Annotated in this window: 47 protein-coding genes, 6 tRNA genes and 1 riboswitch; of the genes, 37 read left to right on the top strand and 16 right to left on the bottom strand. The window is 60.1% G+C overall.

All coding sequences use genetic code 11. The features are described from left to right. The first annotated feature begins 1 nt into the window (after window position 1). The 5 genes from ACFP6B_RS02300 (at window position 2) to ACFP6B_RS02280 (ending at window position 8519) form a co-directional block, all read left to right on the top strand. Entirely contained in the window at window positions 2–1018 is a 1017-nt protein-coding gene (locus ACFP6B_RS02300) for a malate dehydrogenase (protein ID WP_377126281.1), read from the top strand. Between the two features lie 284 nt (window positions 1019–1302). Next, window positions 1303–2874 carry a cytochrome ubiquinol oxidase subunit I gene (locus ACFP6B_RS02295; protein ID WP_377126278.1) on the top strand — a complete coding sequence of 524 codons (1572 nt, stop codon included), beginning with the start codon at window positions 1303–1305 and terminating at the stop codon, window positions 2872–2874. Between the two features lie 17 nt (window positions 2875–2891). Continuing rightward, window positions 2892–3971, top strand: coding sequence for a cytochrome d ubiquinol oxidase subunit II (gene cydB, locus ACFP6B_RS02290; protein ID WP_377126275.1), 1080 nt, complete (start codon window positions 2892–2894; stop codon window positions 3969–3971). Window positions 3972–4155: 184 nt separating this feature from the next. After that, window positions 4156–7857, top strand: a complete 3702-nt coding sequence (gene cydC / locus ACFP6B_RS02285; protein ID WP_377126272.1) for a thiol reductant ABC exporter subunit CydC — start codon at window positions 4156–4158, stop codon at window positions 7855–7857. A 173-nt stretch (window positions 7858–8030) separates the two neighbouring features. After that, entirely contained in the window at window positions 8031–8519 is a 489-nt protein-coding gene (locus ACFP6B_RS02280; protein WP_377126269.1) for a hypothetical protein, read from the top strand. A 177-nt stretch (window positions 8520–8696) separates the two neighbouring features. On the opposite strand, the gene ACFP6B_RS02275 is transcribed toward ACFP6B_RS02280, so the two are convergent. Beyond that, a complete protein-coding gene (locus tag ACFP6B_RS02275) occupies window positions 8697–11288 on the bottom strand; it encodes a DNA gyrase/topoisomerase IV subunit A (RefSeq protein WP_377126266.1) in 2592 nt (863 codons plus the stop codon). Window positions 11289–11369: 81 nt separating this feature from the next. Continuing rightward, complete coding sequence (locus ACFP6B_RS02270; RefSeq protein WP_377126263.1) at window positions 11370–12134, bottom strand: hypothetical protein; 765 nt, start codon at window positions 12132–12134, stop codon at window positions 11370–11372. Window positions 12135–12425: 291 nt separating this feature from the next. On the opposite strand from ACFP6B_RS02270, the gene acnA reads away from it, so the two are divergent. Beyond that, window positions 12426–15110 carry an aconitate hydratase AcnA gene (acnA, locus tag ACFP6B_RS02265; RefSeq protein ID WP_377126261.1) on the top strand — a complete coding sequence of 895 codons (2685 nt, stop codon included), beginning with the start codon at window positions 12426–12428 and terminating at the stop codon, window positions 15108–15110. A gap of 200 nt (window positions 15111–15310) precedes the next feature. Here the strand turns inward: acnA and ACFP6B_RS02260 are convergent, their stop codons facing one another. Both ACFP6B_RS02260 and ACFP6B_RS02255 read right to left on the bottom strand, forming a co-directional pair. Then, window positions 15311–15808, bottom strand: coding sequence for a mismatch-specific DNA-glycosylase (locus ACFP6B_RS02260; RefSeq protein ID WP_377126293.1), 498 nt, complete (start codon window positions 15806–15808; stop codon window positions 15311–15313). A 203-nt stretch (window positions 15809–16011) separates the two neighbouring features. Continuing rightward, window positions 16012–17544 carry an alanine/glycine:cation symporter family protein gene (locus ACFP6B_RS02255; protein WP_377126258.1) on the bottom strand — a complete coding sequence of 511 codons (1533 nt, stop codon included), beginning with the start codon at window positions 17542–17544 and terminating at the stop codon, window positions 16012–16014. A 326-nt stretch (window positions 17545–17870) separates the two neighbouring features. Between ACFP6B_RS02255 and dxs the strand changes: the two genes are divergently transcribed. Then, window positions 17871–19847, top strand: coding sequence for a 1-deoxy-D-xylulose-5-phosphate synthase (gene dxs / locus ACFP6B_RS02250; protein WP_377126255.1), 1977 nt, complete (start codon window positions 17871–17873; stop codon window positions 19845–19847). Window positions 19848–20003: 156 nt separating this feature from the next. On the opposite strand, the gene ACFP6B_RS02245 is transcribed toward dxs, so the two are convergent. From ACFP6B_RS02245 to msrB, 3 genes are all read right to left on the bottom strand, one after another. Then, window positions 20004–20501 carry a Rieske (2Fe-2S) protein gene (locus ACFP6B_RS02245; protein WP_237236605.1) on the bottom strand — a complete coding sequence of 166 codons (498 nt, stop codon included), beginning with the start codon at window positions 20499–20501 and terminating at the stop codon, window positions 20004–20006. A 9-nt stretch (window positions 20502–20510) separates the two neighbouring features. Further along, complete coding sequence (locus ACFP6B_RS02240) at window positions 20511–21782, bottom strand: HRDC domain-containing protein (RefSeq protein ID WP_377126250.1); 1272 nt, start codon at window positions 21780–21782, stop codon at window positions 20511–20513. Between the two features lie 104 nt (window positions 21783–21886). Then, window positions 21887–22309, bottom strand: coding sequence for a peptide-methionine (R)-S-oxide reductase MsrB (msrB, locus tag ACFP6B_RS02235; RefSeq protein ID WP_237209276.1), 423 nt, complete (start codon window positions 22307–22309; stop codon window positions 21887–21889). An 83-nt stretch (window positions 22310–22392) separates the two neighbouring features. Between msrB and ACFP6B_RS02230 the strand changes: the two genes are divergently transcribed. Continuing rightward, the gene (locus tag ACFP6B_RS02230) at window positions 22393–23682 is read left to right on the top strand and encodes an alpha/beta hydrolase family protein (RefSeq protein ID WP_377126246.1); all 1290 of its coding nucleotides are present in this window, start codon (window positions 22393–22395) and stop codon (window positions 23680–23682) included. Here ACFP6B_RS02230 and ybaK read toward each other — a convergent pair. Next, window positions 23644–24138 carry a Cys-tRNA(Pro) deacylase gene (gene ybaK / locus ACFP6B_RS02225; protein ID WP_377126243.1) on the bottom strand — a complete coding sequence of 165 codons (495 nt, stop codon included), beginning with the start codon at window positions 24136–24138 and terminating at the stop codon, window positions 23644–23646. The genes ACFP6B_RS02230 and ybaK overlap by 39 nt on opposite strands. A gap of 233 nt (window positions 24139–24371) precedes the next feature. On the opposite strand from ybaK, the gene zapE reads away from it, so the two are divergent. Next, window positions 24372–25433 (top strand): cell division protein ZapE, encoded by a 1062-nt coding sequence (zapE, locus tag ACFP6B_RS02220; RefSeq protein WP_377126240.1) that lies wholly within the window; start codon window positions 24372–24374, stop codon window positions 25431–25433. 271 nt (window positions 25434–25704) lie between these two features. Here zapE and ACFP6B_RS02215 read toward each other — a convergent pair whose 3' ends face one another. Beyond that, window positions 25705–26274 carry a GNAT family N-acetyltransferase gene (locus tag ACFP6B_RS02215; protein WP_377126237.1) on the bottom strand — a complete coding sequence of 190 codons (570 nt, stop codon included), beginning with the start codon at window positions 26272–26274 and terminating at the stop codon, window positions 25705–25707. A 229-nt stretch (window positions 26275–26503) separates the two neighbouring features. Here ACFP6B_RS02215 and ACFP6B_RS02210 point away from each other — a divergent pair. From ACFP6B_RS02210 to ACFP6B_RS02145, 14 genes are all read left to right on the top strand, one after another. Continuing rightward, window positions 26504–26576: transfer RNA gene (locus ACFP6B_RS02210), tRNA-Gly, on the top strand. 24 nt (window positions 26577–26600) lie between these two features. Beyond that, window positions 26601–26672: transfer RNA gene (locus tag ACFP6B_RS02205), tRNA-Val, on the top strand. Window positions 26673–26705: 33 nt separating this feature from the next. Further along, window positions 26706–26781: transfer RNA gene (locus tag ACFP6B_RS02200), tRNA-Gly, on the top strand. A 90-nt stretch (window positions 26782–26871) separates the two neighbouring features. Continuing rightward, window positions 26872–27966, top strand: coding sequence for a DUF559 domain-containing protein (locus tag ACFP6B_RS02195; RefSeq protein WP_377126234.1), 1095 nt, complete (start codon window positions 26872–26874; stop codon window positions 27964–27966). A gap of 205 nt (window positions 27967–28171) precedes the next feature. Continuing rightward, window positions 28172–28244: transfer RNA gene (locus tag ACFP6B_RS02190), tRNA-Gly, on the top strand. Between the two features lie 49 nt (window positions 28245–28293). Then, window positions 28294–28367, top strand: a tRNA-Cys gene (locus ACFP6B_RS02185). A gap of 1 nt (window position 28368) precedes the next feature. Continuing rightward, window positions 28369–28440, top strand: a tRNA-Val gene (locus ACFP6B_RS02180). A gap of 82 nt (window positions 28441–28522) precedes the next feature. Beyond that, window positions 28523–29350 carry an MOSC N-terminal beta barrel domain-containing protein gene (locus ACFP6B_RS02175; RefSeq protein WP_377126231.1) on the top strand — a complete coding sequence of 276 codons (828 nt, stop codon included), beginning with the start codon at window positions 28523–28525 and terminating at the stop codon, window positions 29348–29350. 26 nt (window positions 29351–29376) lie between these two features. Beyond that, complete coding sequence (locus ACFP6B_RS02170) at window positions 29377–31056, top strand: hypothetical protein (RefSeq protein ID WP_377126228.1); 1680 nt, start codon at window positions 29377–29379, stop codon at window positions 31054–31056. 67 nt (window positions 31057–31123) lie between these two features. Next, window positions 31124–32344 carry a CapA family protein gene (locus tag ACFP6B_RS02165; protein ID WP_377126225.1) on the top strand — a complete coding sequence of 407 codons (1221 nt, stop codon included), beginning with the start codon at window positions 31124–31126 and terminating at the stop codon, window positions 32342–32344. Between the two features lie 127 nt (window positions 32345–32471). Then, the gene (locus ACFP6B_RS02160) at window positions 32472–33353 is read left to right on the top strand and encodes a cytochrome (protein WP_377126222.1); all 882 of its coding nucleotides are present in this window, start codon (window positions 32472–32474) and stop codon (window positions 33351–33353) included. A 23-nt stretch (window positions 33354–33376) separates the two neighbouring features. Further along, window positions 33377–34009, top strand: coding sequence for a peptide deformylase (gene def, locus ACFP6B_RS02155; RefSeq protein ID WP_283489287.1), 633 nt, complete (start codon window positions 33377–33379; stop codon window positions 34007–34009). A gap of 36 nt (window positions 34010–34045) precedes the next feature. Beyond that, the gene (fmt, locus tag ACFP6B_RS02150; RefSeq protein ID WP_377126219.1) at window positions 34046–34972 is read left to right on the top strand and encodes a methionyl-tRNA formyltransferase; all 927 of its coding nucleotides are present in this window, start codon (window positions 34046–34048) and stop codon (window positions 34970–34972) included. Continuing rightward, window positions 34969–36762 carry an RsmB/NOP family class I SAM-dependent RNA methyltransferase gene (locus ACFP6B_RS02145; protein ID WP_377126216.1) on the top strand — a complete coding sequence of 598 codons (1794 nt, stop codon included), beginning with the start codon at window positions 34969–34971 and terminating at the stop codon, window positions 36760–36762. Before fmt ends, ACFP6B_RS02145 begins: the two co-directional genes overlap by 4 nt. Window positions 36763–36848: 86 nt before the next feature. Here ACFP6B_RS02145 and ACFP6B_RS02140 read toward each other — a convergent pair whose 3' ends face one another. Next, complete coding sequence (locus ACFP6B_RS02140; RefSeq protein WP_377126213.1) at window positions 36849–38201, bottom strand: Na+/H+ antiporter family protein; 1353 nt, start codon at window positions 38199–38201, stop codon at window positions 36849–36851. A gap of 169 nt (window positions 38202–38370) precedes the next feature. Here ACFP6B_RS02140 and rpe point away from each other — a divergent pair, with 169 nt between their 5' ends. Together rpe and ACFP6B_RS02130 are read left to right on the top strand one after the other, a co-directional pair. Then, window positions 38371–39036, top strand: a complete 666-nt coding sequence (gene rpe / locus ACFP6B_RS02135; protein WP_377126210.1) for a ribulose-phosphate 3-epimerase — start codon at window positions 38371–38373, stop codon at window positions 39034–39036. Window positions 39037–39042: 6 nt separating this feature from the next. Beyond that, entirely contained in the window at window positions 39043–39837 is a 795-nt protein-coding gene (locus ACFP6B_RS02130; RefSeq protein WP_377126207.1) for a tetratricopeptide repeat protein, read from the top strand. Window positions 39838–39843: 6 nt separating this feature from the next. On the opposite strand, the gene ACFP6B_RS02125 is transcribed toward ACFP6B_RS02130, so the two are convergent. Both ACFP6B_RS02125 and ACFP6B_RS02120 read right to left on the bottom strand, forming a co-directional pair. Next, window positions 39844–40146: a hypothetical protein gene (locus ACFP6B_RS02125; RefSeq protein ID WP_377126204.1), complete on the bottom strand. Its 303-nt coding sequence runs from the start codon at window positions 40144–40146 to the stop codon at window positions 39844–39846. Between the two features lie 69 nt (window positions 40147–40215). After that, complete coding sequence (locus tag ACFP6B_RS02120) at window positions 40216–41637, bottom strand: MFS transporter (protein ID WP_377126201.1); 1422 nt, start codon at window positions 41635–41637, stop codon at window positions 40216–40218. Window positions 41638–41786: 149 nt separating this feature from the next. Beyond that, window positions 41787–41920: riboswitch (FMN riboswitch) on the top strand. A 140-nt stretch (window positions 41921–42060) separates the two neighbouring features. Here ACFP6B_RS02120 and pnuC point away from each other — a divergent pair. The 12 genes from pnuC to ACFP6B_RS02060 all read left to right on the top strand — a co-directional run bounded on the left by pnuC (window position 42061) and on the right by ACFP6B_RS02060 (window position 51383). Beyond that, window positions 42061–42771, top strand: coding sequence for a nicotinamide riboside transporter PnuC (gene pnuC / locus ACFP6B_RS02115; RefSeq protein ID WP_237204839.1), 711 nt, complete (start codon window positions 42061–42063; stop codon window positions 42769–42771). A gap of 2 nt (window positions 42772–42773) precedes the next feature. Continuing rightward, window positions 42774–43793 carry a bifunctional diaminohydroxyphosphoribosylaminopyrimidine deaminase/5-amino-6-(5-phosphoribosylamino)uracil reductase RibD gene (ribD, locus tag ACFP6B_RS02110; RefSeq protein ID WP_377126197.1) on the top strand — a complete coding sequence of 340 codons (1020 nt, stop codon included), beginning with the start codon at window positions 42774–42776 and terminating at the stop codon, window positions 43791–43793. 178 nt (window positions 43794–43971) lie between these two features. Further along, window positions 43972–45288, top strand: coding sequence for a 3,4-dihydroxy-2-butanone-4-phosphate synthase (gene ribB, locus ACFP6B_RS02105; protein WP_377126194.1), 1317 nt, complete (start codon window positions 43972–43974; stop codon window positions 45286–45288). 63 nt (window positions 45289–45351) lie between these two features. Beyond that, complete coding sequence (locus ACFP6B_RS02100) at window positions 45352–45900, top strand: GTP cyclohydrolase II (RefSeq protein ID WP_377126290.1); 549 nt, start codon at window positions 45352–45354, stop codon at window positions 45898–45900. Between the two features lie 90 nt (window positions 45901–45990). Beyond that, window positions 45991–46461 (top strand): 6,7-dimethyl-8-ribityllumazine synthase, encoded by a 471-nt coding sequence (gene ribH / locus ACFP6B_RS02095; RefSeq protein ID WP_377126191.1) that lies wholly within the window; start codon window positions 45991–45993, stop codon window positions 46459–46461. 123 nt (window positions 46462–46584) lie between these two features. After that, window positions 46585–46941, top strand: a complete 357-nt coding sequence (locus ACFP6B_RS02090; RefSeq protein WP_377126188.1) for a type II toxin-antitoxin system RelE/ParE family toxin — start codon at window positions 46585–46587, stop codon at window positions 46939–46941. Beyond that, on the top strand, window positions 46928–47242 hold the full coding sequence (locus ACFP6B_RS02085) for a helix-turn-helix domain-containing protein (protein ID WP_377126185.1): 315 nt from the start codon (window positions 46928–46930) through the stop codon (window positions 47240–47242). Before ACFP6B_RS02090 ends, ACFP6B_RS02085 begins: the two co-directional genes overlap by 14 nt. A gap of 148 nt (window positions 47243–47390) precedes the next feature. Then, a complete protein-coding gene (locus tag ACFP6B_RS02080) occupies window positions 47391–47654 on the top strand; it encodes a phosphoribosyl-ATP diphosphatase (RefSeq protein ID WP_135012131.1) in 264 nt (87 codons plus the stop codon). A gap of 24 nt (window positions 47655–47678) precedes the next feature. Beyond that, the gene (gene hisG / locus ACFP6B_RS02075) at window positions 47679–48524 is read left to right on the top strand and encodes an ATP phosphoribosyltransferase (protein WP_185173039.1); all 846 of its coding nucleotides are present in this window, start codon (window positions 47679–47681) and stop codon (window positions 48522–48524) included. An 81-nt stretch (window positions 48525–48605) separates the two neighbouring features. Beyond that, complete coding sequence (gene hisF, locus ACFP6B_RS02070) at window positions 48606–49367, top strand: imidazole glycerol phosphate synthase subunit HisF (protein ID WP_185173038.1); 762 nt, start codon at window positions 48606–48608, stop codon at window positions 49365–49367. 12 nt (window positions 49368–49379) lie between these two features. Next, window positions 49380–49514, top strand: coding sequence for a hypothetical protein (locus tag ACFP6B_RS02065; RefSeq protein ID WP_377126179.1), 135 nt, complete (start codon window positions 49380–49382; stop codon window positions 49512–49514). A gap of 81 nt (window positions 49515–49595) precedes the next feature. Beyond that, a complete protein-coding gene (locus ACFP6B_RS02060; protein WP_377126176.1) occupies window positions 49596–51383 on the top strand; it encodes an ATP-binding protein in 1788 nt (595 codons plus the stop codon). Here the strand turns inward: ACFP6B_RS02060 and ACFP6B_RS02055 are convergent. The 4 genes from ACFP6B_RS02055 to ACFP6B_RS02040 form a co-directional block, all read right to left on the bottom strand. Further along, complete coding sequence (locus tag ACFP6B_RS02055; RefSeq protein WP_377126173.1) at window positions 51380–54526, bottom strand: type I restriction endonuclease subunit R; 3147 nt, start codon at window positions 54524–54526, stop codon at window positions 51380–51382. The genes ACFP6B_RS02060 and ACFP6B_RS02055 overlap by 4 nt on opposite strands. 127 nt (window positions 54527–54653) lie before the next feature. After that, window positions 54654–56312: a hypothetical protein gene (locus ACFP6B_RS02050; RefSeq protein WP_377126170.1), complete on the bottom strand. Its 1659-nt coding sequence runs from the start codon at window positions 56310–56312 to the stop codon at window positions 54654–54656. Between the two features lie 442 nt (window positions 56313–56754). Then, window positions 56755–56985, bottom strand: a complete 231-nt coding sequence (locus ACFP6B_RS02045; RefSeq protein WP_377126167.1) for a hypothetical protein — start codon at window positions 56983–56985, stop codon at window positions 56755–56757. 88 nt (window positions 56986–57073) lie between these two features. Beyond that, entirely contained in the window at window positions 57074–57568 is a 495-nt protein-coding gene (locus tag ACFP6B_RS02040; protein WP_377126164.1) for a hypothetical protein, read from the bottom strand. Between the last annotated feature and the right edge of the window lie 103 nt (window positions 57569–57671).

Below are 57671 nucleotides of genomic sequence, written 5' to 3'. Positions count from 1 at the left end.
CATGACACATGCAATGAAGCACCCTGTTACTGTCACCGTTACCGGCGCCGCTGGCCAGATTGGGTACGCCAGCCTCTTCCGCATCGCGGCAGGTGAAATGCTGGGCCCAGATACTCCCGTGCGCCTGCGCCTGCTCGAAATCCCGGCCGGACTCAAAGCCGCTGAAGGCACCGCCATGGAACTAGCAGACTGCGCCTTCCCCCTGCTGGAATCGGTTGACATTACCGATGACCCCACCGTCGGTTTTGAAGGCAGCAACATTGCCCTGCTCATCGGCTCTCGCCCCCGCACTAAGGGTATGGAACGAGCCGACCTGCTCGAAGCTAACGGCGGTATTTTCTCGGTTCAGGGGAAAGCCATCAATGACCATGCCGCTGATGACGTCAAAGTGGCTGTTGTGGGCAACCCGGCTAACACCAACGCCCTGATTGCGGCCTCTCACGCTCCGGACGTCCCCTTGGAGCGCTTCACCGCTCTGACCCGCCTTGACCACCACCGCGCGGTTGCTCAGCTGGCTGCCGCAACCGGTGCGTCCGTACCCGAGATTGACGGCATTACTATCTGGGGCAATCACTCAGCCAGCCAGTACCCCGACCTCTTCCACGCCACCGTCGGCGGCCGCCCGGCCCTAGATGCTCTTGCAGAAAAGAATCTGGGTCAGGCCTGGATTGAAGAAACCTTCATCCCCACCGTCGCCCAGCGCGGGGCTGAAATTATCGCGGTGCGCGGTGGGTCCTCCGTCGCCTCCGCTGCCCACGCCGCCCTGGCCCACGTACGCGACTGGGTCCTGGGTACAGGGGAGCGGACCACCTCAATGGCAGTGCCATCCGATGGGTCCTACGGTGTGCCCGAGGGGATTATCAGCTCCTTCCCCGTCAGGTGTTCAGCAGGTGGATATGAGATTGTTCACGGTTTAGAGCACTCGGATTTTGCCCGCCAGCGCATTGCTGCCTCTGTGGCAGAGCTGGTTGAAGAGAAGGACGCCGTCGCCCAGCTTGGTCTGCTCGGCCCCCGATAAACTCGCCGCCCCGGTGTGACTAGACAAAGTGTCACTAACTGGGCGCTCGGTGTAAAAACCGGCAGAGACTCCCGCACAACCCCAATAGGGTAGCGGGAGTCTTAGCGTTTAAGTGACCTTTAGTGAACCGTCAAATCACCTGGTGAAGGGGTCAAAACCACCCTAAGGGCACGCTCATACAAGCCCGCTATCCTAGAGCACAACACACCCGCACCGTTGCGCCGGGCAGTCGGCAGAGATGCCAGCCCGCAGACGGTGCTTCACTTTAACTCTCAAGGATGTCAATGGATCCCCTCGAACTAGCGCGGTGGCAATTCGGTATCACCACCGTCTACCACTTCATGATGGTTCCGCTGACCCTGGGCCTGGGCGCCGTCGTATCTGGCTTCTACATCGCCTACGTGCGAACCAAGAAGCACGAATACAAGCGCATGACCAAGTTCTGGGGCAAGCTCTACCTCATCAACTTCATCATGGGCGTTGCAACCGGCCTCGTCCAAGAATTCCAGTTCGGCATGGCCTGGAGCGAATACTCCCGCTTCGTCGGCGACGTCTTCGGTGCACCTCTGGCCATGGAGGGTCTGCTGGCCTTCTTCGTCGAGTCCACCTTCCTCGGCCTCTTCATCTTCGGCTGGGACAAGCTGGCCCCCAAGGTACACGCAGCCTGCCTGGTCATTGCCGTTGCGGCCTCCTGGCTCTCGGCCTACTTCATCATCGTGGCTAACTCCTGGATGCAGCACCCCGTAGGTGTTGAAATGATCGACGGCCGCCCCGTCATGACCGACGTCTGGGCTGTGCTCACCAATAATACCGCCCTGGTGGCCTACCCTCACGCTATCTTTGGTGCCCTCCAAGTTGCCGGTGGTTTCCTGGTCGGTATCGCCTGGTACAAGCTCTGGAAGCGCCGCCGTGACGGTATCGACACCATCGGTGAGGACGGCAAGGTTATCGTCGGTGAAACCACCGAAGGTGCCCGCGACAAGACCGACTTCAAGGTCTGGTTTAAGTCCCTTCGCATTGGCGCTATCGTCGGTCTGCTGGCTTTTGTTGGCACCGCCTTTACTGGCCACCACCAGGCCCAGCTCATGATTGAGCAGCAGCCCATGAAGATGGCAGCAGCAGAAGCAGCCTGCCACGACGGTACCGGCTTCTCCGTTCTCTCCCTGTCCTCGCCGGGCGCCCAGAACTGTGACGAGGTTCAGGCCGTTATTGAAATCCCCGGTCTGCTCTCCTTCCTGGCCTACAACAACTTCACCACCGACGTCCCCGGCATCACCACCCTGTTGCCCCAGTACGAGGAAACCTACGGCACCACCATCCCCGATAACCCCGAACTCTACGGGGAACGGGCCGGAACCGAGGTTGAATACCTGCCCCTCATGGAAGTGACCTACTACGGCTTCCGCGGCATGATCACCTTCGGCGGTATCAGCGCCCTCTCCTTCCTCTACGTTTTGTGGGTGACCCGCAAGAAGGGTGAAGGCACAGTCCCCGAGGCCAAGTGGATTTCAAACCTGGCAATCGCGGGTATCCTAGCCCCCTTTGGCGCTAACGCCACCGGCTGGATCTTTACCGAAATGGGCCGCCAGCCCTTCGTTGTTGCGCCTAACCCCGACGGCAACCCCGCCATCATGATGTTCACCGCCGCCGCTGTCTCGCCCGGTGTCTCCGGCTACGAGATTCTCTTCTCACTGATTTCACTGGGCCTGGTCTACGGTGTGCTCATGATTGTTGAGGTCTACCTGCTGGCCAAGTACGTCAAGGCCGGTGTGGCAGCGGCCATGCCCGAGCTAGTTGAAGACCCGCACGATAACGACGAGAAGAACGACCGCGACGTGCTCGCGTTCGCCTACTAAGAAAGGGGCTTACACATATGTTTGAGCTTTTTGCTGATCAGCCTCTTCTGCCGACTCTCTGGTTCGCCGTCATTGGCTTCTTCTGGGTGGGCTATATCATCCTCGACGGCTTCGACCTGGGCGTAGGCATGCTCATGAGCCGAATCTTTGCCAAGAATGAGAAAGAACGCCGCCTGCTGCTGAACACCATCGGCCCGGTCTGGGACGGCAACGAGGTATGGGTTGTGACCGGTGGCGCTGCCACCTTTGCCGCCTTCCCCCTCTGGTACGCTTCCCTCTTCTCGGCCCTCTACATTCCGCTGACCCTAGCCCTACTGGCCCTGATTTTCCGTGCGGTCGCTATCGAGTACCGCGGTAAGAAGGACTCTGAGCGCTGGGTCGCCGGCTGGACGCTTGCCATCTCGCTGGGCTCTTTCTTCATCGCCTTCCTGGTCGGTGCCCTGCTGGCGCTGACCTCCACAGGCCTACCCATCAACGCTAACGGTGACCGCGTGGGCGGTGCCTTCGCCTGGCTCACCCCCGCGGTCTTCCTGGGCGGCCTTTCCATGGTGGGTGTTTCCCTGGTCATGGGCCTGGCCTTCATCGCGTTGAAGACCGACGGCGAGGTACGCCACCGTGCTGGGGCCGCCCTGGTCAAGTTCTCACCGCTGCTGGTTCTGCCTGTTGTAGCTTGGGTCGTCTACATGCAGGTCACCACCGGCAACGGCATCTCCTATGCTTTGACCGTCCTAGCTGTGCTGGCTCTGGCTGCTGCCTGGTTCTTCGCCAGCCGCAAGAGCGAAGGCAAGGCATTCTCGGGATTTGCGGTCTTCGTTGCCTTCGGCGTGCTGGCTATCTTCCTAGCTCTGTACCCCAACGTCCTGCCCTCAACCCTCGATGAGGCCTACAACCTCACCATCGCTAACGCCTCAAGCTCCGAATACACCCTGAGTGTGATGAGCTGGGTAGGCCTCTTCGGTATCCCGATCCTGCTGGTCTACCAGAGCTGGACCTACTGGGTCTTCCGTAAACGCCTGCGCGTAGAGAGCATCCCCGATGCCCACGACGCCACCGAGTTAGCCGCCCGCGCCACCCGCGCAAGCGTCCCCAAGGCCTAGGAGCTAGCTCAAGGCTGAAGCTGACAAGGACGCCGGGAGCAGCTCCCGGCGTCCTTTCGCCTACCCGGGGTGGGCAGGTGTGCTCATACCCACGGCCCACCTACTGACCCCAAATAAACCCGGCTGGAAAGTTCCCACTAGAATAGTGAACAAACTGTTCGCGGCACCAAGGACACAATCGAGAATGACCGCTCCTACACCGAGCAAGCGGCCCCCGCTGGGGCCCCACGCCAAGAGAAACCTCACCGTTTTTGCTGTGCTCACCGCGCTCAAAACGCTGGCGCTCATTGTCTTTGCCGCGGTGCTGGGCACCGCCATCACCCTGCTGGCCCGCATGACCTACGCGGTGCTGTACGAGGGTAAAACCTATGAGTCAGCCCATGCGGAGCAGCTGGCTGTCTTTGCCGGCAACGGCCAGGCCCAGCTGACCGGTATCTTCTTTGCTACCCCCTTCATGCAGCCGGGCCTGCTCTCACTGGCCGTCACCGGAGTCATTGCGCTTCTGGTACGCGCCGCCGCCGACTGGTCTCTGGGCTTCTACGCCCAGCAGGCAGCAACAGGCGCCAAAACCACCATCCGCCGCAAGCTCATTCGCCGCGTCCTTGCAACGGGCGGCATCGATACCCCGGACGGCACCGGTGCCACCGCCGTCCTGCTGTCCCGCGGTCTAAACGCTCTCGATGACTACTACACCAAGACCCTCACCGCCTTTGTGTCTACGGCTGTCGTTCCTACGTTGCTACTGGTCTTTATCGCCTTCTACGACTGGGTCTCAGCCCTGGTCATTCTCTGCACCCTGCCCCTGATTCCCCTCTTCATGGTGCTTATCGGTAGAACCACAGCGGAAGACACCGCCCGTGCCCAGCGCGACCTGCTCCGCCTGTCAGACCACATTGTTGAACTGGTCAAAGGTCTGCCCGTGCTGGTGGGCCTGGGCCGTTCGCGTGCCCAGTCGAAGGCACTGGGGGACTTGGGGGAGCGCTACCGCAAGGCCACCATGTACACCCTGCGGTCGGCCTTCCTTTCCTCCCTGGCCCTGGAGCTGATTACCACTATCTCCGTTGCCCTGGTCGCTGTACTGATCGGCCTGCGTCTGGTCGAAGGTAACCTGGGCCTTGATGTTGCCCTCTTCGCCCTGCTACTAGCACCAGAGTGCTACCAGCCCCTGCGCGATGTGGGAACTGCCTATCACCAGTCCGAGGACGGGGTTGCGGCTCTACGCCGTGCTGAGGACATCATCAACCAGCCTATTCCCCACGCCACAGTCGCTCCTGGCGGTGACCGAATCTCGGTTCGCCAGCTCTCCGTTGCCTACCCGAACCGCGACCGCACCCTCACCGGTGTGAGCTTCACCCTGCGCCACGGAACCACCACAGCCATTACGGGCCCTTCCGGGTGTGGCAAAACCACCCTGCTGTCGGTCCTGGGTGGTGCCCTGCGCAATGATTTGGTACCCACCGGAACCACCGAACCGGTACACGTCTCTGGTCTGGTGTCCGGTACCGGATCCACCGTCTGGATCAGTCAGTCGCCCACCTTCATTGCCCCCACCGCCCTGGCTGAGGTTGCCCTTTACGCCACCGTTACCCGCGGCGAAGGTGCTCTAGAGGGTATCAACTACGCCTCCACCCTGCTCGATGACTCCGTTGCTTTCACCGACGAAGATCGCGACTACTTCACCTCCTTCCTGCACTCCGTAGGGCTGGCTGACCTCGCCGACCTGCCGCCGGAAGCCCTTTCAGCCGGCCAGATGCGCCGTCTTGCTATTGCCCGCGCCCTGGCCCGCGTTGCCACCCTGCAAGCCCAGGAAGAACGCGTCACTGTACTGATTGACGAACCCACCGCCCACCTTGACCCGGTTTCAGCGGCCAAGGTGAACGTCGCCCTAGCTGCCCTGCAGGAAACCGGCGCAACCCTGATTATCGTCACCCACGACACCGCCCTGGCTGCCGCCACCAACAACCTGCTCCAGGCGACCTCAAAGCCCCACGGCGTTACCTGGGAGCTCACTGCTCAGAACACCGATGGGCTGGGCGGCTACGCTCTTGTGACCCTGGCGGACGCCGTCGCCACCGGCGAGCTCGAAGACTCTGCCCCCGTGCAGGCTGCTGCAAGCTCAACCGAGCAGGCAGCAGAGCCAGCCGCGGCGGGCGTCCTAAAAACCCTGCGCCACCTGGGGGAGCTCACCGGCATCCGCAAGCGCGATATGGCCCTGCCTATCCTGCTATCGGTACTCACCGTGGTCTTTGCCGTCAGCCTCACCGCGCTTTCTGGCTGGCTCATCGTGCGCGCCGCCGAGCAGCCCGCCATGATGTACCTGCTGGTAGCTGTTACCGGCGTCCGCTTCTTTGGCCTGGGCCGGGCGACCTCCCGCTACGCCGAGCGCCTGCGCACCCACAATCTGGTGCTGGGGGCGGCTAACACCCTGCGAGTGCGCGCCTGGGATGCTGCCGGACGTACCGTCCTGTCGGTGCGTTCCCTGCTGCGAGGGGATAAGATCCTTGACCGACTGGTCGGCGACATTGACGAGCTGCGCGACGCTATCCCGCGCGTCATCCTGCCGGTTGCTGCCCACCTGATCGTGATGCTGCTGGTGCTGGGCGTGACCGCCTGGGCTACCCCGCAGGCCCTGCTACCGGTCGTCATCGCTATTCTTATCTCTACCTTCGTGATTCCGGCAGTGGTGCTGCGTGCGGACGAGCGCGCGGACGCCGTGGCCCGCCGGGAAACCTCGGCCATGCTCCGCCTGGGCGTCTCGGCCCTGGATGCTGCCACCGACCTGCACAATAACGGCCTTGACCAGACTGTTGCCCTGGCTGTCTCCCGCCAGGATGGCTATGCCCAGGCCTCCCGCCTCAAGAGCTCCCGCGCTATCGGCGTGGGCCAGGGCCTGATGGTCGTTACCTGGTGGGGCGCGGCTCTGGCTGTGATTGCCAGCGTCTGGCCTGCCGTTGAAGCTGGTGAGGTTACCGCGCCGACCGCAGCTATCGTCATTTTGATGATGACCGGACTGTTCGAGACCACCGCAGCCCACCTGGACGCCGTTCGCGGCTGGCCCGCCTTCGCAGCCCTGGTTGCTCGCACCCGCGCTAATTTTGAGACTGTGGACGTCGCCACTGCGGCTGAGGGGGAGGACGCCGGTAAGGGCGAGATCCGAGATATCCTGGGGGACCCCGGTATTGGGGCTAAGAACCGTGCCGCCCATAAGTCCATTACCCTGGAGCTGGATTCGCTGGCTACCCGCTGGCCCGATATGGAGCAGCCTATCTTTACCGGCCTGTCAGCGTCTGTATCGTCGGGGCAGTGGTTGGGTATCACCGGCCCCTCCGGATCTGGCAAGACAACTGCTCTGGCTACCCTGCTGGGCTTCTTGCCTGTTGAGCAGGGGCAGATTCGGGTGAACGGTCGTGCCTTTGATGCCCAGTCTTTGCGCGGGTACGCGGCCTGGTGCCCCCAGTCTGCCTATATCTTTGAGTCCACTATCGCTAATAACCTGGCGATTGCCCGTTCGGCGGACGAGCGCCCCACCGATGAAGAGATGTATGAGGTGCTTGACCGGGTAGGTCTGGGCGATTTTGTGCGGTCCCTGCCTGCTGGCCTGCAGACCCTGGTGGGGGCCGGTGGTTCTTATGTTTCGGGTGGTCAGCGTCAGCGTATTGCGATTGCTCGCACCCTGCTGGTGGATTCGCCCCTGCTGCTGATGGATGAGCCGACCGCCCACCTTGATGCCCCCGCTGCGGTAGCTCTGATTAATGAGGTTGCCCGCGGTACTAAGCGCGCCCCCGGCCAGAAGCTCAAGGGCAAGACCAAGCTGCCTGCGGTCGTCCTGGTCTCCCATCGTGCCGAGGACATCGCCGCCTGCGATACCGTGGTGAAGCTTCGGTAGCTGGCAGAAAACCCCTCCTAAGGTTCCTATCAAAGGACGCCACGGGAGGGGTTTTCTGTATCTAGAGTGGCAGTGGAAATGTATCTGCTGTCTGGAAATTTACCACGGGGGGGTAAGGTGTGTTCTAGATAATAAATTTCTAGAGCTCGAGCTACAGATAGTGAGTGACCCCCATGCCTACTCTTCAAGAGCACAGCTATGTTGCGCCCCTGACTAAGAAGTTCAAACTATTCCTCTGCGGAGCAGTAGCTTTTGTACTGGTGAGTGTCACCCTGCCGATTCTGATTTTTGGCCCCGTCGACAAGGACGGCACCAACCAGGGGCTCCTCATTTCAGCGCTTGTAGGAGCTGCCGTAGCGCTGATCCTTATTCCGATGATTTTTAGCAGTACCCGCATTGACCTGCTCGATACTTCCGTCAAGATCACCACCATGAAGTTCTTCTCGAAAGAGCTACCCTACAGCGAGATTGAGAAAGCGGAGGTAGGCCCAGTAACCGGTCTGGTGCAGGGGGCCGGTCTCAGAATCATGGGTGGAGGTAACACCGGCTACCTGACCGGCGGCCCTTCCGTCACCTTTACCCTGACGAACGGTAGCCGGGTGACGGCATCCGCTAGCAACCCCGAGCAGGTTGTTGCTGAGGCGAACTCCCGGCTGAACTAGACGCTGAGCTAAGAGGTTTAATGTGAAAAAAGGAGCGGGCGCGCCCGTAACCGATTGCAGGGGGAGGGAGTGCTGGTGTGCCTGCTGGCTCGGGGCTGGCGTGAATTGGGCGAGCGCCCCAGCGCGAGCCCAAGAGGGTCGGCAGGTACACCAGCACTCCCTTTCCCCTGGTGCTATTTAGAAGAGAGCATCCTCTTCGGCCTCTACCGGCCCGTCGACCGCTACCTGAGCTTCAGGCTGACCGGCGGGTTCTTCTGACACCGCTGATACAGGTGCGGGGGAGGTTAGGGCCTGGTAGTTGGGGCCGATAGCGTCGATGCTCTGGGCAAGCAGGACGCCGGAGCCGTCGCGGGGGCCGAATTCGGTGGGCAGGGTGCGGGCAACACCGGCTGCTGAGACTGCCTTAGCCGGGCCGACACCCACCCAGGCTAGAGCAAGAGCGGTTTCGCCCTTGAGGAAGCGGTGGGCTCGCATGCCGCCGGTTGCTCGGCCCTTTTGGGGGAACTCGGTGAGTTCGGTGACTTTGGCTGTGGCCCCTTCCTCGCCGCCGTCGGTGATGGTGACGACCTGGGCGTCCGCGCCGGGGGCGGTGACGCCAAAGGCAAGAAGCTTGTCGTCGTCGGCTACCTTCATGCCGGCCATGCCGCCGCCGGTGCGGCCCTGGGGGCGGACCTTGGCGGCATCAAAGGTGAGGAGTTTGGCTTGTTCGGTGATGAAGGTCAGCACATCGTCGTTGGAGTCGCAGACGGCTACGCCTACTACCGAATCCCTGGGCTTGAGCTTCATGATCTCAAATTCGGTGGCATTGAGCGGGTAGTCGGGGTTGACTCGTTTGACGACGCCGCGTTCGGTGGCCAGGGCCAGGATGGCGTTGAGCGGTGCTAGGCCGATGAGTTTTTCGCCGCGGGCTAGGGTGATGGCGTCCGCGGCCTTGACGCCGCTGGTGGGCTGGGGGGTGCCGCCGGCTTCTTCGAGGACGGGTAGGTCAATGACGGGCACACGAATCAGGCGGCCGCTTGAAGTTACCGCACCGATTTCGCCGCGGGCGCTGGTGGGTACGATGGAGAGGTAGGCGTCGTGTTTGATGCGTTTGCCCGGGTCGAGCAGGGTGGGGCGTTGGCCCTTGACGCCGCTGGTGCGCCCCAGCTGGCCCGAGGTGGAGAGCAGGACCCAGCAGGGGTCGTCCGCGATTTCCAGGGAGAGGCCGGCTTCTTTTTTGGCCTTGGAGGCGGACGCCGACAGGGCGGCAACTGCGTCGGCCAGCTCGTCCTTGGTGACGATTTTGGTGCGGCGGTCGGTGCCGTATTCGTCGGCGACCTGCTGTAGTTCTTCGGAGACCAGGGCGCGGAGTTTTACGTCGGAGCCGAGGATTTCTTCGAGGGAGGCGATTTCTGCCAAGAGTTCGTCGCGTTCGGCTTCAAGCTCGATGCGGGAGTACTTGGTGAGCTGGCGCAGGCGCAGTTCGAGAATGTGGTTGGCCTGTACCTCGCTCAGGTCGTAAATCTGCATGAGGCGCTCACGGGCCTGGGCGGTTTCGTCGGAGGAGCGGATAATCTGGATCACCTCGTCGATATCGACGATGGCTACCAGCAGGCCCTCGACCAGGTGTAGGCGGTCGCGGCGCTTGCCTAGGCGGTGGTTGGTGCGGCGGCGCACGACGTCCAGGCGGTGGTTGACGTAGACGTGCAGCAAATCGAGCAGGCCCAGGGTCTGGGGCTGGCCGTCCACCAGGGCTACGTTGTTGATGCCGAAGGAGTCTTCCAGCGGGGTGTGCTTGTAGAGGGCGGCGAGCACGGCCTTGGGGTTGAAGCCGTTCTTGATTTCAAGGACCATGCGCAGACCGTTTTTGCGGTCGGTCAGGTCAACGACGTCTGAGATGCCCTGCAGCTTCTTGGAGTTGACGCCGTCCTTGATTTTTTCGATGACCTTTTCGGGGCCAACCAGGTAGGGCAGTTCGGTGACCACAATGCCCTGTTTGCGGGCGGTGACCTGTTCGATGGAGACCTTGGCGCGGGTCTTGAAGATGCCGCGCCCCTTTTCGTAGGCGTCCTTAATGCCGGTGGTGCCCACGATGGTGCCGCCGGAGGGCAGGTCAGGGCCGGGCACGAACTTCATGATGTCTTTGAGGGTGGCCTCGGGGTTATCGAGCAGGTGGCGGGCAGCGGCTATGACCTCGCGCAGGTTGTGGGGGGCCATGTTGGTGGCCATGCCGACGGCGATGCCGGCTGAGCCGTTGACCAGTAGGTTGGGGTAGGCGGCGGGTAGGACGGCCGGCTGCATGAACTGGTTGTCGTAGTTGGGTACGAAGTCCACGACGTCTTCGTCGAGGTTGGCGGTCATGGCGAGGGCCGCCGGGGCCATGCGGACCTCGGTGTAGCGGGAGGCCGCCGGGCCGTCGTCCAGGGAGCCGAAGTTGCCGTGGCCGTCGACCACGGGCAGGCGCATAGAGAAGGGCTGGGCTAGGCGCACCATGGCGTCGTAGATGGCGCCGTCGCCGTGGGGGTGCAGCTTACCCATGACTTCACCGATCACGCGGGCGCTCTTGACGTGGCCCTTCTCGGGGCGTAGCCCCATCTGCTGCATCATGTAGAGGATGCGGCGCTGCACGGGCTTGAGGCCGTCGCGGGCGTCGGGTAGGGCGCGGGAGTAGATGACCGAGTAGGAGTATTCCAGGAAGCTGGTTTCCATCTCGCTGGTCACGTCTATATCGACGATATTTTCGACGACGTCGGTGGGGTAGTCATCGTGCGCGGTGGTGCGGCGAGCCATCGAGACCTCTTCCTGGGAATTCGAACATAGGTTCGTTTATTCTACCGCGAAAGGGGGCCGCTAGCAGGTTGGATGCTGGTGCTAGCGGGTACGGGCAGGTACAAAGAGCCCGTAGATGCCCAGCGCTCCGAGTACGAGGGTAGCTACCCCAAAAGGAATAGCTGTGGGGGAGTGCTCACCGCCGGTCGTTATGAATGTATCTGCCAGCCCCACGCCCATGTGCCAGCCCCACCCCAGAAAGAGAAGGAAGCAAGCGATAGCTACAGAAAGAGAACAGAAACCGATAGCGCGCTTGGTGCTGTAGGATGCCATGCCCCGCAACCACTCGTGCACGTTCGGCAGAGCAGCTAAAAGAAGCGCGACGAAAAAGCCCCACACAACCACGACAAGGAGGCTAAACTGGTTGGTCTCCTTCAGCAGGCTGTAAATCTCGCTGAGAGTGTAACCCGGGGCTGCAGCCAGCGGGTTCCACCAAAAGGCATGCAAACCGTAGTAGATAGCTAGCAACAACCCGAGCACACAAAAGGTAAGGGGCAGGCGGACGTCCGGGGTCGGCTTTCCCTGTAACGTGCTGGTTTTTGCTTCGGTGGCGGGCGAAGCGCGAAAAATCTCACTGATGCCTACGCCCAGCAAGGCGGCGGCGCCTGCAAGGAAGGAAAGCCCCGCCGCCCAGTTGATGAGGGAAGCGAACTGAATTGAGACTGGGTGGGGGAGAGCTATCGCTCCTGAGATAGCCAGCGCAAACACCGCAGCACTACCGATAAGGAGCCAGCGAAAGACTGCATTGAGTGTGTTTGCTACGGGCCTAGGCTGTGCCCGATGCAAGTGCTCAGGAGAAACCGTCATGCCCCTATTCTGGCACGAGAACGCAATATATTAACGGCACATTTTCCTTGCCAAAGCCGGAAAGTCGCGCCCGAGGTGGGGCGGGCGTCCGCTCCCTGAAACATGCAGACGAAACATTTGCTTACGAACCGTCTTCAAAATATGTGAACAACGTGATACGCGGTACACTAAAAGGCAGTGGCCTCGTGCCCACAGGCTCAAGAGCGAGCATCACACACCCGTCGCGCAGACGCGACGGTGCCCACCGGCGCACGAGCCAATCGCAAGACAGTGTCGAGAGGAGTCCCACATATGAGCACTGTGGATAGCTTCGGTTCAAAGGGCGTACTTTCCGTCAACGGAACCGACTATGAAATTTTCCGTCTAAAGGCAGTAGAAGGCTCACAGAAGCTGCCTTACTCCCTGAAGGTTCTACTCGAAAACCTTCTGCGCACCGAAGACGGTGCCAACATCACCGAAGGCCACATCAAGGCACTCGCCAACTGGGATCCCTCCGCGGAACCCGATACCGAAATCCAGTTCACCCCCGCCCGCGTCATCATGCAGGACTTCACCGGCGTTCCCTGCGTGGTTGACCTTGCCACCATGCGCGAGGCCGTGAAGGAACTGGGCGGCGACCCCTCAAAGATCAACCCCCTGGCACCTGCCGAACTGGTCATCGACCACTCCGTGCAGATTGATACCTTCGGCACCGCCGACGCTATCACCCGCAACATGGACATCGAATACCAGCGCAACGGTGAACGCTACAAGTTCCTGCGCTGGGGCCAGACCGCCTTCGACGACTTCAAGGTCGTTCCCCCGGGCATGGGCATCGTGCACCAGGTCAACATCGAATACCTGGCCCGTACCATCATGGCCCGCGAAGTTGGCGGCGTACTGCGCGCCTACCCCGATACCGTCGTAGGTACCGACTCCCACACCACCATGGTCAACGGCCTGGGCGTACTCGGCTGGGGCGTTGGCGGTATCGAAGCTGAGGCAGCAATGCTCGGTCAGCCCGTCTCCATGCTGATTCCCCGCGTCGTCGGCTTCAAGCTCACCGGCTCCATCCCCTCCGGCGCCACCGCAACCGACGTCGTCCTTACCATCACCGAAATGCTGCGCGAACACGGCGTCGTCGGCAAATTCGTTGAATTCTACGGTGAAGGCGTAGGCCAGGTGCCCCTGGCAAACCGTGCAACTATCGGTAACATGAGCCCCGAATTCGGCTCCACCGCCGCCATGTTCCCCATCGACGAAAAGACCCTCGAGTACCTGCGCCTGACCGGCCGCAGCGAAGAGCAGGTCGCCCTGGTCGAGGCCTACACCAAGGAACAGGGCCTCTGGCACGACCCCTCCGTCGACGTCGAATACTCCGAGTACCTGGAACTGGACCTCTCCACTGTGGTCCCCTCCATCGCAGGCCCCAAGCGTCCCCAGGACCGCATCCTGCTCTCAGAGTCCAAGAGCCAGTTCGAATCAGACATCAAGAACTACGCCAAGGACGGCGAAACCGACAAGTCAGCCCAGGTCTCCATGGCAGACGGTCGCGAGTTCGAGCTCAAGAACGGTGCAGTGTCCATCGCTTCGATTACCTCCTGCACCAACACCTCAAACCCCTCGGTCATGATGGCAGCAGGCGTGCTTGCCCGCAACGCCGCCGCCAAGGGTCTGACCGCCAAGCCCTGGGTCAAGACCTCCATTGCCCCCGGCTCAAAGGTCGTCACCGACTACTACGAGAAGGCAGGTCTGCTGCCTGACCTCGAGAAGCTCGGCTTCTACGTCGTCGGCTATGGTTGCGCCACCTGTATCGGTAACTCCGGCCCCCTGGAGCCCGAAATCTCAGAGGCAATCCAGAGCGAAGACCTCTCCGTCACCGCGGTTCTCTCGGGTAACCGTAACTTCGAGGGTCGTATTTCACCGGACGTCAAGATGAACTACCTGGCCTCCCCGCCGCTGGTCATCGCCTACGCCCTGGCCGGTACCATGGACTTCGACTTCGAGAAGGACTCCCTGGGCACCGACGCCGACGGCAACGAGGTCTACCTCAAGGACATCTGGCCCGACCCCGAAGAAGTCCAGAAGATCATCGACGAGTCCCTCGACACCGAGATGTACACCAAGGAATACGGCACCATCTTCGACGGCGACGAGCGCTGGCAGGCCCTGGAGACCCCCACCGGCTCCACCTTCGAGTGGGACGAAAAGTCCACCTACGTGCGTAAGCCCCCGTACTTCGAGGGCATGACCATGGAAACCAGCCCCGTTGAGGACATCAAGGGCGCCCGCGTGCTGCTCAAGCTGGGCGACTCTGTCACCACCGACCACATTTCACCGGCAGGTTCCTTCAAGTCAGACACCCCCGCAGGTAAGTACCTGATCGAAAACGGTGTAGAACGCAAGGACTTCAACTCCTACGGCTCCCGCCGCGGTAACCACGAGGTCATGATTCGCGGTACCTTCGCCAACATCCGTATCAAGAACCAGCTTCTGGACGGCGTTGAAGGCGGCTTCACCCGCGACTTCACCCAGGGCGGCGAGCAGTCCACCGTCTACGATGCCTCCATGAACTACCAGGCCGCTGGCATTCCGCTGGTTGTTCTGGGCGGTAAGGAATACGGCACCGGTTCATCCCGTGACTGGGCTGCTAAGGGCACCACCCTGCTGGGCGTCAAGGCAGTTATCGCTGAATCCTTCGAGCGTATCCACCGTTCAAACCTGATCGGTATGGGCGTTGTGCCCCTGCAGTTCCCCGCCGGTGAGTCCCACGAATCACTCGGCCTGACCGGTACCGAAACCTTCGATATCACCGGCCTGACCGAACTGAACGAGGGCACCACCCCCAAGACCCTCAAGGTCACCGCCACCGCTGAAGACGGCAAGGTCACCGAGTTCGACGCTGTAGTTCGCATCGACACCCCCGGTGAAGCCGACTACTACCGCAACGGCGGCATCCTGCAGTACGTTCTGCGTAACCTGGTCCGCGGCTCCTAAGCTTTAGACCTAAGCCCCAGACCGCCTGCCGGTTCAAGACCTGTGGCCCCCACTGATCAGTGGGGGCCACAGGCCTTTTGTCTGTTTTCTATAGAGTTGGGACCAGTTAACTGTTCGAAGTATCGGTAGGCATTGAGGGCCTCGGGAGGAATCTGGTCCCTTGTGTGTGGCGGCGGGGACGGCGGCAGCGGCGGGAGTGGCTAGGTGAGCGGCTGCGTGGAGTTCCAGACCTGCCGCCACTTATCCGCTAGAGAATCAATATTTTCGTGGGCGTTCAAACCGCTAGGCTGAGGCACGACCCAGAGCTGGCTCGCCGGGTTCCACCCTTCAATCTGGGAGGTTTCCTGCTGCCCCAACCGAGCCTTCCTGTCACCAAAGGTCGTGCGGAAGGCTGTTATGCCAGCAATGGCTACAGCCTGGGGGCTGTAGATGTGGGTGAGTTCAATCAGCCGGGGGAGGGCGTCCTGCAGTTCCTGGGAGGTGAGCTCGTCGGCTCGTGCTGTTGCCCGGTTAACCAGATTGGTGATACCAATTCCCAGGTGGGCTAGCTGTTCCTCTACTTCGTCGCTCAGGCCGCGTGAGGCGTCCACCCTAGGAGTGACGATTCCGGCGCGATCCAGCGAAGGCCAGAAACGGTTGCCAGGAAAGGCAAAGGGGGCATTGACGGCGGACGTCCACAGCCCGGGGTTGATACCCACAATCAGCAGGCGGAGGGGAGTGCCAGCCGCAGGCAATCGGTCATCAAGGGTGCCGTTGACGAAGTCTTGAAGCTGCTCCCGAGTGGGGCGCTGATCGCCCAGCGGGGAGGGATGAAGAGTGCTCATGACCCTACCCTACACGCAGAAGTGCCCCGCACAGCCTTAGGCGGTGCGGGGCACTTGATGCGAAAGTGTAGAGACGGTTACTTGGCGTCCTGAACCGGGATAGCGCCGGTCTTCACGTCGTAGTAGGTCTCCCAGAAATCAGCGTTCTTAATGCCGAGGGGGCGGGGGTCGAACATGGGGTCAAGACCCTGCTTCTTCTGCTGCTCGTAGTCCTTGAGTACCTGCAGGGCGGGCTTCTGGATCACCAGAATACCGACGATGTTCAGCCAGGCCATCAGACCGACGCCGATATCGCCCAGAGCCCAGGCGGCACCTGCGGTGCTGACGCAGCCAATAACGGTTGCGGTCAGAATCAGCAGCTGCAGCAGACGCAACAGGGCGTTGCCCAGGGTCTTGTTCTGCAGGTTGCGGGTCAGGTAGCGCAGGTTGGTTTCTGCCATGTAGTAGTAGGCCACGATGGTGGTGAAGGCGAAGAAACCGAGTGAAACCGCAATAAAGATGGGGCCAGCACCGGGGATCAGCGTATCGAAGGCGGACTGTGCAAATGCCGGGCCAACGGTAACGCCCTCGGCCAGGTTGCCCGAGCCCTCTGCCAGCACGGGGGTGTCGGCTGAGCCGCCCTCGTAGACACGGTACATGCCGGTTGAAAGAATCAGGAAGGCAGTAGCGGAGCAGACGAAGAGGGTATCAATGTAAACGGCCATCGCCTGCACGAAGCCCTGGGCAGCGGGGTGCTTGACCTCAGCAGCTGCAGCGGCGTGGGGACCGGTGCCCTGGCCAGCTTCGTTGGAGTAGATGCCGCGCTTGACGCCCCACTCAACGGCGGTGCCGATGATGGCACCGAAGGTTGCGTGCAGACCAAATGCTGATGAGAAGATCAGGTTGATAACGTCACCCAGCATGTTGATGTTGATGAAGGCTACGATCATGGCCAGCACGATGTAGATGATAGCCATGAAGGGAACCACAACAGAGGCGAAGGTTGCAATACGCTTGACGCCACCAACGACGATGAAGGCCAGCAGGATGGTGATACCGGTGGCAGTCATCCAGGGGTGAACCTCGGGGAAGGCTCCCTGCATGGAGGTCGCAATACCGTTAGCCTGAACGCCCGGCAGGAAGAAGCCGCAGGCAAGGACGGTGGCAAAAGCAAAGATGGAGGCGTAGACCTTGAAGAGCCCGGAGTACTTGGTATGGCGGTAGGCCTTTTCAAAGTAGTAGGCAGGGCCGCCGCGGTACTCGCCGGTGACCTTATCGCGTTCCTTGTAAATCTGGCCCAAGGTGGACTCGATGAAGGAGGTTGATGAGCCCAGGAAGGCTACGGTCCACATCCAGAAGACGGCGCCGGGGCCGCCGAAGGCGATGGCGGTGGCAACGCCGGCGATGTTACCGGTGCCTACGCGGCCAGCGAGTGACATGGCAAGGGCCTGGAAGGACGAGACGCCGTCCTTAGATGACTCGCCCTTGAAGGTCGCGCGAATCATGGTGGGAATCTGGCGAATCTGGAGTAGGCGGGTGCGGATGGTGAAGTACACGCCAACAGCCAGGCAAAGATATACCAGCACGGGTGACCAGATAATACTGTTCGCCCAGTCGATTGCTGCGGTCATAGAAGAAATCCATTCGTGCGGGGCTAGTGAGGGAACTAGCCTGGTAATGATTCAGTCTCACTGTGACCTATATTTGTGTGCCATTGCACAGTGTGAGCTGTTGAACACTGATACTAGCGGCTCGTATATACATTTGAAAAGCGCCACGCGTGATGAAACCTAACTGAAACACAAGCGCTACACCGCTTCCCACACTGTGAATCGCTAAACCAGCACTGAGCGGGTAAAGTTACTTAATTGCAACACACTAGACTTTTGACCGGTGACCGCCGCCCGCAGCTACAAGGACGTTGGGGCGCAGCTAGCCGGTGAACGGGGGAGTAATCGTGGGACTACTAGAAACTATTGGTGAGCCGAGCGACCTGAACGCTCTGAGCTCCGAGCAGCTTACCGAGCTTGCCCAAGAGATTCGTGACTTCCTCGTTGCTAATGTCTCGCGGACCGGCGGGCACCTGGGCCCCAACCTGGGCGTTGTCGAACTGACCCTGGGCATCCACCGGGTCTTCAATTCCCCCCACGATTCCATCGTCTTTGATACCGGCCACCAGTCCTACGTTCATAAGCTGGTGACCGGCCGCCAGAATTTTGAAACCCTGCGCCAGAAGGGCGGCATTGCAGGCTACCCTGAGCGCGCAGAATCTGACCACGACATCGTTGAGTCCTCGCACGCGTCCTCGTCTCTTTCCTGGGCAGACGGTATCTCACGCGCCTACCAGCTCACCGGGCAGGGCGACCGCTACACCGTAGCCGTTATCGGCGACGGTGCGCTTACCGGCGGTATGGCCTGGGAAGCGGTCAACAACATCGCAGCGGATAAAAACCGCAAGGTCGTCATTGTGGTCAACGACAACGGCCGCTCCTATGCTCCTACCATCGGCGGTTTCGCCAACCACCTCGCTGCCCTGCAGCACGAACTGCAAAATAAGGTAGATAAGGTTCGCCTGGACTCCCGCTATGAGCGCACCCTGGCTGCTGCCCGCACCAAGCTGCAAAACGGCGGTTCTGTGGGGCAGATGATCTATCGCGGCCTGCATGGCATGAAGGCCGGCATCAAGGACGTCATGGTACCCGGCGGTATCTTCGAAGACCTCGGCATGAAGTACGTGGGCCCCATCGACGGGCACGACCTCGAAGCCGTAGAAACCGCCCTGGAATCCGCTAAAAACTTTGGCGGACCCGTCATCGTGCACGCCATCACCGAAAAGGGCCACAGCTACGCGCCGGCCGTCAGCGACAAGGACGACATGTTCCACGCCGTCGGCGTCATCGACCCCGACACCGGCGAGGCTCTGGCGAAGTCGTCCGGAAAATCCTGGACCAGCGTCTTTGCCCAAGAAATCAAAGATATCGCCGACGAGCGCGACGACATCGTCGGTGTCACCGGCGCTATGCTCATTCCCGTTGGCCTCAAGCCTATGGCCGCCGCCCACCCCGACCGCGTCATCGACGTGGGTATCGCCGAACAGCACGCTATCGCTATGAGCGCGGGCCTGGCCTACGGCGGCCAGCACCCCGTGATCGCCCTCTATGCGACCTTCCTCAACCGCGGCTTCGACCAGCTGCTCATGGACGTCGCCCTGCACAAGGCCGGCGTAACCATCGTGCTGGACCGATCCGGCGTCACCGGCCCCGACGGGGCCTCCCACCACGGCATGTGGGACCTTGCCCTGCTACAGTTCATCCCCGGCCTGCACCTAGCTGCCCCCCGCGACGCTGTAACCTTGCGCGAAGAACTCCGCGAAGCCGTCGCCATCGAGGACGCCCCCACCGTGGTGCGCTACCCCAAGGGCTCAGTGGGCGCCGACATCCCCGCACTTGAGCGCCTGGCAGACGGCACGGACGTCCTCGCCCGCCACGGCGAACCCAACCCCGAAAGCGGCCAGCGCGACGTGCTCATCATCGGAGTTGGTGCCTTCGCCCGTCTCGCCCTCGACACCGCAGATCTACTCGCCGAGCAGGGCGTGAGCGTAACCGTCATCGACCCCCGCTGGGTCATGCCCGTACCCGCCAGCGTAGTAACCCTCGCCGGCGAACACCGCATCGTCGTCTCCATGGAGGACGGCGTGCGGGCAGGCGGCGTAGGCTCCCGCATCCGCCAAGAAATGCGAGCAGCCGGAATCGACACCGCCCTCAACGAACTCGGACTACCCGCCGAATTCATCAAGCACGCCGAACGCGGCGAAATCCTCGAAGAAGTCGGGCTTACCCCCCAGAAAATTAGCGCCGATATTCTCGCGCAACTCGCCGGGAACATGGTGCCCTTCGCCCGCACCGAAGGGGAGAAGCCGAAGCACACTAGCTAGGCGACAATTAGGGGGCCGTAAGGCGTGCTTAGAACAGGATGCACGGGCTCACGCTCGCTGTCGACCCTCTCGCTGGTTCGCTAGCGCTCACAAGCGATTCACGCCAGCCCCGAGCCAACAGCTTCGCTGTGAGCCCGTGCATCCGTTATGGCTAGCTTAGGAAACCCAGATCCTTCCGTCCTTGACTTCCACCGTGAACTCGGGCAGGGCGGTTTCTGCCGGGCCGCCTTGAACCGAACCGTCCTCCAGTGAGAATACTGAGGCGTGGCAGGGGCAGGTCATGGTCTTTTCTTTCTGTGCGTTCAGCTGGCAGCCCTGGTGGGTGCACACCGATGAGAACGCGTGGAAAGTGCCCTCGGTCGGCTGGGTAATCATTACGGTCACCCCGTCGTTGTTGGCCTGAATGACGCCGCCTACGGGGACGTCCTCAACCGCGGCCATGTCGGTGGCTTGCGCCGGGCGGCCGTCGTTGGCGGTCAGGCTCTCAGACTCGTCAGAAGAACCGCAGGCAGTCAGCAGCGCGGCACCGGCGCCCAGACCCGCAGTGCCCGCTACCGCCTGGCGGCGGGTGAGCCCACGCCCACCGGTCTCGGCCTGCTCAGCGGGGGCGGGGGCGTCCTTGTTTTCCTTCTGACAACCACAGGTAGTGCACATAGTTGAACCTTACTTTGTAGATGAATGTCTAACCCGGGCAAAAACATCAGCCAGGTCAGGGGCTATAAGTTCAATCTGCCACTGGCGTGCCCCAAGTTCAAGCAGGGCTACCCTAAGTTCCTCAACGGACGACCCGGTAGGCGGGTCCCAGCACAGGCGGCGCAGTACATCGGGGGCAAGGACGTTCTCCTGCGGCATGTTTAGGCGCTCGCCCGCAGCGAGCACCACAGGTTTTGCCTCAGCAATGAGCAGGGCGGACTCGGGGCGCTTGACCTCCCATGCCTTCAGCGGCGGGGGACCGGACGCCGGGGTCGTGAAGGGGACGGGCTCCGCCTCCTTCTTCGCGTCCGCCAGGGCCTTCAGCCAGCGCGGCGCCTCCCGCTTGAGAGCGCGGGTTTGAAAGCCGGGAATCTGCAAAATAGCCGGGACGGTGCGCGGCATCAGCCGGGCAGCAGTAATCAAGGACGCATCGGGCAGCAGACGCTTGGGGGCAACGTCCTTCTTCTGCGCCAGGTGTTCACGCTCGTACCAGAGGTTGCGCAGGGCGGTGAGCTGGCGGCGGGTTTTCAAATCGCGAATACCCTTGGTCTTGCGCCAGGGGTCGGGCTTCTCTTCACGCTCAGGGTGCTCACACACGTAGCGGAACTCCTCAAGCGCGTAGGCCAGCTTGCCCTGGGCCCGTAGCTCATCTTCCACCGCATCGCGCAGATCAAGCAGAATATCAACGTCTAAAGCGGCATAGTTCAGCCAGGCGGCGGGGAGCGGGCGGTGGGACCAGTCCACGGCAGAGTGCTCCTTGGCCAGCTTGTAGCCCAACAGGTTCTCTACCATGTACCCCAGCCCGACGCGCTCAAACCCGGCAAGGCGTCCGCCCAGCTCGGTATCAAAGAGGGCATCGGGGTACATGCCAATCTCCGCCAAACACGGCAAATCCTGGGTCGCGGCATGCAAGACCCACTCAGCCCCGGCCAGGGCATCGTTAATCAGGGTGAGGTCGTCAAAACTCTCGGGGTCAATCAAAATCACCCCGGAATTACCTCGCTTGAGCTGCACTAAAAAAGCCCGCTGACCATAGCGAATACCAGATGCGCGCTCGGTATCAACCGCCACGGGCCCGCTTTCTGCCGCCAGAATTTTAGCTACGCGGTGTAAGCCCCGCTCGGTATTAATGACGCTCGGGGTGCCTCCCTCAGGCTCATCGAGGTAGACCACATCGGGGATATTAATCCCCTCGGGTAAATCAAACTGAGAACCTGTTCCCCCTACAGGTTGCGCCACCATAAAACTCCCTCCCGGTGGAAAACTACCTCCCCATTATGCCAGGTTTTGCCCAGCCCTACCGGGGCGGGTGGCGTCCGCTCACCCACAATCCCCGGGCAGAGAACCTAATCAGCTACCGGCTTCTCGTGCAGGGTCAGGCTGATGGAGTTAATGCAGTAGCGCAGGTCGGTGGGGGTGTCATACCCTTCCCCCTCAAAAACATGGCCCAGGTGCGAATCGCAGGCAGCGCAGCGCACCTCAACGCGCACCATGCCCAGGGAACGGTCCTCGATATAGCGCACCCGGTCAGCGGCCAGTGGCTCAAAGAAAGAAGGCCAGCCGCAGTGGCTCTCAAACTTCTCGGTAGACCGGAACAGTTCTGTGCCACAGGCCCGGCAGGCATAGACGCCCTCGGTGGTGGTGTCCCAATACTCACCGGTAAAAGCCCGCTCCGTACCGCCTTGGCGCAGCACCGCGTACTCATCGGGGTTCAGAACTTCCTTCCAGTTCTTGGCAATGGCACCAAGGCCGGGCAGAGAATCACTCATGGCTTGCTCGCTTTCATCAGGGCGGTGTCTGTGCACCAGTATAAGCAGGCGCAGGGGGCCCTTATTCCCGTACACTGGGCATTATGGCTACTGAGCACGTATACCCCACACCCGCCCGCACCCTCACCTTAGCTACCGTAGCGGGGGTTGCCGGGGCCGCCGGTGCGACCCTGGCCTTCGCTGCCGCCCTGGGCACCGCGGGGGTTGCCACCCACTTCGCCCGCAAAATTGTGGTTCCACCCAAGGCCCCGGTGGAGGACGTCCGCGTGCACTCGGTGGGGTACAGCAGCGTTGAGATGAGCGAAGAACAGCCTCCCACCAGCATCCGTATCGACGCCACCGAACGCACAACGGCCCCCGGCCACTACGGCTTTTACTTCTCGGGTGGGGCGGGCTTTGCCCTACTGGGAGAGGTCATCTCTTACCTGCCCGCAGAAAACACGGTGGTGCGGAGTATCGAAAAAATTTACCGGGGCGATATCGCAGGTATTAAGCGCGGACGCCTGACCGGCGTGGTTGCCACCGACCCGGCAATGGCTGGCTACCGGGCTGAAGATATCGAACTATCTTTGCCAGTAGGTGTTGCGCCGGCCTGGGTCGTGCACCCCGGCGCAGCCCTGGACCGGCAGGAACCAAACGACTCCGGTGTACCTGAGCCCAGCGACACCTGGGCCATCATGGTGCACGGCATGGGGGCAACCCGCGCCGAAACCCTGCGCGCCCTCGATGCCACCCAGGCCCTGGGCCTCACCAGCCTGCACATGAGCTACCGCAACGACCGCGAAGCTCCCGCCAGCGAGGACGGCCGCTACGGCCTGGGCTTTACCGAATGGCGGGACGTTGAAGTAGCTATCGACTACGCCCTGGCCCACGGCGCTCGCGATGTAGTGCTGTTCGGCTGGTCCATGGGCGGTTCTATCTGCATGCAAACCGCTGACCTTGCCCGTAACCGCCGGGCCATCCGGGCGCTGGTGCTCGATGGGCCTGCCCTGGACTGGCTCGAACTCATTCGCTACCACACCCACCTGAACAAGATCCCCCTGCGCATTGGGCAGCTGGGTGTTCAGATGATTACCCACCCGGCCCTGAGCACCCTCACGGGCCTGAAGGAACCCATCAGCCTCGACCAGATTTCCTGGCCCCACCGGGCAGGTGACATCGCCCTGCCCACCCTGATTATGCACTCGGTGGACGACACTTACGTGCCCTACCAGCCTTCCCAGGCCCTAGCTGAGCTATCCCCCCTGGTGGACTTCGTACCCTTCGAAAAGGCTCCCCACACCAGGGAATGGAACGTGGACCCCCAGCTCTGGTTCGACACCGTAACGAACTGGCTAGGCAGCCGCGATATCGGCATACGCCCCCTGGGTTAGGGTAACTAGGTCATCAGCAGCTAGCTCAACATCTAGACCACGGCGCCCACCGGAGACCAAAATCGTGTCGAAGAGCTGGGCAGTCTCGTCCACCAGCGTGGGGTGCGCCGTCTTCTGGCCAAGCGGTGAAATACCGCCCACCACATAGCCGGTGCGCTTCTCTGCCACATCGGGGGCCGCCATCTTGGCCGACTTCCAACCCAGGGCAGCGGCAGCAGCCTTCACATTGAGCTTGCCACCCACCGGCACCACACAGACCGCAAAATCTTTCTCGTGGGTAATCATCAAGGTCTTAAAAACCTGCTCGGGGGAGCGGCCCAACTTTTCAGCAGCCTCCAGACCAAAATTGGTTTCACCGTCCACATGCTCATATTCGCGCACCTCAAAGGCGGTACCGGTCTGCTGCAACAGAGCCAAAGCAGCCGTAGCCGCCCCCTTCTTCTTCGCCTTCGCCACCGTTTCTCTTCCCTTTCACTCACGTCAATAGGTATGCACCTACCAGCCTAAAACGAGAAGCCGCCCACCGGCGTCCGCCCAGGGGCTGACCAGCAAATCTGTGAACAAGCCAACCGGCTTAGAGTCAGTCCCGCACTAACCCCACCGCAACATTGGGCAACCTGCCTGCCAGCTACTAAACTGTGGGTGTACGAATCACCAGCGCACCGTCGCGCCCAAGGGAAAGACCACACGTGGCAACCTACACCCACCTCACCGACCGCACCCCCCACGTCTCAGCCGACGAACTCCTCTCAGGGTTCAGACCCTCAGAACGCTTCGGTGAAGTGTCTTTCAATACCTACCGCCCCGACCCTGCCCAGCCCTCCCAGCAGGCAGCAGTCGACGCCCTGCGCGCCTTCGGCGAAACCATCAACCGCGGCGGATCAACCAGCGGGGGCGGCTTCTTCGGCAAACTCTTCGGCGGCGGCAAGAAGAAGGACGACACCAAGGCCGGTCTCTACCTCGACGGCGGCTTCGGCGTGGGTAAAACCCACCTGCTCGCCTCCCTCTGGCACATGGTCGAAGGGCCCAAAGCCTTCGGCACCTTCGTCGAATACACCAACCTGGTCGGCGCCCTGACCTTCCGCAAAACCGTCGAAGCCCTTTCACACTACAAACTGGTCTGCATCGACGAATTCGAACTCGACGACCCCGGCGACACCGTACTCATGTCCCGCCTCATGCGCGAACTCGCCGAAGCAGGCGTCAAACTCGTCGCCACCTCCAACACCCTGCCCGGCGCCCTCGGCGAAGGTCGCTTCGCCGCAGCTGACTTCAAACGCGAAATCCAGGTACTCGCCGACCAATTCGACGTGCTGCGCGTCGACGGCGAAGACTTCCGCCACCGCGGCCTACCCGCTGCCCCCGCACCCGTCGCAGATGCTGATTTCGATTCCCTGGTCGATAGTCGTTTCGACGGGCTCGGCACCGTCGCCATCGACGACTTCGAAGCCCTCATCGACCACCTCTCCCGCGTGCACCCCTCCCGCTACCGCCAATTCATCGACGGCCTCGACGCCATCGCCTGGCGCAACGTCACCACCATCACCCAACAAGCCGTCGCCCTGCGCTTCGTCGTCCTCGCCGACCGCCTCTACGACAAAGACCTCCCCATCATCGCCTCCGGCGTACCCTTCGACCGGGTCTTCACCGAAGAAATGATGACCGGCGGATACCAGAAAAAGTACTTCCGTGCGGTTTCACGCCTCACCGCTCTAGCGCGTGAAGGTATGTTGGACGATAAGACGGCGTGAAACCACTCCGTTCGCTCTAGCGGTGGCTCAGATCAGGCTTATTACGGATTCATTAAGGCTTCGCAGGCTCAGCCAATTCGCTCCGTTTTCTATTTCGCTTCGCGGAAAACGGGAGCTCATCCCGCTCACTCCGTCTCGCCTCACCGCTCTAGCGCGTGAAGGTATGTTGGACGATAAGGCATAAGATAAGGCCTAAAACAAGGACGCCGGGGCGCACTCACCTGCTACAGGCAGGCGGGCGCGCACCGGCGTCCTTATTTCCCGCAGAGCCTTAGCCGGGGAAACCCAGCTCAGCCCAGCGGTCGCGCGTCAGCTCAGCGGCGCGCATATCAAGCAGGGGAGTGGAGCCGTCCTCAAGTGGACGGCCCGGCTGACTTTTCACCAAAGTACGGAAATCGGTAAACCCAACCCTGTGAGCCACCCGCTCGGACGCCTCGTTATCAGCAAGTGCCTTCCAACTCAGCCGGTCGAGGCCCAGTCCCTGGGGGTCCAGGGCAAAGCCCACCACCATACCCAGGGCCTCGGTCAGAAACCCCTGACCGCGACTCCCCGGCGCCAACCAGTAGCCAACCTCAGCCGAAGAACCCGTGACGTTAAACAGACTCACCACACCGGCGAAAACCCCGCTCGCATCAATACCCCACACCAGCTCATGCCCGCTCTCGCTCGCCTGATGGGTGTAGGCAACAAAATCACGGGCAGTCTCTTCCGTATAGTTCAGGGGTACGGATAGACAAAAACGAATAATATCCGGGTCCTGGCAAGCCTGAGCCATCGCCGCTGCATCGGCCTCACGCAAGGGGCGCAGGGTAAAACGTTCGGTGAGAAGCTGGGGGTGCATGAAAACTCCACGATGAATAGAAATGTTTTTTACAGTGTACGCGCTCAAAGATGTGGCGCAGGGCATAGAAGAAAAATTTTGAACTGGACGGGGTTGTGGCGGTAAAAACCGCGAAAACACGCGGTAAAAAAGGATTTACGTGAAGGTGCGTGTTGATTTGGCAGGAGCCAGAAAAGTGTGTAAAGTATTTACTCGTTGGTTCGGTTCCCCAAAGGAATTGAAACACAATGCGGTTGTAGCTCAGTTGGTAGAGCACCACCTTGCCAAGGTGGATGTCGCGAGTTCAAGTCTCGTCAACCGCTCGCAACACTCCTTGTGAGTGTCTAGCGCGATTGGCGCAGCGGTAGCGCACTTCCTTGACATGGAAGGGGTCACTGGTTCGATCCCAGTATCGCGCACTGGATGAAAATCCACTGCAAATAATTGCATACGCGGTTGTAGCTCAGTTGGTAGAGCACCACCTTGCCAAGGTGGATGTCGCGAGTTCAAGTCTCGTCAACCGCTCCACGTAAGCCCCGGTTCAGTGAGCCGGGGCTTTTGTTTTATTCCGCGCGAGCGTGTGCGTGTGGTGCATGATTTGAGGTTTTTCTGCCGAGCGTGCGTCATATCGCTGAGCGTGCATCTGTCTGCCGCACGCTCAGCGATATGGTGCACGCTCGCTTAACCTGTGGAAAACTGCCGGCTCAGTCGGTAAAAGCCGCTGAAAACCCCGAGTTATCCACAGTGTCGCTGAAATCTTCAGAAATAAACGGTTCCCGCTCTAAGGCATTTCACAATAGCGCTATGAAAGAACTCAGCGACCGGGTCAAAACCTCACGAGAACTTGCCGCGAGAGGGATCTCGCACACGCGCGTCCGCACCTACTGCGCACAAGGGGTCTACGCCAAAATTGCCCCCAACAGCTACTGCCTGGCACGTGAATGGAATGCTCTCACCCCAGAACAACAACTAAAAGTCAGGCACTACGCATTCGCTAAAAATCACCCGGGGTATGTTCTGAGCCATGCCTCGGCGGCACTGTTCTGGGGTGCCCCTTTTCTGAGCCTGCCTGGCCATATCTGGGCTAGCGTGCCCTCGGCGCATATTAGGGCGCGAACGCCACATCATAAGATTTTTTCTAATCGAGCAGTAGAGTGCGAGCGGGCGCTACTGCACGAAGGGGTCTATCTGACCGACCCGCTGCAGACCTCGGTTGATTGTGCCCGCACCCTTCCTCTGATTGAGGCACTGTGCATCGTGGACTACATGCTGAACAGTAAGCTCTGCTCGCCGGCTGCTTTGAAACCACTGCTGATGAACGTGAGTGGGCGAGGTGCTGCGCGGGCCCGCCAGATCGCGCAGCGAATGAGTCGGTACGCGGCCTCTCCTGCAGAGACGATTGCCAGAAACCACATGATTGACTGGAAGTTTCCCCGGCCGCAAGAGCAGGCCAAGCTGGTGGTTAAAGGAAAGGTTTATCGGCCAGATTTTCTGTGGGAAGAGCTGAAGCTCATCTTAGAAGTCGATGGGGCCATCAAATACGACGGTACCTACGGAGAGCCAACCGGGGTGATACAGCGGGAGCATCTGCGACAAAGAGAACTTGAACAGCTCGGATACGTTGTGGTGCGTGTGAGGTGGGACGATATTACCGCGCACCCTGAGAACCTTAAAGACCTACTGATGCGCCACGGGCTGAAACCGGTTGCCTAGTGCCGGGGCAGCTTTTTGGCGAGCGTGCGTTAAATCGCCGAGCGTGCGGCAGAAAGATGCACGCTCGGCGATATGGTGCACGCTCGTTGTGTAGGGGGCGGACGCACGGGGCGGCCTCGACCTGGCAGGGAAGTCAAGCGGGCGTAGAGCGAGCTAGGCGTCTCGGTTGAAACTCTGCCTGGCTTCGTGTAAAGTAATGCGAGTTGCGGTTGTAGCTCAGTTGGTAGAGCACCACCTTGCCAAGGTGGATGTCGCGAGTTCAAGTCTCGTCAACCGCTCTCTCGAAAACAACTCGTTTTCGCAACTCAGACCACGGTCTGAGCGTGTGGTGGGGTGGTCGAGTGGTTAGGCAACGGTCTGCAAAACCGTGTACGCGGGTTCGAATCCCGTCCTCACCTCCACGCGCGATTGGCGCAGCGGTAGCGCACTTCCTTGACATGGAAGGGGTCACTGGTTCGATCCCAGTATCGCGCACAAAGAAAGGCTCCCTGGCTTCGGCCAGGGAGCCTTTTGCATACGCCCTTTACACCTGAATGACCTGTGCAAGACTAGAACCATGCACCTGACCGTCACCCACTTTGGCTATAGTCCCCTCAAAGGCGCCCGTCATCAGGCGCGTACCATAGCCGAGATTACCGCGTCCGGCCCTACCTTCAATCGCCGCTGGGCTCTCGTCTCACCCGCCGACCGCACCGTGCTCCGCACCGTTGCCCACCCGACCCTGATGGGAATTACCACCGATCTGACCGCCCGCGACGGAAAGACAGACCTCACCCTGCACATACCTGGGGCGGGTAGCTACACCGTTCCCGCCCTCACCAAGGCTGCCACTAGCACCTTCACCTCCTGGGGTGCTACAAAGCAGCTGGCGGTCTATAAGCACCCGGTCAATGATGCCTTGAGCACCTACCTGGGCAAGCCCGTGGCCCTGGCTTTTGCTCCTCGGCAGAATCTGGTCTACGACGGTGCCCTATCACTTGTCGGCAGCGCGACCTTGGACGACATAGCCGCGCGGCTCAACCCCGAGAACCCTCCGACCGCGGACGAGTTAGCTGCCAGATTGCGCTGCAACCTGGTGGTCGAGACCTCAATGCCCTACATCGAAGATAGTTGGCAGGGGACAACGCTGACCTTCCAGGCAGGACGCGGCCTGCCGGTTGGGTTGCACGGTCTGCAACTGGTTGCTGGAGAAGGTATCAGCCGATGCGCTGTGATTGACTACCAGCCAGAAACCGGCCAGCGCACAGCCAGGTTTCTTAAGCTCTTGGCCTCCTATCGGCCCAGAAACCAGCGCGGTGAGCCGACAGCGGGTATATACGCGAGCCTCACAGCTACCGCGCCGGGTCTGCTGTCCGGCCCTGTAAAGGGTGATAATAAAGGGTAAAGACCCTCAACGAAGAAGGTGCCCCCGTGACTGTCTACCGCCCTTTCCCTGCCCTTGCCAGTTTGCTGGCTACCGGCGTCCTGCTTCTCACCGCCTGTAGCACCCCCATGACTACCGCGACCGACCAGGGGAGCGGGGTGAACATGGATGACTTGCTCGCCGTGCAGGTGCCCACCGGGACCCCGGCCATCGAGCTGGAATGGGCGGACGGCCCCCACGTACCTGCCGACCGAAAGGTCGAGGAGCGCGTGTGGGCTGAGGACGACACCGTAAAACTCCATCAGGTTGATGTTGGGAACGTGACGGTAGGGGGCTTCACCGCCCCGGCCCGTGGCACCTTCGCCGAATCCAGGAGCACTGCTGGCCCCAAGCCGCTGATTGTCATCAGTCACCTGCGCGGCCCCAACTGCACCGGGGAAAACTACACCTACCCCTGCCCGAGTGGGACCGAAGAGATCCGCTATGACCGGGGCATGAACTACTTGGCCCATGAACTAGCGGCTCAGGGATACGACGTGCTGATCCCCGACGTGGGGCCGGTCTTTATCGGGTCAGATGTGGAAGGTGCCTACGACCAGCGAGAACTCTGGAAGGCTGTGGTCACCGAGCTTATCTCAGCTGCTCAGAGCCCCAACGATGCTACCGGTATCACCCTGGATGATGCGGGTGACCTCAGCAAAGGCCAGGTCGGCCTGCTGGTTCATTCGCGCTCAGCCAGCATGATTGAAGCTGCCCATGAGATCTTCGGTGACGGGCTCAAGAGCGTCATGGCCTATGGCCCCTACTACGCGACCGAAACCCCCGAGGCCTTCGCACCGGCTTTGCCTGACGTGCCCTACCTGTCGCTGACCGGGGAGCTGGATCAGGACGTCAAAACCGCTGGCAACCGCTTGCTGACCCGCTACCTGGCTACCCCGCGTACCGCCCCCGCCTACGATGTACAGGTTGAGGGGCTGGGGCACCTGTCCGTGAACCGGGCTCTATCTGCGGCGGGAGTCGATGACCGGGTCGGCTGCGACCTATTGGACTGCCCCGACACCGCCACCCACGAGAAGGTTCTCGCCGAATCAGCGACCAGCTGGTTCGAGGCAACCATGCCTGTTGAGGGCTACCTGGCGGGTGCAACGGGCGATATTGACCTGGCCCCCGTTGTTCCGGCCTCGTCCGCCGCCCTGCCAACGTCCTTCCCCCGGGAACTCGCTGGCCTGCCCACCCGCTGGCTGGCAACCACCCACCGCCCCGAAGCCACCAGGCTAACGGCTCTTGACCTTACCCACAATGGGGACTCAACCCTCTGCACCCTGCCCGAGAACGTGGTAGCTGCCGCGGGTGCGTCCGCCTGCCCGGAACCCAAAGCCGGTGTGGCTGAATCCACCGTGCCGCTGCTGACTTTTACCCACACCACCCTGGCAGGCTCCTGGCCCGCCGCCGATGCCCTGGCCCTGCACATCATGCCCTTTGGGGTGCCGTCCGATCAGCAGGGGTTACAGGTCACCATCACCACCGACCGCGGAAGCCACACCGCAACCCTGCCCGCCAGCACCCCGGCCATTGCCGGTCGGGTGACGGACTATAGCGACGGCTACTACATGCCCTCGACCGTCCGCCTGGCCCTGTCCAAGGAATTACAGGGTTCCACTGTCACTTCTGTTGAGCTGGAGGGCGGGGAATCAACCTACGCTCTGGCTGGTATGGACATCTGGTAACAATATGTGCCCTGCGGCACTTTTGGGTAGGGTGGTGTTGGTAACAACCCGCTGAAAGGACCCCACCGTGCATCGTCGCCTCTTTGCCTTCCTCTCCCTAAGCGCCCTGGCCCTGGCAGGCTGTAGCTCGCAGACTGCGGAAAGTAGCGGGGCGGACGCCGCTGTCCAGCAGAGCGGGCAGGGGCAGGTAGCCCCCGGGGAAGCGGGGCAGACGAGTGAATCGGGTACCCTGACTGCGTCGGCAGCAGGTGGAGCCTGCGGCGAGGCAGACTGCGTCTCCCTGCTCTTCACCGGTGATTTTCTCATGCACAACATGCTCTGGGCCCAGGCTGAAGCTGATGCAGCCGCAGCCGGGGCCACCGGATTAGATTTTGGGCCCCTCATCAGCGAGCAGAAGCCCTACCTTGATCGCGCAGATCTAGCGGTCTGCCAGATGGAAACAGTAGTTGCCCATGAAGACGGCCCCTTTTCTGGCTACCCCAACTTCAATGTGCCGCCCCAGATTCTGACGGCTGCAGCGGACACCGGGTGGGATGTCTGCATGACGGCCTCTAACCATTCGTTTGACCAGGGTACTGAGGGGCTAGAGCGTACCTACCGTGCGGTTGAGGCAGCCGGTATGGGTGTTACCGGCACCTCGCTGACCGAAGAAGAAGCTGAACAGCCCGATATTTTCACTACCGCCAACGGTGCGCGGGTGGCGATGATTACCGGCACCTACGGGCTCAATGGGAATGTGCCCGAACACTCCTGGCAGGTTGATATGCTCGATTCCCAAGCCATGATTGCCAAGGCAACCCGTGCTCGGGAAGAGGGGGCTGACCTGGTGATTGCCAATATGCACGCCGGTGATGAGTACGTGCATGAGCCCTCAGCCCAGCAGGTAGAGGTGGCTCATGAACTGGTTGATTCAGGGCAGTTCGACCTGATCGTGGGTCAGCACGCCCACGCCGTCCAGCCCATCGAGAACTACAAGGACACCTGGATTGTCTACGGTATGGGGAACAACCTCACCGAGCTTTCACCCTCCTACGTTGCCAACAACGAGGGAATTATGGTCAACCCCATCTTTGAGCGAGGGGAGGACGGCACCTGGCAGGTGCGCGACCTGCGCTGGGTCTCTAGCACCATGGTCGATAACCCCGCCTACCGCTACTGCATCACCTCACCCAGCCGTCCTGCCTCCGACTGCGTTGACGAAGCCTACGCCCAGCAGTCCAACGCCCGTGTTCAGCAGATTGTTGAGTCCATGGGTGCGGCTGAGGCTGGCGCTCGCCAGTGGAGCTAGGGTAAGCGGTCTAACCTATCGGCCCTCTCGTACTTGGCAGAGCAGACGCGTATAATCGATAGAGCGCCAAATAGAGCTGAGAAGGCTGGGCGCTTTTTCGATTTTTCCCCGACGTCAGGACGGCCGCGTGACCACACCCATGCTAGCGTCAGCAACCGACCACGGTCGCATGTACGCGCGCGCGGTTGGCGGGGAGCTACTGGTTCCATCTATCACCACGGTCATTGGGCAGCAAGCCAACGACCTCTCGGGCTGGCACGGCTATATGGCGGCTAAGGCCGCCCTTGAAGACCAGCGGTCCTACCGGGCCACCAGCTCAGCTGGGCTCAAGTTCGCGGTGATTCGGGACGCGGCGGCAGCCTCAGAACGCTACCGGGACGCCGCAGCGGCCAGGGGCGATCGCGTGCACAATTACGCAGAACAGGTAGCCCTGCGCGCCATGGGCCTGCCCCACGAGGTAGAGGGCTATCGCGAGAACCTCATCGCCCACGGGGAACAGGCCTACGCCGACCGTTTTGACGAGTGGTGGGGCCTCTATCGCCCCAAGCCCCTGGCCACCGAAGTGACCATCTGGAACGAAACCGTGGGCTATGCCGGTACTCTCGATCTGGTCGCCGAAATTGCTGGTCACACCTGCATCATCGACTACAAAACCAAGGGCACCGACCGCAAGGGGCGGGTCAAGCCCCTGGACGATAAAGTGGTCATGCAGCTGGTCGCCGGTGTCAAAGCAGAAGAAGCGCTGGTTGACGCTGAACACGGCAGCTGGGAGCCCTGGCAACACGGGGGAGCGAGCATCCTCATGGGTGTTGCCCTGGGCGAAACCCAGGTGGTACCCCAGCAGGCCAACCCCCGGGTACTAGAACGTAACTGGTACAAGTTCTGCGCCCTCAAACGGGTCTGGGACCTCAACCGCGACCTCTCCGAAACCCCCGAAGACTCCCTCATGCCGGTAGTTCCGCCCCCGGCAGCTACCGGAGCAGACCTACCTGACGCAGCGGCGTCCTAACCTCACCGACGAGAAAGAGAAGCATGACTATTCTGCCCATTCGCACCGTAGGCGACCCCGTGCTACGCACCGAGTGCGACGACATCACCGTATTTGACGCCGACCTGGAAAAACTGGTGGCTGACATGCTCGAAACCATGTATGACGTTGAGGGAGTAGGTCTAGCTGGGCCCCAGGTGGGTATCTCCAAGCGCATCTTCACCTTCGGCAACATTGACGGCCGCGAGGGGCACATCATCAACCCCGTACTTGAGGTGGGCGATGAACCCCAGGAGGGCGGCGAGGGCTGCCTGTCGGTACCGGGCCTGTCGGCTGCCACCCCGCGCAAGAACTGGGCGCGCGTGACCGGCGTGAATTGTAAGGGCGAGCCGGTGGTCTACGAGGGTGAGGGTCTCTTTGCCCGCATGCTTCAGCACGAAACCGACCACCTCTATGGCACCATGTTCATCGACCGGGTTGAGGGCGAAGACAAGAAAAATATCTGGCGCAAGATTCGCCAGGCCGACTATAACCAGGTTGCCGCGGCCGTTCAGGGCGAACGAGCTGCCAAGACGTCATCGGGCTTTGGTGCCCTGGGCGGTTCCTTCGGTGCGGCTAGCCCGACCGGTGGGGCCCAGCAGCCTGCCGGCAAGAAGCCCGGCGCTTTTGGCATCTAAACCTGCTGGTTCTTAAGTTTGAGTGGAAAGGTAAGCATGAAGGTTCTCTACGCCGGTACCCCGGAGGTCGCCGTCGCGCCCCTGAACGGCCTGCTTGAGGCGGGCTATGAGGTGGTGGGGGTGCTCACCCGCGAGGACGCCCCCGTCGGGCGCAAGCGGGTGCTGACCCCGTCCCCGGTGGCAGCCCGCGCCCAGGAGCTGGGCCTGCCCATCATCAAGGCCAACCGCTGGTCCGATGAGGTTGCGGACGCCGTCGCGCAGCTGGGCGCCGATATTGCGGCGGTGGTGGCCTTTGGCGTCCTGCTGCCGCAGAGCGCCCTCGATTTGCTGCCCCAAGGTTGGATTAACCTGCACTTCTCGCAGTTGCCTGCCTGGCGCGGGGCAGCTCCTGTACAGCGGGCCCTGATGGCGAGGGAGACCGAGATTTTCTCCAACACCTTCCGTATTGACGCAGGGCTTGATACCGGCCCGGTTTTCCGGTCCGAATCGGCGCAGGTAAGGGAACTTGATACCGCTGGGGATATGCTCAACCGCCTGGCTTCGACCGGCGGTGCCCTGCTGGCGACTACCTTTGACGATATCTCTGCCGGCGCTACCGGTACCCCGCAGACCGGCGACGCCACCCACGCAGCCAAGCTCACCATCGCCGACGGGAAAGTGGACTTTACCCGCCCGTCCGCTGAGATTATCGCTCAGGTACGCGGGGTCATCCCCGAACCCGGTGCCTGGGCTGAACTCGAAGGCGCCCGCTTCAAGCTCGGTATGGTGCGCGCCATTGACGCTGCTCCGACTGGTACTCCCGGAACCCTCTTCTGGGCCGGTAAAAAGGTTGCCGTCACCTGCGCCGATGGGGCCCTTGAACTGACCCAGGTGCAGCCTGCTGGTAAGAAAATGATGAACGCCGCCGACTGGGCGCGCGGTCAGGGCACCGCCCTGGCAGAAGGGAAAGTGGTGCTGGTATGAGCATGAATGCAGGCGGACGCGGCTCAGGTGGCCGATCCAACAGCGGTAAGGGCCGGGCTGGAGCTAACCGCTCCGGCGCTAACCGAGCTGGCCAGGGCAGAAGCGGGGCCAGAAAACGCGACGACCGCACCCAGCAGGGGCAGCCCGGGGGCACCCCTAACCCCCGCGGCTCCCGCGGCAACCGCAACCCCGGTGGTGAGCCCCAGGCCAAGCAAGGTGGTGGGGGAGAGACTCGCCGTAACTCCAAGGGGCACGAGCGCAACCGTAAAGCGGTGAAGGACCGGGCGTTTTCGGCGTCCGCTCCCTCCCAGCGTGCCCGCACAGCAGATAGAGCCCGTGCAGTCGCCTTCGAGGTGCTGAGCGCTGTTGCCCTGGAAGACTCCTACGCTAACCTGGTGCTGCCCAAGGCGATTCGCTCCGCCCGGCTAGATGCCCGGGACGCTGGCTTCGCTACTGAATTGACCTATGGAACCCTGCGTAACCAGGGCACCTACGACGCAATTTTGGCCCACTGCGTTGACCGCCCGGTGGAAAAAATCGGCACCAAGATCCTGTTGGTGCTGCGCCTGGGTGTGCACCAGCTGCTGGCTATGCGCGTGCCCGACCATGCCGCCCTCAACCAGACAGTTGCCCTGGCCCGGGCCGAGATTGGCACCGGCCCGGCTAACTTCGTCAACGCCGTGCTGCGCCGGGTCTCTGAGCGCACCCCGGAAGACTGGTACGCCCTGATTGCCGAAGAGGCCCCCGATGAGCTGACCCGGCTGGCGCTGGAAAAGTCCCACCCGGCCTGGGTCGTACGGTCCTTCCGTCAGGCCCTAGCAGCCCACGGGCGGAAGCCTGATGAAGTTGAGGCCCTGCTGGATGCCGATAATGCCTCACCCGTGGTCAACCTGGTAGCCCTGCCCGGCCTGGGAGATCTGGACGAAGCCCGCGCAGCAGGTGCCGAAGACGGCCCCCTGGTGGAGGGTTCAGCCTTCTATTCTGCCGGCGACTTGGCTCGGCTTGAATCGGTGCGGGAGGGTGTCGTGCGCGCCCAGGACGCCGGTTCCCAGCTGGTAGCCCGAGCCCTGGCAGATGCCCCGCTCGAGGGCAGCGACAGCAACTGGCTTGACCTCTGCGCTGGTCCCGGCGGTAAGGCCGCCTTGCTCGGTGCCCTGGGCGCCCAGCGTAGTGCCCGCCTGCTGGCGAATGAAGCCGCCGACCACCGAGCTGAACTGGTGCGCCGCTCCCTGGCCCCGCTGCCGTCCGGAACCTATTCTGTGGTGGCCGGTGACGGCCGTCAGATCGCCCGAACTGTAGCTGGGGGTTCAAACCTGCCCGAGGGTATGCCTGCCGATGTGCGCTTTGACCGCGTGATGGTCGATGTGCCCTGCTCCGGCCTGGGTGCCCTGCGCCGCCGCCCTGAAGCGCGCTGGCGTAAGAGCCCTCGCGATATTGCTGAACTGCTGCCCCTGCAACTAGATTTGTTCAAGGCAGCTGCCTCGGTGACCCGCCCTGGCGGTCTCATCGCTTACGTAACCTGCTCACCCCATACCGCTGAAACCCAGAGCATCGTGCACGATATTCTGCGCAAGGTCGATGTGACCCTGCTGGACTCCGGTGCCGCTCTACGCGCAGTTGCCCGCAAGGACGAGGCGGGGGCGTCCGCCCTATCTGGTGAACTTGACCCGGCCTTCACCCCGGAGGCCCCCAAGGGCGCAACCCTAGCTGAAGGTGCTACGACCGCCCAGCTCTGGCCGCACATCCACGGCACCGATGCCATGTTCTTCGCCCTCTTCCGCAAGAACTAGGCTCCCCACAACACTAGGTACCAGGAAAATCAGAAAAGACCACCAATGAGGTGGTCTTTTCTGATTTACCTGGTCCTTTTGGGGTGCTAGAGAACCATCGCCGCTACCCAACCTGCAATCAGCAGGGGGATGTTGTAGTGGATGAAGGTGGGAATCACCGAGTCGCGGATGTGGTCGTGCTGGCCGTCCGCGTTCAAACCGGCGGTGGGGCCCAGAGTGGAGTCGGAGGCGGGGGAGCCCGCATCGCCCAGGGCACCTGCGGTACCGATAATAGAAACCGTAGCCAGGGGTGAGAAGCCCAGGGCCAGGCAGAGGGGCACGTAGATGGTGGTGATGATGGGCAGGGTAGAGAAGGACGAGCCGATACCCATCGTCACAATCAGGCCCACTACCAGCATGGCCATGGCAGCTGCTGCCTTGTTGCCCGCGAAGAGGTCAGCCACGGTGGTCACCAGGGGGTCAACGTCGCCGGTGGCATCCATGACCGCCGCGAAACCCTGGGCCGAGATCATGATGAAGCCGATCAGGGCCATCATGCGCATACCCGCGGTGAAGACGTCGTCGGCCTCCTTCCACTTGACCGCACCGGTCACCATGAAGATGGTCAGACCCACCAGGGCACCGACCAGCAGGGAGTTGGCCTCGGTACCCATGGACTGCATGACCACCTGAACCACGAAGGTTGCAACAATAGCGATGATCGCGACGACCACGTTGAACTTCTTGACCTCGGTGGTCACGGTTTCAGTGGGCGCCAGCTCAACGGTCTGGTAGGCGCGGGGCTTGCGGTAGCTGAAGAAGACCGCAATCAGCAGGCCAACGACCATGCCCAGGGCCGGGATTGCCATAGCGGTCATGACGTTGATACCGCTGGTATCCATACCGGCTAGCCTGATGTTGCCCAGCAGAATGTCGTTCAAGAAGATCGCGCCGAAGCCTACGGGCACGTACATGTAGGTGGTGACCAAGCCGAAGGTGAGCACACAGGCAATGAGTCTGCGGTCTAGCTTCAGGCGGTTAAAGACGGCCAGCAGGGGCGGAATAATCAGCGGAATGAAGGCGATATGAACGGGAATCAGGTTCTGCGACATAATCGACATGGCCAGAATACCGGCCAGCAGCAGCCACTTGACGGTGTATTCGATGCGATGGTTGGTCTCTGAGCTTTCTGAGCCGACCTTGGCAATGATGCCGTTGGCGATGAGCTGGGGCAGGCCCGAGCTTGAAACCGCCATGGCGAAAGCACCGAGCAGGGCGTAGGAGAGCGCCAGCATAGCGCCGCCGGAGAGCCCCTCCTGGTAGGCGACCATGGTGCCATCCAGCCCGAGCCCGCCCACAAGACCACCCACGAGAGCTCCGATGAAGAGCGCCAGGACGACGTGTACGCGTGCTGCGGAGAGGACGAGCATGACCAGGACCGCAAGCAGAACCGAGTTCATATAATCCAAACCTTTGAATAAGTATGTAAAAGACCGTACAAAGTTTAGTCTGCCCGGCTTATTCGCTAGCCCTCAAAACCACCAGTTGGACTGTGACGGGCCTTGCTTTCTGTGCCCTGTGCCTTCTCGGCACTACGATGGGTATAAGACCGGCAACGAAAGGACGCCCATGACCTGCCTGATTAACCCTTCCATTTTGAGCGCTGACTTCTCTCGGCTGGGGGAGGAGCTCACCGCTATCTCGACCGCTGACGCCGCCCATATTGATGTGATGGATGGCCACTTCGTTCCCAACCTGACCTGGGGGCTGCCCGTCGTGAAGCGCCTCAAAGAGGTCTCGCCCATTCCTTTTGATGTGCACCTGATGATTGAGGACGCCGACCGTTGGGCCCCTGCCTATGCTGAGGTTGGGTGCGAGTCGGTGACCTTCCACGCGGAGGCCGCTATCGCTCCTATCAAACTGGCCCGTACCCTGCGTGAAAGCGGTGCTAAGGCGGGCATGGCCCTGCGCCCTGCCACCGGCGTTGAGCCCTATGTGGATATGCTCAGTGAACTCGACATGCTCCTGATCATGACCGTTGAACCGGGCTTCGGCGGCCAGGCCTTCCTGGACGTCACCCTTCCCAAGATTAAGCGGGCGGCCGCCGCCATTGAGGGCTCAGGGGCTGAGGTGATTCTGCAGGTTGACGGTGGTATCACCGAAGAAACAATTGTGCGTGCAGCCGAGGCCGGTGCCACCTGCTTTGTTGCCGGTTCATCTGTCTACGGTGCGGACGACCTCGAAGCCGCTATTGCGGGCCTGCGCCGGGCTGCCGCGTCCGCTCACACCCACTAGGAAGCCATGCCCCAGAACCTAACTCCCCTTGAAGAAGCCGACCGCGAGCTGGCCCGTGCCCAGGAGCTCATCGCTGCCGGGCAACTTACCGACGCCCTGCCCGCCCTGCAGGCCGCCGCCGGTGGTTTTGAGAGTGCCGGTGAAGCCTTCGGGCAGATTCTTGCCCTGAAAATCTTGAGCGAGGTCAACCGCGACCTGGGGAATCTCGCGCCAGCTCTCACAGAAGTTACGCGTGCCCACGCCCTGCTGGCCGATGCTAAACCTGATGCCGAGCAGCTGCCCGACTTCGCCACCGAGGTGGGTTCCCTGCATGCTGAACTGGGCGACTTTGAGCGCTCCAAGACCTGGTACACCCAGAGGCTGCGCGGCTATGAAGCTCAGAGGAATGCCGAGGGTCGGGCCCATAACCTGGTAGCGCTGGCGGGACTTGCCCGGCAGACCCAGGATGAAGCTGGTGCTCAGGGCTATCTGGCCCAGGCGTACGAGCTGTACGCGGCGGGCAATCACACGGTTCAGCTCATGCACGTACGCAATGCCCAGGCTCAAGGGTTGTTGGCGGTGGGGGATACGGACGCTGCCCGCCCCCTGCTCAGCGAAGCCCTCGGTTTTGCTGAGGAGCTGGGTGACCAGGCTTTTCTCGCCGAGACCTACCAGCTACTTGCCCTGGTCACAGCTCAGAGCGGGGACGCGGACGCCGCCCAGGGCTACCTGGTGCGGTCGGCGGAGCACTACGCCGCTGCTGGGGATGCCGATAACGAGGCCTTTGTGAAGGAGCTGCTGAACCGGCTCCCCGGCAGCTAGTGAGCCTTAGGCCAGGTTCTTCTCGGCCCGCTCGGCAGCCTGCTCGTTGCCCATAGAGCGGTGGATGGTGGCCAGCATGGTGTAGTAGGCTGCGGCGTCCTCTGACCCAGCAACCAGTACGGGCTTGGCTAGGGTCAGCACGTTCAGGGCCTGCTTGCACTGGCCTTCGTCCAGCAGTTTCTGGGCGCCCTTTACAGCGCGGGCGACAGCCTGCTCGGGCTTGCGCTTGACCAGGTGCGCCACGGCACCGTGCTCCTGCTTGAAGGTGGTATCACGTTTTTGAATATTGGCGGGTTTCGCGTCAGACACAGCTCACCTATGGTCGGGGGTAGAAAACTTTATGCACCTCAAGTGTAGCGACTGATGACTATCTCGGGGCTAGGCGAGCTGCCTGCCGCGGGTTTCAGGCAGCAGGAGGGTCGCGCCAGCTGCCGTGCAGAAGGCTAGAGCAAACAGAACAAAGAGCCCCGAAACACCTACCAGCGGCAGCAGAGCGGGCACGAGCAGGGGAGCAGTGATAGAGGCTAGGCGGCCGAACCCGGCAGCTGCACCCGTGCCGGAACCGCGCAGGTGGCCGGGGTAGAGTTCTGGGCCGATGGCGTAGAGGGCACCCCAGGCACCCAGGTTGAAGAAGGAGAGCATGCAGCCGCTAGCTACCAGCGCCCAGACCTCGTGGGATAGGCCGTAGGCCACCGCTGCCAGCGCTGAGCCCAGCAAGAAGGTAGCCAGGGTGGAACGCCTGCCCCAGCGCTCAATCAGCCAGGCGCTCACCGCATAGCCCGGTAGCTGGGCCAGGGTCATGATCAGGGTGAAGGTAAAAGAGCTGACCAGGCTAAAGCCCTGCTGAATCAGTAGCGAGGGAATCCAGATAAAAGCCCCGTAGTAGGCAAGATTGATGCAGAACCAGATGACCCAGAAAGCAAGGGTGCGGCGGCGTAGCGCCGCTGACCAGATGGAGGTTGCCCGAGCCAGCTCGGCTGAAGCCTGCCCGGCAGCGGCGGGGGCGGACGGCGTCCGCGCAGCTTCTGCCCGCAAGGGCGGGGAGGCAGCGAAACCAGCGACCACGGACCTGGCGCGGGCCAGGTCGCCGCGTCGGGTGAGAAAGCGCACCGATTCGGGGAGCCCCCACCGCACCACCAGGGCGTAGAGGGCAGGGACGCAGCCGATGGCAAGAGCCCAGCGCCAGCCGTCCTCGGAGCGGCTCACGACGAAGGTGCCAATCAGGGCAGCGAGGATCCAGCCGACCGCCCAGAAAGCTTCAAGAACAACGACCATACGCCCGCGTACAGCCCGCGGGGCAAACTCAGAAATATAGGTGGAAGCTACCGGCAGCTCAGCGCCGAGCCCCAACCCCACGATGAAACGCAGCACCAGCAGAACGGTGAAGGTCGTAGCGAGGGCAGAAAAACCGGTAGCCAGCCCGTAGACCAGAAGCGTGCCCGCAAAGATTGCGCGCCGCCCAAACCTATCCGATAAGCGCCCGCCCAGGGTCGCCCCAATCGCCATGCCCAAAAACCCGATAGAGCCCAACAGCGATGCCTGCCCCGAGGTAATACCCCAGTGGGCAATCAGGGCAGCCATGACGAAGGAGATCAGGCCGATATCCATGGCGTCCAGGGCCCAGCCGATACCCGTTACCCCTAGCAGGCGGGCGTGGTGGCGGGTTACCGGAAGCTCATCGAGGGCAGTGGTGAGTTGCTCGGCGCTCAGGGCCTCCGCATTGAGGGCATCGACGGTCTGGTGGGTAGCGGGTTGGCCGGGTGCGGACGCCCGGGGCTGGTTTTCGTGCAGGGAAGTCATGTGGCTCAGGGGGCAGGAAATAAGGTCACACTGACGTTATCAGCAGGGGCTTCGGGGAAGGCCCCGCACCCGACCAGATAGCGGGAATAAGTCACAATATGACGGTTACAGCCCCCGGCCGTGCTATAACTTGAAGGGTAAATATACATATCGTGCTCCGGGACCCGGTGAAAATCCGAACCTGCGGTGACAGCCCGCTAATTGACGGCACATCCACGTGCCCGATACCTGCAAGGTGGAATTCCTTGGCAGACAGTACAGTCTGGATGGAAGGTAGCACGAGCAAACCGTAAGGTGCCCCAGCGGCACCTGCCGTACCCGACGGACTGGCCCACCGGCGTCCTCACCGACGCCCACCGAAGCCAGCCAACACCGGGTACCCTCGATTTGTTCTCCCGGAGCCACTCGCTTTGGGAGTTTTTTATGGATTTCTTGCGGTGGCTCTTCGACGCTCAAATTGCGATTGGCGATAACCAGTCCCTCTTGGTGCGCGAAGTCCTTGGCAACATCTTTGGCCTACTATCAGCCCTCGGCGGCATGCGCCGCAAAGTCTGGGCCTGGCCCGTCGGTATTCTCGGCAACCTGCTTCTGCTCACCGTCTTCTTAGGTACCCTCTTCGGGTCAACCTACGGCACCGCTAACCTGCTGGGGCAGGCAGGCCGCCAGATCATGTTCATCGCCGTTTCCGTCTGGGGCTGGTACCGCTGGAACCAGACCCGCAAGACCGGCGACGCAGGCCAGGCCGCAGTGATACCCCAGTGGGCCAGCTGGCGCGAACGAGCGTTCATGGTGGCCTTCATGCTGGTCGGCACCGGCGTACTCACCCCCATCTTCCGAGCCCTGGGCTCCTACGAGCCGGTCTGGTCAGACGCCTGGATCTTCACCGGCTCCCTGCTCGCCACCTACGGCATGGCTAAGGGCTGGGTAGAGTTCTGGCTGGTCTGGGTCGCCGTGGACGTGGTCGGCGTGCCCCTGCTCTGGTCCGCAGGCTACTACGCCAGCGCCTTCATGTACCTCTTCTACGGGGCCTTCACCCTCACCGGCTTCTTCGTCTGGTGGCGCACCCGCAACCGCGAAATGGGCAAGGTTGAGGTCGAAACAGCCTTCCCCGACCCCACCGTCGACGTGCGCTAACCATGTCACTCCTTACCGACACCCAGGCAATGGGCCTTGCCCTCGATAAGGCCCGCAAGGGCGTGCGCGGGGCTAACCCCCTAGTCGGGGCAGTAATTGTGGACGCCACCGGGCAGCTGCTTGCCACCGGCTGGCACCGCGGCGCCGGCAGCCCCCACGCCGAAGCCGACGCCCTGGCAAACGCCCGCGAATCCGGAATCGACGTGCGCGGGGCCCGCATGTACGTCACCTTAGAACCCTGCAACCACACCGGCCGCACCGGCCCCTGCTCGGTCGCCATCGCCAAGGCAGGTATCGCCGAGGTCATCTACGCCTACGCAGACACCACCGAGGACGCCGCCGGCGGAGCCACCTACCTGCGCTCCCAAGGCATCACCGTGCGCGGCGGGGTACTCGAGAACGAAGCCTACGCCCTCAACGCCCGCTGGTTCGCAGCAGCTACCGGGAAGCGTCCTTTCGTTACCGCCAAAACCGCAAGCTCCCTCGACGGCTACATCGCAGCCGCCGACGGAACAAGCCAGTGGATCACCGGGGAAGAAGCCCGCGCCGACGCCATCATGGTCGGCACCGGCACCGTGCAGGCCGATAACCCCCAACTCACCGCAAGGACGGGCACCGGGCAGCTCACCGGGCACCAGCCCCTGCGCGTGGTGGTGGGGGAAAGCGCTTTGCTAGAGGGCAGCCACCTGGCCCAGGCCGTGAACCAGGGCAGTGCCCTGCACTACCGAACCCACGACCTCACCAGCGTACTCACCGACCTACACGGACGGGGAGTGCGCCACCTCATGGTCGAAGGCGGCCCCACCCTCATCACCGCCCTCATCCGCATCAACCTCGTCGACGAACTCTACTGGTACCGAGCGCCCCTGCTGCTCGGCGCCGGAAAACCAGCCCTGGGCGACCTCGGAATCAGCAGCCTGAACCAGGCGGGGCGCTGGCAACTCGACGACCTCACCTACCATCCTGCAGTGCAAACCTTGGGAGCGGACGTCCGCACCCGGCTCGTGCCTATGTCGTTATAGAGGCTTGTAGCGGGCGGGACAAGCTCGCGCTCGCTGCCGACCCTCTCGCCCGGTTCGCTAGCGCTCACAAGGGCGATTCACGCCAGCCCCGCGCCAGCAGCTTCGCTGCGAGCTTGCCCCACCCACGTGTGTGGAATCTACACGAAGTAAATCTCCGAAACTTTCTGAAAGACTTCTTATGTTTACCGGAATCATTGCCGCTGTCGGCACCGTAGAATCTCTTGAACCTGTACTCGATAGCTCGGGTCGGGTCGAATCAGCCGTTGTGACGATCAAGGCGGGCCCGATTATCGACGACCTGGAACACGGCGGCTCCCTGGCTGTCAATGGCGTCTGCCTGACTGCTACCCGCACCCGCGAGCTTGCCGACGGCTACTTCGCCGCCGACATGATGGGTGAAACCCTGCGCCGCACTAACCTGGGGCAGCTGGCCCCTGGTGCGCGCGTCAACCTTGAGCGCTGCATGCCAGCGGACGGCCGCTTTGATGGTCACGTCGTGCAGGGTCACGTGGACGGGCTCGGTACCGTGGTCAAGGTTGAAGACCACGAATCCTGGCGTACCGTGCGCGTGCGCGTGCCCCGGGATATGGCAGCCCACCTCACTGAGAAGGGCTCTATCACTGTCTCGGGTGCGTCGCTGACCGTCACCGCCGTATCCCACCCGCAGGCCGACACCCACTGGTTCGAGGTAGGTCTGATCCCCGCAACACTAGAAGCCACCACCTTAGGTGAGCTGACCGTGGGCGACACCGTCAACCTCGAAACCGACGCCCTCGCCAAGTACGTGCAGCGTATTCTGGCGGTATCGGGGTCGGTTGCCGGTCTGGGCGTTACTCCCACCGGTAGTGCTGGCGGTGGCACCCAGCACCGTGCCGCCGCGCTCGACACCATCGACCGGGCGATTGCCGAAATTGCCCGGGGCGGGGCCGTCGTCGTGGTCGATGACGAAGACCGCGAAAACGAAGGCGACATCATCTTCGCCGCCGAACACGCCACCCCTGAACTCATGGGCTTCACCATCCGCTACACCTCCGGCGTCATCTGCGCCCCTATGAGCGCCGCCCGGGCAGATACCCTGAACCTGCCGCCCATGGTGGCAGTAAACGAGGACGCCAAGGGCACCGCCTACACCGTCACCTGCGATGCCCGCGACGGCGTCACCACAGGCATCTCAGCCGCCGACCGGGCCCGCACCGTGCAGGTGCTTGCCGACCCGGCGTCCTCTGCGGGAGATTTGACCCGTCCCGGCCACGTCCTCCCCCTGCGGGCAGTCGACGGGGGAGTGCGCCAGCGCCCCGGCCACACCGAAGCAGCGGTAGAGCTCTCCCTACTCGCGGGCCTATCGGGGGTCGGCGTAATCTCTGAAATCGTGAACGACGACGGCACCATGATGCGCTTCGACGCCCTACGCGCCTTCGCCACCCAGCACAACATGCCCATGATTTCCATCGCTGACCTGGTCACCTACCTGCAGGAGCACGACGGTGAGCGATAAGAACACCCTGGTAGCCAGGAGCGAGCCGGTGCTGGTGCCCACCCCTCACGGCACCTTCGCCGTATCTGCCTACGAGTTTGCCGACGGCACCGAGCACATGCTTGCCACCGCCGTCGGCGCGGACGGACGCCCCTCACACCTGAGCATGAAGGGCAAGACCACCTGGTTCGGCTCCATTCCGAATGCGCCACGGGTGACCTGCTCGGATCCTACCGCTGCGACTGCGGACCCCAACTCGAAAAAGCCCTCGCCACCGTACAGGAACTGGGCGGTTCTGTGCTCTACCTGCGCGGGCACGAGGGGCGAGGCATCGGCCTCGTCAACAAGCTGAGAGCCTACGCCCTACAAGACGCCGGGGACGACACCCTCGACGCCAACCTGCACCTGGGCTTCCCAGCAGACGCACGGGACTACACCCAGGCGTCCGCCATCTTGAAAGCAGCCGGGCTGACCCGCGTCCGCCTACTTACCAACAACCCGGCCAAGGCAGAAGCCCTAACCGAGCTGGGGGTGCAGGTGACAGGGCTGGCGCCCGATATTGTTGCACCCCGGCCCGAAAACGAGCGCTACCTCGCCACTAAACGCGACCGTATGCGCCACATCCTCAACTAGGTACCATCTGAGTCAGAAAAACCCATCTAGTTTGTGGTCATTTCTGAAATAGCTGGTACCTACCCCAAACCCAACCCTAAGGAGAACACCATGAGCGGAGCAGGAGCACCCGCCCCCAAACTCAACCCCGCAGACACCGCAGGTCTGAAGGTCGCCGTGATTGCGGCGTCCTGGCACACCCAGATCATGGATGGCCTGCTCGACGGCGCCCAGCGCGCAGCAGTGGACGCCGGTATCGAACCGACCATCGTGCGCGTGCCCGGCACCTTCGAACTGCCGGTAGCCGCCGCAACCCTGGCTGAAAAGTACGATGCGCTCGTCGCCCTGGGCGTGGTCATCCGCGGCGGAACCCCGCACTTTGACTACGTCTGCGACGCCGCCACCAGCGGCCTGACCAAGGTCTCTGTAGAAACCAAAACCCCCGTCGGGTTTGGCGTGCTGACCTGCGACACCGAAGAGCAAGGCATCGACCGTGCCGGCCTGCCCGGTTCCAACGAAGACAAGGGCTACGAGGCCATGGCAGCGGCCCTGGAAACCGTGGTGGCACTGCGCGGGCTCTAAAACCTAGGGGCCAGCTCCCGAACATTATGAGCGGACGCCCGCCCTCCTATCTTTAGCGAAGATAGGAGGGCTCCTCTTTGCCTTCACCTATGCAATAGAACATATTTATAGTATTGTGGCGTTATGCAAGGGTGGACGGTTGAAGTAGGTTTCGTTCAAGACTGGCTCATGGAATTGCCTAGCCAGGAGTATCTTCATGTGCTTGCAGCGCTTGAATACCTTGGGTCTGTAGGTCCTCATGGAGGTAGGCCCTTTATTGATCGCATTACCGGCTCGTCTTTACATAACCTCAAAGAACTGAGACCCCGCGGTCACGCAAAAAATATTAGAATTCTATTCATCTTTGATCCAGAGCAACAGGCGATTCTGTTGGTAGCTGGTGACAAAACCGGCCAATGGAACAAATGGTACAAACAGAATATCCCTCTTGCTGAGAAACGCTATGAAGAGTACCTAAGGAAACGCCATGACAACTCTTGAAGAACTGAAACAAATGCGTCCAGTCGATTCTCATGACCTACAGCACCTAGTGAATGAAATGCATGCTGAGGCTCGTGTTTTTCAGCTACAGGAGCTTCGCAAAGATTTAGGTCTGACCCAGACCGATCTGGCTGAAAAAATCGGTGTCTCCCAAAAAAGAATTTCCCAGATGGAAAAAGGGGATATCGAGAGTGTTAGTATCAAAACCCTGCACAAATACCTCGCAGCGCTAGGTGCAGACCTCACCGTTACGGCCGATTTCCCGGTGGGTACGCGCCACAAGATTTATAGCACCCTGTAAGTAAGCGGCCGACGCCCGCCTTCCTGCCCTGCCGCTGGCGGTAGGGCGGGCGTCCGTCCGCGCATCTTATCCTGTGCGCGTGACCGAAAGATGAAATCTAAACCTACCCGGTAACGCCAGCACCTCAAAGAGCGGTACGCTAGAGACCGTGAAGAACTTTGAAACCCTATTCGCAGAGCTAGCCGAAAAGGCTGAAACCCGCCCTGAGGGCTCCGGCACCGTTGCGGAACTCGACAAAGGTGTGCACTTTATCGGCAAGAAAATTGTAGAAGAAGCAGCGGAAGTCTGGATGGCCGCTGAATTCCAGTCTGACGCCGAGTTCGCTGAAGAGGCTTCACAGCTGATTTACCATTTGCAGTGCATGATGATCGCCAAGGGACTGACTCCTGAAGATATCTACAAGTACCTCTAAACCATCACTGCAAAGGAAAAACCTATGCTGCGCGTTGCAGTTCCTAACAAGGGCATGCTCTCTCAGGCTGCCATCACCATGCTGACCGAAGCTGGCTACCTCCAGCGCCGCGACTCCCGCGAGCTGGTGCTCGTTGACCAGGACAACGAGGTTGAATTTTTCTACCTGCGCCCCCGCGACATCGCCGTGTACGTGGGCGAGGGCACCCTGGACGTCGGTATCACCGGCCGCGACCTGCTGCTCGACTCCGGCACCCACGCTGAGGAAGCGCTCAAGCTCGATTTTGCCCGCTCCACCTTCCGCCTGGCTGGGCCCGCCGGTACCTACACCGACCCGTCCGAACTTGAAGGTAAGCGCATCGCCACCAGCTACAAGCGCCTGCTGACCGACTACCTGGAACGTTCCGGCATCAACGCGTCGGTGGTACGCCTGGATGGCGCTATTGAGTCCTCGATTCGGTTGGGCGTTGCGGACGCCATCGCCGACGTCGTAGAAACCGGCAACACCATGCGCGCTGCAGGCCTGGAACCTTTTGGCGACCCGATTATGCGCTCTGAGGCCCTACTGATTAAGCGCCCCGGCGTTGAGGACCACGCCGGTCTTGAGCGCCTGCAGCGCCGCTTGCAGGGTGTGCTGATTGCCCGCCAGTACGTGATGATTGACTACAACATCGAAGAGGCTAACCTCAAGGCTGCCACCACCCTGACCCCCGGCCTTGAAGCCCCGACCATCTCGCCGCTCTCGCGCGAGGGCTGGGTTGCCGTGCGCTCCATGGTGCCGCGCAAGGCAGCGAATAAGGTCATGGATTCCCTCTACGACATCGGTGGCCGCGGCATCCTAGTCACCGCCATTCAGGCCGCGCGCCTGTAACTTTACCCGGCGGCGTCCTTGCCCCTGATATGGGCGGACGCCGCCGCTTTAGTTTTGCTTTCAAGGAAAGGGGGCGCGCCCGTGGGTGTTGCCATTCGTGTTATTCCGTGTCTTGATGTGGACGCCGGCCGCGTGGTCAAGGGCGTAAAGTTTGAGGGTCTGCGCGACGCTGGCGACCCGGTAGAACTCGCCAAGCGCTACAACGCTGAGGGCGCCGATGAGCTGACCTTCCTGGACGTCACCGCCTCTTCTTCGGACCGCCAGACCACCTTCGATGTGGTGTCGTCAACCGCTGAGCAGGTCTTTATTCCCCTGACCGTGGGCGGGGGAGTGCGCACCGCTGAGGACGTCGACCGCCTGCTGCGCACCGGCGCCGATAAGGCCTCTATCAACACTGCCGCTATTGCCCGGCCCGAGGTGATCAACGAGATTACCGAGCGGTTTGGCTCCCAGGTGCTGGTGCTCTCGGCGGACGCCAAGAAGTCGGACGCTACTCCGTCTGGCTATGAGGTGACTACCCATGGCGGCCGCACATCCACCGGGCTTGACCTGCTTGAATGGGTTGCTGAGGCCCAGGAACGCGGCGTGGGTGAGATCCTGCTGAACTCCATTGACGCCGACGGCACCAAGGCCGGCTTTGACCTGCCCATGATTCGGGCGGTGCGCTCCGTCGTCACCGTACCCCTAATTGCTTCGGGCGGCGCGGGCGCAGCCGAGCACTTCCCGCCCGCCATCGAAGCAGGCGCGGACGCCGTCCTCGCAGCTTCCATCTTCCACTTCGGCGAGGTCAGCATCGGGGAAGTGAAGGACGCAATCCGAGCGGCGGGGTACGAAGTACGTTAGGAAAGCATCTTGATGATGACTACTGAAGATGATTGGCTAGCAACTCAGGAAACTCTTTACCTTAGTTCTATCCCTGAAGTACGTGAGAGCATTGTGCAAGCTCAGCTTGAGCCTTTAGATGAAGGCAGTGCTGAGCTTCCTTGGTGAATTAGCTAATCCACCTAGTACTTTTAACAACTTGTACATCCTATGTACAAAATTTTGTGCATCGAATGTACAATTTGACCTATGACCTTCTATCCCAGATTCCTTGAGCCCAAGATACTTGACCTGCTTGCTGTTGCGCCTGTCGTGATTATCGAAGGCGCACGTGCAGTGGGTAAAACAAGCTTGGTGAACAAGCTGGCTCATGAGGGGCATCTGAAGGCAGTTTATTCGATGGCTGATGCCGGTCTGCGAGCAGTGGTTGAGGCTGATACTGTGGGTTGGCTCCGTGGTCTAGAGTGGCCCTGCGCAATCGACGAAGCTCAGCTGGTTCCTGAGCTACCGGTTGCTGTGAAACAGGTTCTAGATGAGAACCAGGACTCAATTCGTCTAGTTCTTACCGGTTCTTCAAGCATCGGGCAAAGCGGCTTTGGCGGCACTGACCCTCTGGCACGCAGGGCTTTACGAGTATCATTAGAGCCTTTAAGCGAGGCAGAAATCAGCTCTCCCCATCAGCAGCCGTGGTCTGTGATAGATGCTCTATTTGATGCAAATCCGGTTACAGGGGAGCAAGCACAACTTCTGGATATTGAATCTGATGCGATCGTTCTAGGAGGTATGCCCCAGTATCGTCGGCTTGCTGGCAATTCAGTGACCTCTACGTTAGGCCTGGCTATTGACGAGGGGATAAGAAGCATCTTAACTCAGCGGGTAAAGCCAGGTGAGTCGTTTGATCAGGTACGTGCACACGAGATTTTGGCTTATGTTTTAAGGCACCCTGCTTCAGAGCTAAATATCTCTGAAATGGGCAGAGAACTTTCAATGGACCGCCGCACAGTTGATTCTTATCTCGACGCTCTCGAAAAACGTTTCTTAATCTATGAGGTCCCCAACCTGCATCGGGCTTCAAAGAGGTCTTTGCGGTCTTCAGCAAAGTTTTTCCCCGCAGATGTGGCTTTATCCGCTCGGTCTTTGGTCAGTACGAGTGATGCACAGTTAGTTGATGCAGATGTACGAGGGCGTCTGATTGAGACACTGGTGATGCAGCAGGTACGTGCCCATGCTGGATGGGCTGAGCGTAGTGTGGATATATTCCATTGGCGACAGCGGATTAAGAACAAGGACGTTGAGGTCGATGTAGTCTTGCGTGATTCTGCAGATTCTCTCATTGCTGTGGAAGTGAAAGCTTCTGCGCGTGTAAAACCTGAATTCTTGAAGGGGTTGAAGAGCTTTCAAGAATTGTATGGTGACAGGGTTACACGGGGCTTCGTCGTTTGTAATGTGGCTCGGCCTGTGCCTTTAGGCGAGAAAATTTGGGCTCTTCCCTTGGCCGCCTTGTGGGACGCTAGTTTGTGGCAGGGGTTGATGAACAGAGCGCGCGCAACTGCGATAGAGCCACGGGCAGAGTTTGAGCCCTCTAAGAAAACTGGCGATGTTGATGTGCGTGTCGTTGCTAGTTTCGCTGCGGCTGATGAGGGCTCTGCGTTAGCAGGGAATATTCGTGGCTTTGCTGAAGATGTTGCTGATGCTGTTGAGGGTCTGTCTGGTTTGAGCGTTGAGCTTGTTTTGGATGATGATCCGGCACATTTTACTCATACGCTGGGCGCGGACGCTGACGAGCAGGTACCCCTTGTTGGCTTGGCTTTGGTGACGCCTCGCTGGGTCAAGCAAATAGGTGACTTGTCTGTGTTAGACGGCAAGAATATTGTGCCGGTTCTGTGGATTGCTAACTCTAAGATTCCAGAGGAACAGAGTAGGGCTGTTCTTGATTTAACGGATGTGCGTCGTGCAGATCGTGATTCCGCACAGTACCGCCTGGGCGTGGAGCAGGTGGCGGAGAGCTTGCTCTCTAAGATGTCCCACAATATCTAGTGGCTCAGCTCCTCCACCTTCTCGCCCCGCAGCAGTTCGTACAGGCCCATGTCGAGCATGAACTCTACGAACTGCTCCGCGGGTAGCTTGCGCACGTGGTCAATCAGGTCAGCTGTATCTGAGCTGTAGTCCCAGAGCTTATTCGCCAGGCCAACGCGCACATTCTTCGAATGGTAGAAGTCCACCTTGGTGTTGGCCATGGCGCTTTGCTTGAGCCCGGCGTCCTTGGCCGCCTCAGCCACAAAGGTGGTCGCAAAGCCCACCTGGTGCTCGTCGCTCAAGTCCAGGCCGTGGAAGTACTTATTAATCTTCTCAATCAGTTCAGAACGGGCCTTGCGCTCGCGCTCCTGAATGCTGGCGAGGCCTGCTTCGGTCATGCCCTGCAGGCCCTCCGCCTGGGAGGACGCGAGCTTCAAGTCTTCCTCTTCCCGCAACTTTTCGAGGCGATAGTGGGTGAGGACGATGTCGTCCACGTTCACGACCTCCGGGGATACTTCATCGAGGGTAAAGCGGCGCAGCTTGCGCGCGAGCAGGTCAGCGAAGGCAGAGAGTTTCTCGTAGTAGGGGTCGCCGAAGTTGAAGATTTGCGAGAAGAAGGCGTAGGACTTCACGTACTGGGCGAGGGTTGAGCGGAACTCCAGCAGTACTTCAAGGGCGGCTCGGTCTGCAGAACCGTCAATCCCTTCCTGCGCTGCCCGCCAGCGCGTCACAAACCGCTGCACGGGTATGGAGATGAGGGAGTCAAAGGAGGCCTGCCGGGCACCGGGGGCAACCCACTTTTCCCAGAACTGTTCCACATCTGCCCGGTTGTAGATACCGGCCGCGTCGAGCTTGTCGACCTGTTTGGCAACCAGGTCGAGGTCTGATTCGGTCTCGATGCGGGCGTCCTCGTAGTACTCGGCGAAGGCAGCGCGTATCTGTTCGGGGTCGTTGACGAAGTCCAGAATGTAGGTGTTCTCTTTGCCGTCAGCGCGGCGGTTGAGGCGGGAGAGGGTCTGCACGGCGGTGATGCCCGAGAGCTTCTTATCCACATACATAGCCACCAGCAGGGGCTGGTCAAAGCCGGTCTGGTACTTGTTGGCCACGATCAGAATATGCTGGCCGTCCTGGTTGAAGACCTCAGCGAGGTTCCTACCTTTGAGGTCAGGGTTCATGGACGCCTCAGTCACGGTGGGCGTATCAACCCCGGGCACTACCTCAAGGTCGGGGTCGGGCAGTTCACCTGAGAAAGCAACAAGCGTCTTCAGGGGCAGGGCTCTCTCGGCGATAGCTTTTTCAAAAGCCCGCTGGTAACGCACGGCTGCAGCGCGTGAGGACGTCACCACCATGGCTTTGGCTTTACCGCCGAGCTCCTGCTTGACCCGGCCCTCAAAGTGCTCAAGAATCACCGCTACCTTGGAGGCAACATTGGTGGGGTGTAGCTCTACAAAGTTGATGAGGCTCTTGGTGCCTTTGCGGATGTCGATTTCTTCATCTGCCCCGCTGTCCTCGTTCTTCTGGGCGATCTTGGCTGCCATCTGGTAGGTAGTGTAGTTCTTGAGCACGTCAAGAATGAAGCCCTCTTCAATGGCCTGCTTCATGGGGTAGAGGTCAAAGGGCTCGTGGGGGCCGGTGCCGTCGGCCCGTCGGCCAAAGACCTCCAGGGTTTTAGCCTTGGGCGTTGCGGTGAAGGCAAAGAAGGACACCTGGTGGCCCTCACCCACCACACGCTGGGCCATCTTGGTCAGGGCCACCTGGTCAGCTTCGGGGTCTGACTCTTCAATACCGGCGTCAATCTCGGTGTTGAGCATTTCCTTGATAGAGTCGGTTGCCTTACCCGACTGGGACGAGTGCGCCTCGTCCGCAATAATCGCAAAGTGCTTACCGGCGAGCTGGCCGCCCTCCTTCGTCATTTCTGCCAGGGCGAAGGGGAAGGTTTGCAGGGTGACGCCGATGATGGGCACCCCGGTGGTCAGTGCCTCGACGAGCTGCTTAGATTTGGAGTCGCCGCTGCCGCGCGTAATGGGCTGGAAGGTGCCGGCGGTGGTGACGAGCTGGTCGATGGCGTCTTGTAGCTGCTGGTCGAGCACCTGCCGGTCGGCGATGACGATGACGGAGTCGAAGACGCGCTCGCCCTCTGGGGTGTGCAGGTTGGAGAGCCGGTGGGCCGTCCAGGCGATGGAGTCGGTTTTGCCGGAGCCTGCTGAGTGCTGCACCAGGTATTTGTGCCCTGCGCCTTCGGTGCGGGCTGCCTCAATGAGTTTGGTGACTGCCCGCCACTGGTGGTAGCGGGGGAATCTGATGTGGCTTTTATGGGTGGTTTTGCCGGTGAGGGGATCGGTGATTTTTTGGTGGTTGGTGTAGATGAATTTGGTGAGGATGATGATCCAAGTGTTGGGCTCCAGGATTTCTTCCCAGAAGTAGCTGGTGGCGAGTTTGCCGTCGATGATGGGGTTGCCTGCTCCGCCGTTGGCTCCGCGGTTGAAGGGGAGGAAGTTGGTGGCTTTGCCTGCCAGTTTGGTGGTCATGGCGATTTCGTCTTGGGAGAGGGCGAAGTGCACCAGGGCGCCACGGTGTTCTTGGAGCAGGGGTGAGGTTTTGGGATCGCGGTCGGTGCGGTACTGCTTGATGGCCTCTTGCAAGGTTTGGGTGTATTCGCTTTTGAGTTCGATGGTGGCTACGGGTAGGCCGTTGATGAAGAGCACGAGGTCTATACGGGCTTTTTCACTTGCTGGATTGTAATAGACTTCTTCGACGACTCGCAGGATGTTCTTCTGGTAGAGGGCTGTGAGTTCGGGGTTGCGGTTGTCTTGGGGTGGGTAGGCCAGTAGGTGGAAGGGGCGGCGTGCGCCGGGCACGCTGAAGCCTTTGCGTAGGACGTTGAGGGTTCCGCCGCCTTGTTCTTCTGGGGTTGCGAGTTTGGTGACGAGCCGGTCAAGCAGACGGTTTTCCTGGGCCTGCTGAGTGGTGGGGTCTGTGCCGGGTTTGATGAGGGTGGCGTAGTTTTTGGGGTCGCTAGTTTTCAGCCAGGTGAGGACGTCTGCGGGGTAGAGGGCGCGCCTGGCGTCGTAGCCTGCGGAATTGGGGGAGTGCACCCACCCGTGAGCGACCAGGTAGGCGCAGATGTCTTGCTGGAGAGGACGTTCGAGGTGGGGGCGAGACATGGGGAGAGGCTCCTGACATGAGGGGCTAGGAAAACTGTCTTTCTACAAGTTTAGAAGTACTAGTTGCTGATAGTTGTTTACGACAGCAGAGGACTGAAAACATTGTTCTCAGTCCTCTGCGATTCTTTTATTTTGAGTTTTTGTCGGTTATGTGGGTTACACCGGTGAGGAACAGACCCATGAGCAACAAGCTTATGCCCTTGATGATGGCAAAAATGATATTGATGATAGGTACGCTGGACCAGAAACTTTCAGTTTGTCCAAGTGAAAGTGGCGAGAATACTAGGTCCATTGAGTAAAGTAACGACCAACCAGCCGCATCGAGAATTGACTGCACCCATCGCTCTTGATATTCGTATTCGTTTGCCAATGGTGAGGCAGTGAGAGTTTCGGGAGCTACCAAGGAGATGGTGAGCATGACAGCCCAGGCAATAGCCCAGAGAGCAAGGATGAACCACAATGCTCGGGTGTTCTCGTAGAAGTAGCGCACAGTGTATCCGAGAAAGATACGCTTCAGAAGTCCTTTTGCGCCTTCTGATTTGCTAATTAGTTCTGCAATTCGAATACCGAATTCTTTAGAGATGTCTTGATCTCCTGAACGATAAAGAGCATCTTCAAACTCCTTGGCTACAGATCTGTTAACTTTGTAAGTTTTACCGTCGTCTTCACTAAACAGCCAGTTTACAGTTTTTTCAGCAGTTAATTTGGGTTTTTGATCATCCTCGTTAGTTAATTCAATGGCTTCTATGTGATAATGACCAGCATTATTTCCTAATTTGAAATAGTTTCTACTTTCTAAAGAGAGATAAAGTTTTTTAAATGTTGCTTCTTCAAACACTACACGCATATCTGAATCATGTGCTGAGCTATTTCCATAGTTTATTTCGAAATCGGTGGCAGTCTCATCTTGGTCTCGTGGGCTGAAAATACCAATTGAGGAGTCAGGAAGGAAAAGTTGGCCGAGCCCTTGATTGTCTAAGAGCCTGAAATCATTTTCTACCTGCATTCCAGTGGCGTTAATCGCGCCTGCTTTACCATCCGAGTAACCACCATGGCAGGTAAAGTCACAATACTCGAATGAAATCCAGGGAACTTTGAGGTAATCGAGCCATATCCATGATGTAAAACTGCATCCTTCAAAACCAAGTGGGAAAGGGCATTCTAACCAGTTTAGGTCGAGAGTACCTACTACCATAACCTGATGTAGCCGAAGGCCTTTAGAGTTGACTTCAATTTCAGCGCCACCGTTGCATGCTTTGATGATTGCTGACGCTAGGGTTTCTGCGCTGATTTTGGCGGTTGCAATTGGGGTATCCATGAACGCGCCGTTGTAGTTTTCATCTGAACGGATTGGTAGGTTGTTACCTGTGATATCTAGGCAGTTTACGATTAAACCCTCTACAAGGGCTTCGTATATTTCGTCTTCAGTGATTTCGGGAAGGGCTGCTAAGTATTCTTTATGAGATTTATTTTTGAGCTTACGTAGATACTGTTCACGATGTTTTATGTTGATGTAATTAATGAGTTCTTGGGCAAGGTTCTCTTGAAAACTATCTAGTTCTCGAAGTAAGTCTGAACCTTCCGGTGTGTTGATGATGGTAAAAATTTCAGGATGAATTATATTACCGTAATTGCTTTCGAGGTTCTTAGCTGTTTCGCAAACAAAATCCTTTGCTTGGTTGTATTCTTCCTTTGTCTTTGATGTGCTAGAGATAAACTGTAGGAATACAGCGAAGCGCTCGGAACGGAGAATAGCTAACAAGGCAGCTTTTTCGAAAGAAATCAATGTTTGTCCTTTTTTGAGTCTGGTTGTCAATAACTGCTATGTGTTTACTTTTATAAAATTTATGAATTTTCTCAGAATATTAGAATGGTGTGTAACACTGATTATAGCAATATGGAGGTTATCGTTTATATATATATATTGATTTGCTATAATCCTCTAAAGCATTTTTAGCCTTCGAGCCAGGTGTTGAGGGTTTCCGTTCCCCTTGTTACTTCGGGAGTTGCAAGTTTTGTGACGATCCGGTCGAGCTGGAGGTATGGGCTGCGGACTCTATCTCTGGTTTGAGCGAAGGGAGGCATAGTAGTTTTTGGGGCGCTGTTTTGTAGCCAGGTGAGGACTTCGGCTCATGGGATGAGGAGCGGAAATTGGACATAGTTGAATTAATGTTGTGAAAAAAGTGTAGCCTCTCGGAATCACTCCGAGAGGCTACATGGTCGGTTAGCTATTGATACTTAAACATCAAATCTTCCATATAGCTTTCAGCGATTCGCCATTCATTGTTAATTTTTTGAACAGCAGAGCGGTTACCTTTGGGAAGCTCTTTTTCAATGATATCTTTTAGTGCTTTATCGAAATCTAGGTTGTTAAAAGTTACTCCGGAGTCAACGTATTCATTGATTTTCTGGAGGAATGCATTTTCAAGAAGTTGGTAGTCAATTGGTGAGATGTTCATAATGTAAAGTAAAACTCCTAAATTAAAATTGCGTTGGTTATATATTATTGAATAATTTGTTAAGATAGGTTTGTATTAAAAACTTGACCTACTTTCTCTCGGTTTTGATGAAATCTATTAGTTCTTCCATATATCTATCACTGGTGAAAATATTGGAAGGTCTGGCAAGTATGATGTCCGATAAATTCTTAGTTACGCCTGTATTAAATTTTTTATCTGCGAATCGGTCAGCAACTATTATTTTAATATCACTTGACAGCTCTTTAAGAAGTTGGCTTGTTACGAAATCTTCTGGAGGTAGGGAGTAGCCAATGAAAGTTACTGATTCCGCTTGTTGAAGATATTTTCTAGCAGTTCTCCATAGAATGTTAGATATATTAGTGCCGTAAAATTTATCTTTGGAGGCAACTGGAGGAATTATTAGTCTGTCCTGAGATTCAATCATTTCCGAAATAATTTTTTCAGAATGCTTAATAGTTCTTTTGCCGTTGAATTTTTCACGAACTCTTAGCTTCTGTGCTGAGACTACTCCGGCATCGAATCTAGAGTAAAACCAATTAATTGACCCATGCAGTTTAATCAACTGAAAACTTTCGTTATCTACGAGGCTTATTCAAAAGTAGACACGCACCCCACCCCCACCAACTAGACAACGGCCCCACCCGCGGCAAAAATATGAGCGTTAA

The sequence above is a fragment of the Rothia nasimurium genome (assembly GCF_042660305.1).
GTDB classification, from domain to species: Bacteria; Actinomycetota; Actinomycetes; order Actinomycetales; family Micrococcaceae; genus Rothia; species Rothia nasimurium.
Note: the sequence above shows the minus strand (reverse complement) of the source record. Positions and strands in the feature narration are given on the sequence as shown.

Coding starts and splice junctions, on each gene's coding strand:
- ACFP6B_RS02295 (WP_377126278.1), top strand. CDS start 1,303: ATGGATCCCCTCGAACTAGCGCGGTGGCAATTCGGTATCACCACCGTC.
- ACFP6B_RS02055 (WP_377126173.1), bottom strand. CDS start 54,526: ATGTCTCGCCCCCACCTCGAACGTCCTCTCCAGCAAGACATCTGCGCC.
- ribH (WP_377126191.1), top strand. CDS start 45,991: ATGAGCGGAGCAGGAGCACCCGCCCCCAAACTCAACCCCGCAGACACC.
- ACFP6B_RS02270 (WP_377126263.1), bottom strand. CDS start 12,134: ATGACGGTTTCTCCTGAGCACTTGCATCGGGCACAGCCTAGGCCCGTA.
- ACFP6B_RS02060 (WP_377126176.1), top strand. CDS start 49,596: ATGACCTTCTATCCCAGATTCCTTGAGCCCAAGATACTTGACCTGCTT.
- acnA (WP_377126261.1), top strand. CDS start 12,426: ATGAGCACTGTGGATAGCTTCGGTTCAAAGGGCGTACTTTCCGTCAAC.
- ACFP6B_RS02175 (WP_377126231.1), top strand. CDS start 28,523: ATGCACCTGACCGTCACCCACTTTGGCTATAGTCCCCTCAAAGGCGCC.
- ACFP6B_RS02140 (WP_377126213.1), bottom strand. CDS start 38,201: ATGAACTCGGTTCTGCTTGCGGTCCTGGTCATGCTCGTCCTCTCCGCA.
- ribD (WP_377126197.1), top strand. CDS start 42,774: ATGTCACTCCTTACCGACACCCAGGCAATGGGCCTTGCCCTCGATAAG.
- ACFP6B_RS02255 (WP_377126258.1), bottom strand. CDS start 17,544: ATGACCGCAGCAATCGACTGGGCGAACAGTATTATCTGGTCACCCGTG.
- cydB (WP_377126275.1), top strand. CDS start 2,892: ATGTTTGAGCTTTTTGCTGATCAGCCTCTTCTGCCGACTCTCTGGTTC.
- ribB (WP_377126194.1), top strand. CDS start 43,972: ATGTTTACCGGAATCATTGCCGCTGTCGGCACCGTAGAATCTCTTGAA.
- def (WP_283489287.1), top strand. CDS start 33,377: ATGACTATTCTGCCCATTCGCACCGTAGGCGACCCCGTGCTACGCACC.
- ACFP6B_RS02300 (WP_377126281.1), top strand. CDS start 2: ATGACACATGCAATGAAGCACCCTGTTACTGTCACCGTTACCGGCGCC.
- ACFP6B_RS02230 (WP_377126246.1), top strand. CDS start 22,393: ATGGCTACTGAGCACGTATACCCCACACCCGCCCGCACCCTCACCTTA.
- ACFP6B_RS02145 (WP_377126216.1), top strand. CDS start 34,969: ATGAGCATGAATGCAGGCGGACGCGGCTCAGGTGGCCGATCCAACAGC.
- ACFP6B_RS02065 (WP_377126179.1), top strand. CDS start 49,380: ATGATGACTACTGAAGATGATTGGCTAGCAACTCAGGAAACTCTTTAC.
- fmt (WP_377126219.1), top strand. CDS start 34,046: ATGAAGGTTCTCTACGCCGGTACCCCGGAGGTCGCCGTCGCGCCCCTG.
- hisG (WP_185173039.1), top strand. CDS start 47,679: ATGCTGCGCGTTGCAGTTCCTAACAAGGGCATGCTCTCTCAGGCTGCC.
- ACFP6B_RS02280 (WP_377126269.1), top strand. CDS start 8,031: ATGCCTACTCTTCAAGAGCACAGCTATGTTGCGCCCCTGACTAAGAAG.
- ACFP6B_RS02045 (WP_377126167.1), bottom strand. CDS start 56,985: ATGAACATCTCACCAATTGACTACCAACTTCTTGAAAATGCATTCCTC.
- ACFP6B_RS02120 (WP_377126201.1), bottom strand. CDS start 41,637: ATGACTTCCCTGCACGAAAACCAGCCCCGGGCGTCCGCACCCGGCCAA.
- pnuC (WP_237204839.1), top strand. CDS start 42,061: ATGGATTTCTTGCGGTGGCTCTTCGACGCTCAAATTGCGATTGGCGAT.
- ACFP6B_RS02240 (WP_377126250.1), bottom strand. CDS start 21,782: ATGGTGGCGCAACCTGTAGGGGGAACAGGTTCTCAGTTTGATTTACCC.
- ACFP6B_RS02215 (WP_377126237.1), bottom strand. CDS start 26,274: ATGCACCCCCAGCTTCTCACCGAACGTTTTACCCTGCGCCCCTTGCGT.
- ACFP6B_RS02130 (WP_377126207.1), top strand. CDS start 39,043: ATGCCCCAGAACCTAACTCCCCTTGAAGAAGCCGACCGCGAGCTGGCC.
- ACFP6B_RS02085 (WP_377126185.1), top strand. CDS start 46,928: ATGACAACTCTTGAAGAACTGAAACAAATGCGTCCAGTCGATTCTCAT.
- ACFP6B_RS02090 (WP_377126188.1), top strand. CDS start 46,585: ATGCAAGGGTGGACGGTTGAAGTAGGTTTCGTTCAAGACTGGCTCATG.
- rpe (WP_377126210.1), top strand. CDS start 38,371: ATGACCTGCCTGATTAACCCTTCCATTTTGAGCGCTGACTTCTCTCGG.
- cydC (WP_377126272.1), top strand. CDS start 4,156: ATGACCGCTCCTACACCGAGCAAGCGGCCCCCGCTGGGGCCCCACGCC.
- ACFP6B_RS02275 (WP_377126266.1), bottom strand. CDS start 11,288: ATGGCTCGCCGCACCACCGCGCACGATGACTACCCCACCGACGTCGTC.
- ACFP6B_RS02245 (WP_237236605.1), bottom strand. CDS start 20,501: ATGTGCACTACCTGTGGTTGTCAGAAGGAAAACAAGGACGCCCCCGCC.
- msrB (WP_237209276.1), bottom strand. CDS start 22,309: ATGAGTGATTCTCTGCCCGGCCTTGGTGCCATTGCCAAGAACTGGAAG.